Below are 53,364 nucleotides of genomic sequence, written 5' to 3' on the forward strand. Positions count from 1 at the left end.
TCGGGAAATTCGCCCGCCCGCATCCGCCGGAACAGGTCGAGGTTCTCCTCGGCCGTCCGGTCGCGGCCGGGGCTCGGCCGGCCGGGTTCGGTCAGCGTGCCGCGATAGGCGCGCATCTCGTCGGCCGAAAGGTCGCAGACATAGGCGTCGCCGTTCCGGATCAGATGCTCGGCCCAGTCGTAGAGCCGGTCGAAATAGTCGGACGCGTGAAAGAGGTGGCCATCCCAGTCGAAGCCGAGCCAGGCGACGTCGTCCTGGATGGCGTCGATGAACTCCTGCTCCTCCTTCGCGGGATTGGTGTCGTCGAAGCGCAGGTGGCAGCGCCCGCCGAACTCCCTGGCGACGCCGAAGTTGAGGCAGATCGACTTGGCGTGGCCGATATGCAGGTAGCCGTTCGGCTCCGGCGGGAACCGGGTCACCGGGGCGGCGTGCTTCCCGGACGCGATGTCGGCCCGGATGATGTCGCGGATGAAGTCCTGGCCGGGCCCGTTCTCGGGGGCGCCGGCGCCCGCATCCGTGGTGGTCTCGCTCATTCGTCGGTTCCTGCCTGGGTTCCGCGCCTAAGTGCCAGATCCGCGGCCGTGCGCCAAGGGTTCCCGAAGGCCGCGGCCGTCACGCGGCCGGTTGGCGATGGCCCTTCTGGACCCGCATGCGTGCCCGGATCTCGCTGACGACACCAGGCTGGCGCCACGACAGTTCCTGCAGTTCCTCCTTCGTAACCTCACCCGCGGCGAGCTTCTTGCGCCATAGGCTGTCGTAGACGTACTCGGACCGGATCATTGCGAAGTCGACGTCGAGCATGAGCGCCAGCATGGTGATGTTGCCGTTGGCCGCCGTCCATTTCAGGTTCCGGTCGCGGGACAGCATCTCGAAGCTCTCGAGACCGAAGCCGCGGACATGGGTCGGATCGATGATGAACGACCGATGCAGCGGGTGTGGTACCGCCACCGCGAATTCGCCACCGTGGCGGACGATCCGGTAGATCTCCTTGATGATGGCGAAGAACGTCTGGGTCTGCTGGCCGATGTGCTCGAGCACATGGATGGCGACGATCTCGTCGACGGAGTCGTCCGGGAACGGCCAGGGAGTGCGCTCGAGGTCCCAGACCACGTCCGGGTTGCAGCCCTCGAACGAGTCGACGTTTACGTAGCCGTCGAGCTTGTTGAAGCCGCAGCCGACGTTCAGCCTGAGGCCCGGCCCCTGCGGAACGCCTGTGGGTATCTCGGTTCCAGCCATGCCGTCCTCTTCACCGGCCCAGCCGCCAGTGGGCGTCGCCGTGGGTCAGGCTGCGGGTCGGGATGTCGTAGCTCATCAGGTCCTCGCCGATCGCGAACGGCCCGGCGAAGTCGGCGGCCACCTCGGCGGCCAGGGCCTCGCGGTCGAACTCGGCCGGCACGAAGTGGTTCAGCATCAGGAAGCCGACGGCGGCCTCGCGCGCCACCTTGCCGACCTCGGCCGACAGGGTGTGGTAGGAGGCGACGGCGTCGATGCCCTCCTGGGTGCGCACCCCCGGCACCGGCTTCATCAGGCCGTGGATGAAGCATTCGTGCACCAGCACGTCGGCGCCGCGGGCCGCCGCGATCAGCGCCGCGCAGTAGCGGGTGTCGCCGCTGAAGGCCGCGACGGTGCCGTCGTCGGCCCGGAACACGAAGCCGTAGGCCTCCTTGACCGGCTCGTGATCGACCCGGACCGCCTCGACGGTCAGGCCGGGCAGCTCCAGCAGCGGTCCCTCCCCGTACTCCACCACCTCGGCGGTGAAGCCGGCGGTGTGCGGCCGCCTCTCATGCGCCATCCGCAACGCGCGCTCGTCCTTCCACAGGTCCAGCAGTCCGTCGACGAAGGCGCGCGTGCCCTTCGGCCCGTAGATCCTCTGCGGCACCTTGCGGTTCTGGTGCCAGCCCGAGACGATCAGCTGGTACAGGTCGACCAGATGGTCGGAATGCAGGTGGGTCAGCAGCACCGCGTCCAGGCCGCCGCCCGGGCAGCCGGCGCCGACCAGCCGCTGGGTGACCCCCGAGCCGCAGTCGATCAGCACCGACGCCGCGCCGTGCCGCACCAGGCTGGCCGGTCCGTAGCGCTTGGTGTGGCATTGCGGGCAGCCGGTGCCGAGCAGGGTGACTTTCATGCGTAGTGCTCCGTCGTGGCGGTCGTGGGCGCAGGGTAACCGCAACGCCGCCGCGCGTCCGTAGCGCGATGACGCGCATCCGGACGCCGCGTGCCGTTGATCTGCCCGGGACAGTCCCTACCTGACCTGCACCACCGACCGGACCCTGGAGGCATGATGGACCCGACCAAGTTGCTCGATCAGTTCCTCGGCGGCGATGCCGGGGCGGCCCTGGGCCGTGCCACCGGTGCGGCGCGGCAGCAGGCGGGCGCCATGGGCGGCCTCGGCGGCCTGGCCGGCGGTGCCGCGGCCGGCGGGTTGATCGCGCTGCTGCTCGGCAGCAAGAAGGTCCGCAAGATGGCCGGCGGGGTCGTCGGGTATGGCGGTGCCGCAGCCCTCGGCGCGCTCGCATACCGGGCGTATCAGAACTGGCAGGCGGGTGGTGCTGCGGCCGACGCGCCGGCGGCGACCCAGGACGACGTCGCCCGCACCGAGCCGCGGTTCCTGCCCGATGCGCAGCCTTCCGCCGACGGGCAGCCGTTCCAGCTCGCGCTGATCCGGGCGATGGTCGGGGCCGCGAAGGCCGACGGCCATGTCGACGCAGCCGAGCAGACGCTGCTGTTCGAGCAGGTCGACCGGATGGGGCTGGATGCCGCGGCCAAGGGGTTCGTGTTCGACGTCCTGGCGAAGCCCGTGGACATGGCCGAGATCGCCGGGTCCGCCCGCACGCCGGAGCAGGCGGCGGAACTCTACCTCGCCTCGCGCCTGGCGATCGACCCGGACCACCCGGCCGAACGGGCCTATCTGGAGGCGCTGGCGCACCGCCTGAAGCTGCCGGCCGACCTGGTCGCGCATCTGGATCGCCAGGCGGAGGCCGGGCTGCCGGCCTGAGGCCGGGACGACGGCGGTTCCATGGCGACGCGGTCCGGCGCTAGCATGGCTGGGCAACCATCGCCCGGAGACCCCGCCCATGCCCCGCCCCGTCACCATCGCGCTGCTCGACGAGATCCAGGACGGCTTCAACCGCCACGACGTCGACGGCATCCTCTCGCACTTCGCCGATGACTGCATCTGGCTGATGGCGCGCGGTCCGAGGGAACCCGACGGCCGAACCTGCGTCGGCAAGGCCGAGATCGCCGAGGTATTGCGGTCGCGCTACGCCCAGATCCCGGACATGCGCTGGGAGGAGATGCGCCACTGGATCTGCGACGACACCAAGGCGATCTCGGAATGGGTGGTGCGCGGCACCCCGGCCGGCGGCCAGCCCTTCGAATACCTGGGCTGCGACCTGTGGGAGTTCCGCGACGGCATGGTCACCAAGAAGGACACCTACTGGAAGTATATCGGGTAGAGAGCGCTGGCGAATCTGCTAGCCTTCCGGTCCCGCCTCGCCCGACCGGGCCCGCCCGATAGGTTCGAACGATGTCCGACGCTCCCGCCCTGCCGATCTTCGACGGCCACAACGACGTTCTGCTGCGCCTGATCCGCAAGGGCGTCGACCGGGTCGAGCAGCATTTCCTCGACGGCGACGGCGAGGGCCATCTCGACCTGCCGCGCATGCACGCCGGCGGCTTCGGCGGCGGGCTGTTCGCGGTGTTCGTGCCGTCGCCGAGCGCCGCTCCGGAAGAGGATCCGACCGACACCAGGCGCAAGCGCAAGGAGGCGATGTCGGGCGAGACCTACGACCTGCCGCTGCCCGCCCCCCTGTCGCTCGGCGAGGCGCAGCCGACGGCGCTCGCCATGGCCGGCATCCTGTTCCGGATCGAGAAGGCGTCCGGCGGCCGGGTGAAGGTCTGCCGCACCGCCGCCGAGATCCGCGACTGCCTCGCCAAGGGCGTGCTGGCCACCGTGCTGCACTTCGAGGGTGCGGAGGCGATCGACACCGACTTCCGCGCGCTGGAGGTGCTGTACCAGGCCGGCCTGCGCTCGCTCGGGCCGGTGTGGAGCCGGCCGACCGCCTACGGCCACGGCGTGCCGTTCCGGTTCCCCGGGTCGCCCGACACCGGCAACGGCCTGACCGACGCCGGCAAGGCGCTGGTCGCCGAGTGCAACCGGATGGGGGTGATGATCGACCTGTCGCACCTCAACGAGAAGGGCTTCTGGGACGTCGCCGGGTTGAGCGACGCGCCGCTGGTCGCCTCGCATTCCAATGCCCACGCGATCTGTCCGACCACCCGCAACCTGACCGACGGGCAGCTCGCCCGGATCCGCGAGAGCGGCGGCCTGGTCGGCCTGAACTACGCCACGTCGTTCCTGCGCCCGGACGGCCAGATGTCCGCCGACACCGGGCTCGACGTGATGCTGCGGCACCTGGACCACCTGATCGAGCATCTCGGCGAGGACGGGGTCGGCCTCGGCTCCGACTTCGACGGCGCCACCATCCCGGCCGAGATCAAGGACGCCGCCGGCCTGCCGAACCTGGTGGCGGCTATGCGCCAGGCCGGCTACGGCGAGACGCTGGTGCGCAAGATCTGCTCGGAGAACTGGGTGAACGTGCTGGAGCGCACCTGGGGCGGGTGAGGGGCCCCGGCAACGCAACACTATGTCGTTGCGCGCCGACTTGCCGGACTGAGCAGCTTCGGGTCAGGTGCGGCGACCAGCCGGAGCCGCCGATGCCGCACGATCATCATCACCACGACCACGGCCACCATCACCACGGCCACCATCACCACGGCACCGCGTCGATGGGCGACGGGCGGCTCGCCTGGGCGGTCGCGGTCAACCTGCTGCTGACGGTCGCGCAGATCGCCGGCGGCATCGTGTCGGGCAGCCTGGCGCTGGTCGCCGACGCGGTGCACAACCTGAGCGACGCCGCGGCGCTCGGGATCGCGCTGTTCGCGCGGCGGGTGGCGCGCCGCGGCGCCGACGCCGGCATGACCTACGGCTACCGCCGGGCCGAGATCGTGGCCGCGCTGATCAACCTGACCACGCTGATCGTGATCGGCGTCTACCTGGCGTACGAGGCGGTGTTCCGGTTCTTCTCGCCGGAGCCGGTGGCCGGCTGGATCGTGGTGATCGTGGCCGGGGTGGCGCTGGCGGTCGACCTGGTGACCGCCGCGCTGACCTTCGCGGCGGCGAAGCACAGCCTCAACATCCGCGCAGCCTTCCTGCACAACGTCGCCGACGCGCTCGGCTCGGTCGTGGTGATCGTCGCCGGCGCGCTGGTGATCTGGCGGGGCTGGACCTGGATCGACCCGGCGGCGACCCTGTTGATCGCCGGCTACATCCTGTGGCACGGGCTGCTCGAGATCCGCACCTGCATCCGCATCCTGATGGAAGCGGTGCCGGCCGGCCTGGACCTGGCCAGCCTGCAGGCGGCGGTGACAGGGGTCGACGGCGTGGTCGGCAGCCACCACCTGCATGTCTGGCAGCTCGACGAGCGCGACCCGTTCTTCGAGGCGCATGTGGTGATCGAGCGCGCCGACGCCGACCGGCTCGAGGACATCAAGCGGGCGGTCAAGGCGGCGCTGCGCGATCGCTTCGGGATCGCCCACAGCACCCTGGAGTTCGAGTTCGTCGGTGCCCACTCGGACTGCAGCGAGATCGGCATGGTGGTTGCGCACTGACCCGCGAACGAGAAAGGGCGGCCCGACCGGGCCGCCCCTTGAATTCCGACAACGTCGCCCGGCGGGTTACTGCTTCTTCGGAACCTCGCCGACCTGATAGCCGCGGATCGTGTCGAACCGGACCAGCGCCGCCTTCACCTCGTCCGCGCCGCAGCCGGCATGGCTCATCGCCTTGCCGATGTCGGACTTGGCGGCCTCGATCAGGTCGAGTTGCCGGCCGGCGTGAACGCCGCCGCCGGACTGCTGGATGATCCGGCTCTCCAGGATCTGGTAGTCGGCCGGGGTGAACACCGCACCGCGGCACTCGACCGCGGCATACACGCCTTCATGGTAGTCCTTGTAAGCCATCTCGGCGGCTGTCGGCGCCATCACGTCGGCGGCGGCCTGAACCGCAACGGTGCTCGCGAGCAGACCGGCGACGGCAAATGCGAGGGGCAGTCGATGACGGGTCATGACCGTACTCCTGTTCGTTATCCAGTGCCCCGACAACGCCGCATCCGCACAACGGTTGCGTCCGATCGTCGACCGCTCGCCGGATCGGCGGGTGGCGCCGGTCAGCCGGCGGCCGGGCGGGGCAGGGCACGGTCCGGCGACAGGTGCAGGACGACCGTGGTGCCGGATCCCTTGACGCTGTCGATGGTCAGCCGGCCGCCGTGCAGGGTCGCCAGCTCGCGGCAGATCGACAGGCCGAGGCCGGTGCCGCCGCCGCTGCCGGAGCGGTCGAAGCCGTTGCCGATCTGCACGAAGGGCTCGAGGGCGCGGGTCGCCTCGGCCGGGGTCATGCCGACGCCGGTGTCGACCACCCGGATCGCGATCCCGTCGGCCCTGGTCTCGGCGGCGATCGTGACGGTGCCGCCGGGCGGCGTGAACTTGATCGCGTTGGACACCAGGTTGATCAGGATCTGGCCGAGCCGCATGGGATCCGCGAGCAGCGGCGGGAAGTCCGCCGGCACTGCGAGTTCGAGCCGCACCTGGGCCTTGCTGAGGTTGGCGGCGAACAGCCGGGCGGTTCGGGTCGCGACGCTGGCGAGGTCGACCGGGCGTTCGTCGAGATGCATCTTGCCGGCGCCGATCTTCGACAGGTCCAGGATGTCGCCGATCAGGCCGAGCAGGTGCGTGCCGCTGATCCGGATGTCCTCGGCATACTCGAAGTAGCGCGGGTCGCTCGGACCGAGAAGCTTGCCGGCGATGATCTCGGCGAAGCCGATGATGGCGTTCAGCGGCGATCGCAGTTCGTGGCTCATGACCGCCAGGAAGGTGCTCTTGGCCTGCGACGCCGACTCCGCCTGCAGGCGGGCCCGCGCCAGCTGTCGGTCGGCGTTCACCCGGTCGGTGACGTCCTGGACCGTGCCTTCGTAGAAGATCGCGTTGCCGTCGGCGTCGCGCACCGCCCAGGCGTTTTCGGAAATCCACATGGTCTCGCCGGTGGTCATCCGGCGGACCTCGGAGACGAACTGCTCGACTCGGCCGGTCTCGGAGATTTGGCGGTAGAACTCGGCCCGCCGCTCCGGATCGACGTACCAGTCGTTGCCGTTCTCCGCGAGGTCGCGGAGCATCTCGGCCTCGCTGGCGTAGCCGTTCAGCGCCACCAGGGTCGGGTTGGCCCGGACCACGCCGCGGCCGGGGGTAACCCGGTACAGTCCGATGTTGGCGTTCTCGAAGAAGGAACGGTAGTTGCTGTCCAGCATCTGCCTGCCTTCGGGCAATGCGCCATAGACCAATCGAGCGCGCCCGGTCGGTCCGTCTCCGAGCACAATTCGCAAATTATCAGCGGATTTTACTTAAACAACAATGAATGCGGACGCATGGGCGCGCAGCCGGGCGCTCGATCGCCCGACCTCGAATCCTCGGCCGGGCGGGTGAGTGGGGTCAGTCGACCCGGGCGGCCGGTTCGACCCGTTGGGATCGGTCGTCGCGCAGGGCCGTGTCGATCGCCGCCTCGGCCATTCGCCGCGCGGTCCGGGCCGCCTCGTGCATCCCGCGCACGTGCGCGGTGACGATCGCGCCTTCCTTGAGGAGCGCCAGCTGCTCCGCGAGATCCCTGGGATCCCGGGCGCCGGCCTGGGCGCAGAGCCGCTCGAGGTAGTCCACGATCCGCCGCTTATGCTCGGCGGCCGTCCGGTGGGCCGGATGGTCATGGTCCCCGAACTCGCCTGCGGCATTGATGAACGCGCATCCGGAGAACCCGAGCCCCTTGAAGGCGCGCCCTTCGAACCAGTCCCCGATCGCGTCGAACATCGCCAGGAGGCGCTCGCGCGGGTTCGGCGAAGCCTTCTCCATCTCGCCCATCAGCCAGTTTCGGAACTGCTCGTCGCGACGGTGCAGGACGGCAAGGATCAACTCGTCCTTCGAGCGGAAGTGCTTGTAGAGCGTCATCTTCGCGACCCCGGCCTCGGACAGGATCTTGTCGATGCCGGTCGCGTTGAAGCCGTGGGTGTAGAAGAGCCGCAGGGCGGTATCGACGAGGTTGTCGCGGCGGGACTGCAAGGCGTGCGCTCCTACGGCCAGACTGTTCTGTCTGTAATTCGCATCTTGGGACAACGGTTGCAAGGATTCACATGATCGTGATGGAGCGGCTTTGGGAATCTTCGGATTGACAAATAGACAGACCAGTCTGTATATAATCTGACGACGCGATGATGCGTCATGACCCGACCGACCAAGAGGTTCCCCATGACCCGCATTCAGCTCCCCGACTCGATCGAGGCCGCTCCGGCCGCCGCCCGGCCGCTGCTCGAGGGCGTCAAGAAGATGCTCGGCAGCGTTCCGAACCTGTTCCGCATCGCGGCCAACAGCCCGGCTGCCCTGGAAGGCTATCTCGGCCTCAACGGCGCTCTGGCGAAGGGCAGTCTCAAGCCCCAGACCCGGGAGCGGATCGCGCTGGCCGTCGCCCAGTTCAACGGCTGCGACTACTGCCTCTCGGCCCATGCCTATCTGGGAAAGAACCTCGCGAAGCTCGACGACGCGGAGATCGCGGCCAACCGGCGTGGCACCTCGAACGACCCGCAGGCGGCTGCGGCGGTCCGGTTCGCCGTCAAGCTGGTCCGCGACCGCGGGCAGGTGACCGATGCCGACGTGGCGGCGGTCAGGATGGCCGGGTACGGCGAGGCGGAGATCGTCGAGATCGTGGCTCATGTCGCGCTCAACACGCTCACCAACTACCTCAACGAGGCACTCGGTACGCCGATCGATTTCCCGGTCGTCAGCGCCAAGGCCGCCTGACCTTCAGGGAGCGCCGCCGACGGTCCTTCCCGAGGCCCCGTCGCGGCGCTCCGCCCTCCAGTCAGGAGACAGCTCATGAGTCGCCCCCCTCTCCCTCCGTTCGACGCGGACACGGCCGCGGTGAAGGTCCGCATGGCCGAGGACGCCTGGAACGGCCGGTCGCCGGAGCATGTCGCGCTCGCCTACACGACCGACAGCCGGTGGCGGAACCGCGCCGAGATCTTCGAAGGCCGCGAACGGATCGTCGCCTTCCTCACCCGCAAGTGGGCCCGCGAGCTCGACTATCGGCTGATCAAGGAGCTCTGGGCGTTTCGCGGCGACAGGATCGCGGTGCGCTTCGCCTACGAGTACCACGACGACGGCGGGTCCTGGTTCCGCGCCTACGGCAACGAGAACTGGGAATTCGCCGCCAGCGGCCTGATGCGCAGGCGGATCGCCTCGATCAACGATCTGCCCATTGCCGAGGCCGAACGCCTGTTCCGCTGGCCGCTCGGGCCGCGTCCCGAGGATCATCCCGGCCTGTCGACGCTGGGTCTCTAGGCGACTCGAAGTCCCCCGAGACCGTTTCCCGACCACTTCCCGAGACCGGCGATCGCTGTCCCGCCGCGCGACGATTCCCGCGGAGGGACCCGCATTGCCTCATCCCAAGCAAAGGAGTTCCGACATGGACACCAACCACGATCACGATCACGACTGCGGGTGCGGCGTCACCCACGAGAAGGTCGACCTGGCCCGCCGCCGCCTGATGGCCGGGGCCGCCGCCGGGGTTGCCGCCGGGATCGCCGTCGCCGCGGCCGGCACCGCCGCGGCCGGTACCGACGGAGCCGCCACCGCAGCGGCACGCGCGCTCTATGCCGATCCCGACAAGCCGGGCCTGCCGCAGGTCGACATGTCGATCGAGAACGGGCGCACGGCGCTCGTCGTGACCGATCCCCAGATCGACTTCCTCTCGAAGGATGGGGTGACCTGGGGCGTCGTCGGCGAAAGCGTCACCGAGCAGGGCACCGTCGACAATATCGAACGCCTGTTCATCGCAGCAAAGGCCGCCGGCATGCCGGTGTTCATCTCGCCCCACTACTACTACCCGCACGACCACAAGTGGCGGTTCGAGGGCACGCTCGAGAAGACCATGCATGCGATCGGGATGTTCGACCGGCTCGGCCCCCTCAACCTCGAGAACTTCGACGGTTCCGGCGCCGACTGGATGCCGCAGTACAAGAAGTACATCGAGGACGGCGAGACCATCGTCTGTTCGCCGCACAAGATCTACGGGCCCGCGCAAAACGACCTCAACCTGCAGCTTCGCAAGCGCGGGATCGACAAGGTGATCCTGGCCGGCATGTCGGCGAACCTCTGCACGCAGGCGCATCTCTACGAGTTGCTCGAGCTCGGATACGAGGTCGCCGTGGTGCGCGACGCGACCGCCGGCGCGAAGGTCCCCGAGGGCGACGGCTATCTCGCCGCCATCATCAACTTCCGGATGGTGGCCAACGCCGTCTGGTGGACGGACGAGACGGTCGAGCGGATCGCCCGCTCCGCCGCCTGACGCCGGATACGGCGTCAGAAATCCCCCGAGACACCGAAAGGATCATCCCCATGAAATCCCATTTCTCCCCTGCCGCCGTCATCTGTGCGGCGATCCTCACCGCCGCTGCGCCGGCCCTCGCCGAGGACGAGTACAACGTCGTGAACGGCCTGACTCTCGCGGGGAATCCCCTCGGGCTGCACGGGATCGATCCGATCTCGGTATTCCACGGCGAAGCTCCGCGTACCGGCGACGCGGTCTACACCGCCGCGCATGACGGCGTGGACTACTACTTCGTCTCGGCCGAAGCGCAGTCGCGGTTCAAGGCCGACCCGCAGGCCTACCTCCCGCAGTTCGGCGGCTTCTGTGCCTACGGGGTCTATGTCGGCAAGAAGCTCGACGGGGACGTCCGCTACGCCGACATCGTCGACGGCAAGCTGTACCTGTTCGTGAACGCCGCGATCTTCGAGAAGTACCTCGCGAACAAGGACGCGGTGATCGCCGGCGCATTCGCGAAGTGGCCGGAGATCCGTTCCACCGCCGTCGAGGACCTCTGAGGCCCGGAACATCCCACTGGTGCGGGCCTCGGATCAGGCGAGGCTCGCACCATTCGGCGGACGTGGCCTTCGGGACCGTTCGGCCTCCGTCGCCGCCGTGTCGACCGTTCCGTCCCCCGCCAGCACGACGCCCCAGCGCTCGCGGATCTGCCCGGCGGTGTAGTAGCCGCGCCGGAGGTCGCGGGCGCACAGCACCGGGTCGCGCAGCAGCGGGTCGCCGTAGCCGCCGCCGCCCGGGGTCTCGACGGTGACGGCGTCGCCGGCGGCGATGGCGATGCCCTGCTCCTTGGACAGGTGCAGCGGCGTGTAGCTCTCGCCGCCGCGCTCGACCAGCACCGTGTTGGGCGCGCCGTCGGCGCCGCCGACCGCGCCCTGCGGGCCGACCCGGCCGTGGTCCATCACGAAGGAGGCGCGGGCCTTGCCGCGCCGCAGCCGGACTTTGTAGCGCACACCGAAGCCGCCGCGGGTGCGGCCGGCACCGCCCGATCCCTCGCGCAACGCGTATTCCTCGTACAGGATCGGATAGCGCTGCTCGATCACCTCGATCGGCGTGGTCTTGGAGATGCCGATGGTCGAGCAGCCGTTGCTGAGGCCGTCGCCGCCGGGGTGCCCGCCATAGCCGCCGCCGGAGATCAGGTAGCACACGAAGCCGCGCCCGGTCTGGGGGTCGAGGCCGCCGAGCGAGAAGTTGCCGCTGGTGCCGGCGGGGGCCGCGAACAGCAGGTCGGGCACCGCCCGGGTCATGGCGGCGAACACCGCCTCGGCGATGCGCTGGCTGACCTCGGCCGCGCAGCCCGACACCGGGCGTGGGTAGCGGGCATACAGGAAGGTGCCGTCCGGGTCGGCGACGTGCAGCGGCTCGAAGGTGCCGGCGTTGATCGGGATGTCCGGGAAGATGTGCTTGATCGCCAGGTACACCGACGACCGGGTGGTGGCGATCACCGAGTTCATCGGCCCCTCGCAGGGCGGCGACGAGCGCGAGAAGTCGAAGAACAACTCCTCGCCGCGCTTGGTCATGGTCAGGCGGATGAACAGCGGGGCGTCGACCACCCCGTCGCTGTCGACCACCGACTCGCCCTCGTAGACGCCGTCGGGGATCGCCGCGATCTTGGCGCGCATCTGCTGGGCGGCGCGCCGGCGCAGCTCGGCGATGGCATCGTCGACGGTATCGCGGCCGTAGCGGTCCAGCATGCCGGTCAGGCGCCGTTCGCCGACGGTCAGGGCGGCGGCCTGGGCCTTGATGTCGCCGATCCGCTGGTCGGCGATCCGGATGTTGGAGAGGATGATCGACAGGATCTCCTCATCCAGCACCCCGGCCTTGTAGAGCTTGACCGGCGGCAGCCGCAGGCCCTCCTGCTCGCTCTCGGTGGCGCTCGCCGAGAAACCGCCGGGCACCGCGCCGCCGATGTCCGGCCAGTGCCCGGTGTTGGCCAGCCAGCAGAACAGCTCGCCCTTGTAGAAGAACGGCTTGACGAACTTCACGTCCATCAGGTGGGTGCCGCCGAGATAGGGGTCGTTGACGATGAACACGTCGCCCGGCTCGAGCTTCCTGGCGCGCTCGATCACGGCGGCGGTGCAGTCCTGCATGGTGCCGACGAACACCGGCAGCCCGTCCTCCCCCTGGGCGATCAGGGCGCCGCCGTCGCGGTGGTAGATGCCGTCGGAGCGGTCGTAGGTCTCGCTGATCACCGGCGAGAACGCAGAGCGCGAGAACGCCAGGTCCATCTCGGCGCAGACCTGCTGCAGGCCGTTCTGGATGACCGAGAGGGTGACGGGGTCGAGGGTCGTGCTCATGTGGTGGCTCCCGGGGTGGCATCGGACGCCCGTCGTGCCGTGGGTCCCGGGTCCGTCCCGCCTTCGGCGGCCCGGCCCGTCCGGAATGACGAAAGGGGGTGGGAGCGGGCGCTTCTCGTTCTCTCCGTCATTCCTGACGGGCGCGCCGCCCCGGCGCGGCCGATCCGGAACCCACCAGCTGCTGCGGCGCTCACGACGACTCTCCCACGCGCACGGTCACCAGCAGGTTGCCGTCGCGATCCAGCCGGGCCGACTGGCCGGGCTCGATCACCGTCGTCGCGTCGAACTGGGCGACGATCGCTGGGCCGTCGAACGCCGCGCCCTCGGGCAGTCGCTCGCGGCGGTAGACCGGGGTGTCGACCCGGCCGGCCTGCTCGAACCAGACCGCCCGGCGGCCGGCGATCGCGTCCTCGACCGTCGCGGCGCGCTCGTCGGAGCCGGCCAGGGCCGCCAGCGGCACCGGCCGGCGCTTGCCAAGCACCGCGGTGTGCAGGTTCACCAGCACCGGCCGGATCTCCGGCAGCTCGACGGCGAAGCGCTCCCAGTAGGCGGCGGCGAAGCGCCGCTCCAGATCCGACAGGCTCGGCTCGCCGTCCTCCAGCGCCACCGACAGGATGTGGCTCTGCCCGAGGAACTGCATGTCGACCGAGCGGCGGGCTTCGACCCGCTCGATCTCGACCGCCTCGGCCGCGATGGTGGCGCGGCCCTGCGCCTCCTGGTCGCGGAAGATCCGATGGATCTGGCCGATGTCGAGGTCGGCGAGCGGGGTGTTCAGGGTGTTGACGTAGTCGTGGCGCAGGTCGGCGACCACGCAGCCGATGGCGTTGGTGATGCCGGGCCGGGCCGGGATCACCACATGCGGGATCGCCAGCTCGCGGGCCAGCGCGGTGGCGTGCAGCGGCCCGGCGCCGCCGAAGGCGAACAGCGCGAAGTCGCGCGGGTCGTGGCCGCGGGCCAGCGAGACCATGCGCACCGCGCCCGCCATCTTGTCGTTGGCGATCCGCAGGATGGCGGCGGCCGCCTGCTCGGCGCTCAGGCCCAGCGGGGTGCCGACCTTCGCCTGGATGATGGCGGCGACGTCCTGGACCGTGACCGGATGGTCGACCGCCAGCAGCCGGTCCGGATCCAGCCGGCCGAGCACCAGGTTGGCGTCGGTGATGGTCGGCTCTGTGCCGCCGCGGCCGTAGCAGATCGGCCCCGGATCGGCGCCGGCGCTCTCCGGCCCGACCCGCAGCAGCCCGGCATCGTCGACCCGGGCGATCGAGCCGCCGCCGGCGCCGATGGTGTGGACGTCGACCATCGGCACGTGGATCGGCATGCCGTATTCCAGGTCCAGCTCGGCGTGGATCCGGGGCAGCCCGTCGAGGATCAGCCCGACGTCGGAGCTGGTGCCGCCCATGTCGTAGGTGATGGCGTTCGGGAAGCCGGCGGATGTCGCGGTGTAGGCGGCGGCGATCACGCCCGAGGCCGGGCCCGACATCACGGTGTTGACCGCGTGGTCGGCGGCCATGCCGGCGGCCACCGTGCCGCCGTTGCCCTGCATCACCAGCAGCTCGCGGGCGTAGCCGCGGGCCGCCAGCCCTCCGGCCAGGCGCTCCAGGTAGCGGCGCAGCACCGGCTGCACCGCGGCGTTGATGGCGGCGGTGGTGCCGCGCTCGTATTCGCGGAACTCCGAGAGGATTTCGGAACCGGCGGTGACCGCGGCCTCGGGCCAGGCGATGCGGATCAGTCCGGCGGCCCGCCGCTCATGCGCCGGGTTGGCGTAGCTGTGCAGGAAATGCACGACCACCGACTCGCAGCCGAGCACCTTCAGCCGCTCGGCCGCGGCCAGCACCCCTGCCTCGTCGAGCGGAACCAGCACCGCGCCGTCGGCGTCGACCCGCTCGGCGACCTCGATGCGCAGCTCGCGCGGGATCAGCGGCTCGAAATGCCCGGTCAGGCCGTAGGAGGTCGGGCGGGTGCGGCGGCCGAGCTCCAGCACGTCGCGGAAGCCGCGGGTGGTGATCAGCCCGGTGCGGGCGACCTTGCGCTCCAGCAGGGCGTTGGTGGTGGTGGTGGTGCCGTGGACGATCTGCTCGACCGCGCCGGCCTCGACCCCGGCGACGGCCAGCGCCGCCAGCACGCCGTCGGCCTGGTTGGCGACCGTGGTCGGCACCTTGGCGAGCCGGATGCCGCCGGGTGCCGAGGGGTCCAGGCAGACCAGATCGGTGAAGGTGCCGCCGACGTCGACCCCGACCAGCCGGCCGGTCACGCGCTCGCTCATGTCGTTCCTGTTGCTGCCGCCGGACCCTCGTCCGACCCTCCGCGTAATCTTGTTCGTATGCATATGATGTGGTCAAGGGGGGCAAGTTAGTTGATCTAGCGCAATACCCGACCGGAAAGGCACCGGTAAATTCAAGTCCGTTGTTTCTCTACGTTGCGATAGAAAAAGATAAAGGAGCATTTTATGGAGTTTTGTGAGGCAGATAAGCAAAAACTTCGAGATGCATTTTCGGTAAAACCGTCGATGAATGGAAACCTGATGACTTTCATCGGGCTGGATGAGGTGCGGAAGCGTTTCCCGAAGCTATGGGCACGACATCGCAACAGGATCGCCGAGACATCGAAGTCGATACTCGAACAGTTCACCGATCCGAGCACCGACATCGTGCTGCCGGTCGGCGAGGACAAGTTTGCGGTTCTGTTCACCCGTCTCGACAAGGACGAAGCGATGCTGCGCTCCGGGATGATCAAGGCCGAGATCCTGCGGCGCTTCGTCGGCGACGAGGCGCTGGGGCAGCTCGACATCCACTGCCACGCGATCGAGCTCGACTCGGGCAGCATGACGTCCGGCGTGCTGCGCGATCTGCTGGACGCCGCCGATGGCCACCGGCCGTCGCGCGCCGCGATCGGGGCGGAACGCTCGCTCCCGCAGCAACGCGCCTACCGTGCGTCGGTCGGTGAGATCGGCGCGGCCTGGTCGGTGCCGATCGACGAGATCGAGCAGCAGTTCGGGTTCGACCTGGATTCCCTGGAGTTTGCCTTTCAGCCGCATCTCTACGCGCGGCGCGGCGTGTTCTCGATCTTCGAATGCCGTGCCGTGCGCTACAACGCTACCGGCGAGATTCTCTCGGGATACGCCGTGCTGCCGCGCGAGTGCACCCCGGACCAGGTCACGGCCGTCGACAAGATGACGCTGATGCGGGCCCGCCATGGCATCGTCGACATGGCGTTCCGCAAGCGCATCGCCGTGGTCGCGACCCCGGTGTCGTTCGAGACCATGACCACCCGTTCCACCGCGACCGAGTATCTCGAACTGCTGCAAAAGATCCCGTCCGACCTGCGGAACTATCTGGTCGTCGATGTGTGCCGGGCGCCGGCCGGGGTGCCGGAGGGACGGTTGGCGGAGATCATCAGTCCGCTCAAGCGGTTGACCCGCGCCGTGTTCGTTCATGTCGGCTCGGCGCAGCAGTCGCTCGCCGCGCTGAAGGGGGCCGGCGCGTTCGGTGCCGGTATCAGCATGCCGTCCAAGGCCGGCTGCGACCTCGGCTCCCCCGCCTTTCTCGGCCGCTTCGCCGCCTCCGCGCACAAGCTGCGCATGCAGGCCTATGCCCTCGACGTCGACACCCAGGAGCAGGCGACGCGTTGCCGGGAGGCCGGGTTCGATTACCTGGCGGGCCGCGCGCTTGCCGAGCTGTCGGACTATGTGGGGCCGGTAACCGAGTTCCGGGCGGCTTAGTCGAGGAGCATCCGGGCCTATAGCCGCCGCGCGAACCAGATCACCCGGCCGGCGATGGTGACCTCGTCGACGGTGCGCTCGTAGTCCTGGTAGCGCGGGTTCGCGCTCTTGATCACCAGCTTCGCCGGATCGGTGTTCGGCACGTACTCGATCTGCTTGGCGACCAGGCCGAGGCCGTCGTGCAGCACGAAGATGCCGGGCGGCGACGGGGCGGTCCGCGAGGTGTCGATCAGCACCTTGTCGCCGGCCGAAAGCACCGGCTCCATCGAATCGCCGTCGATCGAGATGATCTTCAGGTCGGCCGCCCGGGCCCGCAGTTCGTGACGCAGCCAGTCGACGGGGAAGTACCAGGAATCGCCGAGCGCCTCGTACTCGGCCACGGCCCCGCCGCCGGCCGCCGCCGTCACCCGCACTTCCGGGACCGCGACCACGCCCGGCTCGACGTCGGGATCGAGGATCCGGGAATACACCCGGGGCCGGCGGGTGGTGACGGCGTCGACCTGCCGCGCGCCGCTGTCCCGGGGTATCGGCGGGGTGCCGTCGCGCAACGCCGACTCGTCGACGCCCAGATGCGCCGCCAGGGCCCAGCGCACGTCCTCCGGCAATCGCCGGGGCGTGCCGCGGTGCACGAACTGGTGCAGATAGGCGTGGTTCTTCCCGCAGGCCAGCGAGGCCTTCTTCAGATCGGTCGGGGGGTCGCGATGCGCGACCATCTCCAACAGCCGACGGCGGATCGGATCGAGCTTCATACGCGAGAGTGTATTCCGATCACGGACCGGCGTATATGAAGAAAATTCCAATTTACCACCTATTTTAGATCGCCTATGGTCGGCTAAATCCGATTAACGCCCTGTCGCCGATAGCGCGGTGCCGGATCGATGCTGTTCCAAGGAGATCGCCATGCCACTTGCCCCTGGATTGCTGGTTCGAAAGCTGGTTCGCCCGGGTGGGCGTCTGACGACCGTCGTGGTGCGCCGCCGCGGTCCGGCGAGGCCGGTCGCGGAGCGGCGCCCGGACGAGGCCGCCCCCGGGAAACCCGCCTGCCCCGCTCGGGTTCCAAGCCGGGAACCGGACGGGGCGGCGGGATTCACCCCGCCGGTGGCGCGGGCGATGGCGGCGCTCGGCGGCCGGGCCAGGCCGCTGGGCGAAGACGGGATCGCCCTGGACGGCCGCCGGGCTGCCCTGGGCCGTGTGGTCGCCGAGGCCAACCGCTGTCTGAGGGCCGCCGGCCGGGCGCCGATCCCGTATCCCGGCGTCGGGCCGGTGGAGGGCCGGCGATGACCGCGGAGGCGGCGGACGAGGCGGCGGACGAGGCGGCGGTTCGCGCGGCCCTCGAGGAGGCGGCCGACACCCTGCGGCGGCTGCCGGCCGGGCTGCGCCGTCCGCGCCTGACGTCCTGGCCGGCGGTGGTGCGTGACAGCGCCGGCCTGCTGGGCCCGTCCGCCGAGGGGCGGACCCGGCCGGCGGCTCCCACCCCCGGCGCCATCGACCGCATGGACCGGGCGCTGGCCTGGCTGCTGGCCTGTGACGGCGAGGCGCGGCGGCTGGTCTGGGCCCGGGCCTGCCGGGTGCCGTGGCGCCGGCTGGCGGATCTCGACGGCCGCAGCCACGTCACGCTGCGCAAGATCGTCGCCCGTGGCCACGACCAGATCCTGCGCCGGCTGGCGGAGGGATAAAAAAATGATCGACTCGAGGAAAAATCCTCTTTACAGGATTTATAGGATCGACTAGAAACTGCTCTACCGTCGGGGCGATGCGGCACGGGCCGCCGCCGCGGCGGTTCTCCTCGCTCCCGCGTCCGGCGCGCCGCCATCCCCCATGGCGGCGCGTCGCCTTTTCACGATCGATTCATGGAGGCCGGCATGGCGGTGCAACGCTGGACGACGCGCCGGCGGGCGGCGTTTCTCAAGGCGCTCGCCGATACCGGAAACGTCTCCGCCGCGGCCAGGGCGGCCAAGGCGTCGCGCTCGCGGGCCTACCAGCTGAAGGCGGCCGATCCGGAGTTCGCCGCCGAGTGGACCGACGCCCTGGAGACCGCCATCGACGCCCTCGACGCCGAGGCCCGGCGCCGGGCGCTCGACGGGGTCGAGACCCCGCATTTCCACCAGGGCAGGGTCGCCGGGACGGTGAGGAAATACTCCGACAGCCTGCTCATGTTCCTCCTGCGCGCCCACCGGCCCGACCGCTACCGCGACCGGCCGGCGGGCGGATCGGATGCCGATGCCGACCTCGACGACGACCTCGCCGCCGCCCGCGACACCCTCGCGGCCCGCCTTGCGCGCCTGGATGACGAGCCTGAGCCCGGCGGAACGGCGCAGGATCCTGAATGAACTGTCCGACCGCGAGGCGGCGGCGCTACTGTACGACTGGAGTTTCTGGGCGCGGCCGACGCAGCTGGCCCGGGAAGGCGGCTGGCGGGTCTGGCTGATCCTGGCCGGCCGCGGTTTCGGCAAGACCCGGACCGGGGCCGAGTGGGTGCGGTCGCTGGCCGAAGGCGGCCGGGCCCGGCGGATCGCCCTGGTGGCGGAGACCGCGGCCGACGCCCGCGACGTGATGATCGAGGGCGAGAGCGGCATCCTGGCCTGCTGCCCGCCCTGGGCGCGGCCGCGCTACCAGCCGTCGCGGCGCCGGGTGACCTGGCCGAACGGTGCGGTCGCGACCAGCTTCTCGGCCGACGACCCGGACCAGCTGCGCGGCCCGCAGTTCGACGCCGCCTGGGCCGACGAGATCGCCAAATGGCGCTACGAGGCGGCCTGGGACAACCTGCTGCTCGGGCTGCGGCTCGGTACCGACCCGCGCTGCGTCGCCACCACCACGCCGAAGCCGCGGGCCTGGCTGGCCCGGCTGATGGCGGATCCTGGCACCGTGCTGACCCGCGGCGCCACCCGGGACAACGCGGCCAACCTGGCGCCGGCCTTCCTGGACCAGATCCTGGCACGTTATGCCGGCACCCGGCTCGGCCGGCAGGAGGTCGAGGGCGAGTTCCTGGCCGAGATCCCGGGGGCGCTGTGGACCCGGACGCTGATCGAGGCGGCCCGGTCGGCACCGCCGGCGGCCGGCGACCTGGTGCGCGTCGTGGTCGCGGTCGACCCGGCGGTGACCGCCGGCGCCGAAAGCGACGAGACCGGCATCGTGGTGGCCGGCACCGGGACGGACGGCCGCTTCTGGGTGATCGAGGACCTGTCCGGCCGGCTGTCGCCGGACCTGTGGGCGCGGCGCGCCGCCGAGGCGTTCCGCCGGCATCGCGCCGACGCGGTGGTCTGCGAGGTCAACCAGGGCGGCGACCTGGTGGTCGCGACCCTGCGCACCGTCGACCCGGTGCTGCCGGTGCGGGCGGTGCGGGCGACCCGCGGCAAGCGCCTGCGGGCCGAGCCGGTGGCGGCGCTGTACGAGCAGGGCAAGGTGCGCCATGCCGGCGCGTTCCCCCTGCTGGAGGACCAGATGGCGGGCTTCAGCGGCCTGCCGGGCGAGGCCTCGCCGGACCGGCTGGACGCCCTGGTCTGGGCGCTGACCGACCTGGCCTTCGACCGGCCGCCGGCCCGCAGCCGCGAGTTCCTGGTCTGACCGCCTTCCACCGGAGACGCCGCCATGCGCCATGCCGAGGTCCGTGCCGAGATCGAGACGCGGTTCGCCGCCCTGTGGTCGGCGACGCCGGTCGCCTACGAGAACGTCGCCTTCGAGCCGCCGGGCGACGGTCTGCCCTGGGTGTTGCTCCGGCTGGCCGACGACGGCGCCGAACTGGCCTCGGTCGGCGGCCCGCCACGGCGCTGGCGTTGTCGCGGCCGGGTGTTGCTGGAGATCGTCACGGCGGCCGGGACCGGCAGCCGGGCGGCTTCGCTGCTGGCCGACCAGGCTCTGGACCTGTTCGCCGGCTGGCCGGCTTCGTCGCTGACCTTCCTGGCCGGCGCGCCGGGCCCGGCGGTGCAGTCCGGTGACGGCTACCGGGTCACCGTGACCGTCCCGTTCCGGCACGACGACCTGCGCTGAGCGGATCGGCGCCAGGGCGTTCCATGGACGGCCGGGAGGAGGCATCATGGTGGTACAACTGTCGGGCGAGGCCGGCCGGGTCGGCCGGGCGGAGGACGTGGCGGTCGTGCAGGCGCTTCTGGCGAACATCGGGAACGGCGGTGGTCGCCCGTTCTGGGACCGGCCGGTGGACGGCCGGCCGAGCGAGGCGCTCGCCGGCGCGATTGAGGCATTCCAGCGGCGCTGGGTGGCGAACGCGGTGGCCGGCGGGTCGGTCGAGACCGGCGTGGTCCGCCCGGGATCGTCGACGCTCGCGGCCCTGTCCTCGCAGGCCCCGCCGGTTCTCGACGGGTTGCGGGCGGCGTCGACCGCGCCGGTGATTCTGTATGCCCAGGACGATCCGCGGGGACGCGCCGGCCGCGGCCGGGCCGAGCCGGCGAACCTGCCCGGCGCCACCGCCCCGAGCCTGGCGGCGATCCAGCGCGCCCAGGGCCTGCTGGTCGAGCGGCGCCGGCTGGCGGTGACGATCGGCCGGAGCGGCCTGGCCGGCGATCGCTGGGGGTTCCGGGTGGCGCTGGAGGGACTGACGGTGGTCGGGCCCGACGGGCGGTCGCAGTCCGTGGGCGAGCGGCCCGACGCCCTTCCGCCGGCGATCTGGCGACTGGTCGACGGCGCGTTCGGCGGTTCCTTCGAGGTCGGCGGCGGCGGCGGGCTGACCGGCCCGGGCGTCTATCGCAGCCGGCGGCCTCTGGACCTGCTGCGGGTCCGCACCGTCGACGACGCGCTCCTGCTCAGGATGGAGGTCCCGCGCCCGGCGCGATACGAGACCGCGGTCCTGACCTCGGCGGCACTCGGCGCGATCGCCGAGGCGCGCCCGCTGCCGCGCGAGCGGGAGGACGAGCTCCGTCAGGCCATCGCCATCGTCAGGGGCGACGATCCGGCGACCGCCCGGCTGCTGGAGGAACGCTGGCGGGCGCTGCGCAACGGCATCGGTGTCGGCAATGTCCGGTACGCCAGCGGCGAGCAGCTTCGCGAGCTGCTGAAGAGGTCTGGCGAGTATCCGCATCTCCTGGAGACGGCGCAGGCGCTCGCCGTCGTCATCCAGACGATCCCCGATACGGCTGCCGACGCGCTGGAACTGGCGGCCGCGCCGGTGTCGGCGCTGATCGTCCTGTCGGACATCCTGTCGGGCGGGGCCGTGAGCGAGGCCGAGCGCCTGTACCGGGAACGGCTGGCGGCAGTGGCCGAGGGCGGCCGGACCGTCGCCGGCGTGACCGTCCCGCCCGCACAGGACCGGCGGACCCATCTCCTGCGTGCGTTCGGGATCGCGCCCGCAGGCCTGCGGCTGGATGACCGGCGCGAGGCCCGGCTGCTCGACCTCATGGAGCGGATCCTGGAACTGCAGCGGACCCGCAATGCCGGAGCGAAGGACATGGAGGAGGAGATCTATCGCGACTGGGGCGGCGAGGATTTCCTCGAGAACCTGCTGCGCGTGTACCGCAGCATTCGCGAACGGATCACCAATCCGGTCAACGCCGAATACCGGCCGGACGACCAGCTGGCCCGCTACGCGCTTCGGGTCGAGGCGACGGCCGACCTGGTGACGGCTGCGCGACGCCTGAACATCGGACGCAACCTGTTGCGGGCGATCCGCAATCCGCGGAGCCGCGCGGAATGGGGTGTGTTCGGCGACCTGCTGCTCGAAATCCTGCAGCAGCAGTCGGACGCGGCGAAGGAGCGGGTCAGGACCGGGCTCGCACGCCGGTCGGCGGCGCTCTGACGGGGAGGACGGTTGATGGGGATCTTCCTGGCGATCATCGGGCTGCTGACCTTCATCGTCCTGAAGCGGATCACCGTCGGCTACGGGGCGGCCCTGCAGGAACGGGACGGCCTGACCGACTCCCAGGCCCGCGTCGCCCAGGCCACGCTGGTGATCTGTTCGTTCCTGGCCGCCCTTTTGGTGGTCGTGGCCTTCCAGGTGCTCACCTGGGATCCCTACGGGTCCGACAGGGTCGCTGCCAGGATGGCGGGACGGCCGATCAATCCCGGACAGCCCGTGGCCTTTGCCCTGCTGACGGTCATCGTCGCGTTGTCCTACATCCGGTTTCGACTCGGACGCCTGCCGATCGAGAAGTTCATCGATAAGCCGACCTATATGAAGACCGGCAAGGATCCGATGGAGACCGCCGAGGAATCGCTCGAGGCCTACCGGCGGAGCAAGCGCGAGCGGGCCCGCCGGAAGGACGCGGAGAACCTTCGCAAGTACGGCACCCGGTTTCCCGACGACTGAGCGCGCGGATGCCGCCAGCGGCGCCGTCATCGCGGGGGAGGTGGACGTGCCGGATCGCCCGATCGATATCGCCGGCCTGCGTCGCCGCCTCGAACGGCAGCTCGCAGCCGACTGGCCGGCCTTGGGGACGCGCGGTCGCCGCGACACCCACGCAGGGCGAAGTCCGGCCGTGTCGGTCGAGCCCGGCCGGGCGGTGGTGGTCTGCCATGTGCCGCGACGGGCGGGTGCCGGTGCCGCCCTGGGGCTCGCCGACCGGGTGGCGGCCCGGTTCCGCGGCCGCAGCATCGGGTCGCTCCGGTTCGACACGCCGGCGATCGACCTCGACGGCCGCGACCCCGCCGGATTCCGCGCCGTCGTCGTTCTGCCGTTCCGCCGGCACGGCGCCGGCTGACCGCCGTAAGCCTGCCGGCCACCCGCTGACCCGCCAATCGACGGAGAGACCCATGCCCGACGCATCTGCCGGACCCGCCGGCGGCGCCGATGTCGCGACGCCGAACGCCGCCTGGGCGGCCCGCGCGCCCGACTGGGAGCTGATCCGCGACCTGCTGGGCGGCACCCGGACCATGCGCGAGGCCGGCGAGCGGCGGCTGCCGCGCGAGCCCGGCGAGAGCCTGGAAGCCTATCGCATCCGGCTGCACCGCACCGTGCTGTTCAACGGCCTGGCGCGGGCCGTCCAGACCCTGTCGGGCAAGCCGTTCGGCAAGCCGGCGAGCCTGTCGGACGACGCCGATCCGCGGCTGCGTGCGCTCGCCCGCGACCTCGACCTGGGCGGCCGCGACCTGACCGGCTTCGCCCGCGACGTGCTGCGTGCCGCCCTGACCGACGGGCTGACCCACATCCTGGTCGACCATCCGCCCGGCGGGGACGCCGGCGAGACCCTGGCCGACGAGCGGGCCCGCGGCGCGCGACCCTATCTGGTGCACGTCCCCGCCGTCGACCTGATCGGCTGGCGGGCCGGTGCCGGCGGCCGGCTCGACCGGGTCCGCATCCGCGAGACCGTGGTCGAGCGCGACGGCGCCTGGGGCGAGCGCGCGGTCGAGCAGGTCCGGGTGCTGGAGCCGGGGCGCTGGTCGCTGTGGCGCCGCTCGGAGGCCGCGAAGGACCGGTCGTGGCGGCGGCACGCCGGCGGCGAGACCAGCCTCGACGCGGTTCCCCTGGTCACGGTCTATGCCGAACGGACCGGCTTCCTGACGGCCCGGCCGCCGCTGCTCGACCTGGCCTGGCTGAACCTGGCGCACTGGCAGTCGTCGTCGGACCAGCGCCACATCCTGCATGTCGCCCGGGTGCCGATCCTGTTCGGCCGCAACCTGAAGGTCGGCGAGGAGGGGGTCGAGATCGGCCCGAACCGGCTGATCCTGGGGGACGGCGACGGCGCCGACCTGAAATATGTCGAGCATGGCGGGGCGGCGATCGAGGCCGGCCGGCAGGACCTGGCCGACCTGGAGGACCGCATGGCGGTCATGGGGCTGGACCTGATGGTGCGGCGCCCGGGCGGCGTGACCGCCACCGAGCGGGCCATCGATTCGGCGCGGGCCGACTCCGCGCTCGCCGCCCTGGTGCGGGCGGTCGAGGAGGGACTCGGCGCGGCCCTCGACCTGTGCGCCCGCTGGATGGACCTTCCGCCCGAGGCCGCCGGCCGGGTGACGCTCGACCCCGACACCGGCCTCGACGCCCGCGAGGCCGAGGAGATCGACCTGCTGCTGAAGGCCCGTCTGGCCGGTGAGATCGACCGGCCGACCTTCCTCGCCGAGATCCGCCGCCGCGGCGTGCTGGCCGCCGCCTGACCCGCAATCGCAACCGGAGTCCGACCATGACCCTGCCCGCCACCGCCGACCGGCTCGAGGACCTGCCCGAGGCCGTCCGGGAGCACTATGTCGCCACCGAGGACGGCCGCTTCCGGCTCGATGCCGAGGGCGTCGAGGACGTCGCCGGCCTGAAGTCGGCGCTGGAGAAGGAGCGCGCCGCCCGCAAGGCGCTGAAGGCCGAGCTGGCGGACCGGGGCGATGCGGAGGAGCCCGATGACGACGGGGCGGCGCCGGCCGAACCCGGAGCTGCCGAGCCCGTCGATGCCGATGCCGAGGCGGTGCCCGCGGCGGAGATCATGCCCGAGCCCGATCCGCGCCGGGCCGCCCTTGAGGCCCGGCTGGTCGACGCCGAGGCCCGGGCGGCCCTGCAGGCGGCGCGCGGCGTGCCGGAGCTGCTGCTGCCGGTGCTGCGCGACCGGCTGGCGGTGACCGACGACGGCACCGGCGGGCCTGCGGTGCGGGTGCTCGACGAGGCCGGCGCGCCGCGGCGTCGCGACGGCGAGGACGGCGGGTTCCGCACCGTCGCCGAGCTGGTCGAGGAGCTGCGCGCCGACCCGGTCTACGGCCGGGCCTTCGAGGGCTCCGGCAAGGGCGGCAGCGGCGCCCCGACCGCCGGCCGCGGCGAGGGTGGGCCGCTCACCGTCTCGGCCGACGACCCGCGCGCCATCGCCCGCCACGTCGCCGACATCGCGGCCGGGCGGGTGCGGGTGGCGTAGAGGGAGTCCGAGCGATTGCAGAGGATGCAGTGAAGGTCCAACATGTATACGAACAGACGGCCGGAGCGACGGTGTGCTGCAAAATCATTCGCCTGAGTGTCGCGGAATGCGACGCCCAGAATGCTCGGATCGTCGTGTGTCACTATCCACCGGAGCAACCCTAATGCAGCGATCGCCGCAGCACGTGGCTGGGATGCCAGTTGAATGTGAAATCGGCGTTGGTACGGCTTGAGTGCAGGATCTGGCTTGTGTCAGATACCGAGGCTGAATCGGCGACCAAGCTCTTCCGCCAGAGTAGGTGGGCTTAGCCCGGGCGACGGGCCGGATTGGGAGGCCGTACGATGCACGCACGGCGACGGCACGGAGTGCGGGTAGCGAGTATGCCACAGTTGAGTAAGATGGTGCGGATGCTATGTAGGGGCTGCGGTGCTCGAGGAGTTCTGCTGGCATATTGATTGATGCGGTGATTGGCAATGTGGCGGGCAGCCCGCGATACGAACGCTCTAATCGAGATGCTCGTTCTGCTCCAGTTCACGAGCGGGATCGAGGGCAGAATCAGCGCATTGATGGCAGCGAGGGACAGCTTCGAGGAGTTCCTTCCGAAGGTGTGGACGCCAGAGTTTGCTGGCGTTGTGCGCTTCGCAATGAACGGTGGAAAATTCGACGTTCAACGAACCGAGCCGGATCCAGCTAGAGCGATCCCGGAAATGCGAATGTCGAGGGTTATGCCTGATGGCGAGGACGAGTGGCTCGTCTGGGCGCGAGGGCCTTTCATCTCGACACATTGCCACTACTACACCCGATGGTCGTCGGTCTGGCCAAAAATGCGGGACCTCCTGCTGAGGTCATCTGAGACCGTGATGGATGGCAGCTGTGAAGTTAGCAGTGTGATGGTTCAGTATACGGATCTCTTCACATGGAAGGGAGAAGGTGCCCCGGAGCATGCAGCGTTGCTCCAGAAAATCGGCATGCCAGAGCTCCAGCGAAATCGCGGCTTGTCCGAGAACTGGCACAATCACCAAGGCTGGTTCTGCGATGACAGCAACGAGCTAGTTGAACGACGATTGGAACGTGTGCATATAGATAGTATCACACTCGAAGGTTCGCCGGCCGTCAAGATCGACAATATGCTGCGCTTCGACCTTGCCACTCCTGCTCCAAACCATGCGACGGTTTGGGAGGTGCTAGACGAGGTGGTACCGAGGTGTCGTGAGATGAACAAGGCCGTGATGCGCTCACTGTTGGCACCGGCCATGGTGGATCAGATCGGTTTGGATTCGGAGGGGTAGGCTGCGATGCAGTTGAGGAATTCCAACAGCGCTTATGATCCGGTGGTAGCGTCGCTCGCGCACAGCCGGTTCTTCGACGGAACATCGAGCCTGACCTATAATGCTCGGCTGATCGATGTCCCAGAGCGGCCGTCCCTTGAAAGCCCCCTTCAGCCCTCGGACCCAGGCGACGATACGCTCGGGGGAGGGAATTTCAGCGCACTCTTTGGCCTGTCGATCGAAGACACGACAAGCGCGGATTTCGTCGCTGCGCGTGGCTGGCAGAGCGTACTGAACCGACGACCCTTGTCTCGGCGTGATCGGGGGTTGATGGATATCGAGCTGCAACTCAGCGACTACATTCACCTCGATCCGGACTGGGACGGGTACGGGGGTGTTGCGCCTAGTCGCGCCGCAGTCGCCGACGCTGTGCGATTCCTGCGCTTGCTGGATCACGAGGTTCCGTTGCCATTTCCGCAGGTGAGTGGTGATGGCTCCGTGGGCATCTACTGGGAAGGGGACGACTTCCTGATCGATGTCGGATTTCGAGGACTCGGACAGATCAGCTACTTCGCGAGGCATGGCAATCGTCGGTGGAAGGGCGACGACCCCTTCCGAGGGAACGATATTCCCAAGCAGCTTTTCGAGGCGATCTCGGCGATCCTGCGACGCTGATTATTGGCAGCGGGCATGGCTGTGGGTGCCGACGGCGAGAGTGGGGGACTGGACCCGACAGATTTGGTGGCCCGTAAGGTGGTCAGCCCCCTACACTGGAATCCTGTAGTCCAGCGGCTCAAGCCGGAAGCGTTTCCCTCTAGGGACTTCACCGATTTGCGGCGCGGCGGCTTCTCGGTGGACTTGGTGACCGGAAGGAGCGACTCGCAGATCTGTGACGCGGTCAAGAAGTATGCTGCCGAAAAGACCGCAGCGAAGGGCAGTCTGCACACACCGGAGTTCGCACTACGCGCTTCGGTGGAAGCGATCGAGGCCTTTCCGGATAGGACAGCCGTCGACGGCCGCGCATTCACCGTCCGCAGACGGCCGATCGAGGGCAATCCCGACCACTGCGCGATTCTGATTGTACCGGAAGGGCTGTCCGAGAGCGACATCAAGGAACTCCGGGACGACCTGCGACAGCTATTCGAACAGGACATGATTCTCTGCCCAGCCGCCTGACCGTCCTATTGGCCCGGGGCAGTTGCCTGCTGTCGTCTGAGCAACGGCCGGGCGATCCGACAGCGGTCAACAGAGGTGACCGATAACGGCAAGGGCGACTTGGCCTCTGCGTACTGGACGAGGCTGGTGCTACGCGGCGCCGCGACGGTAGGGATGGCACCTGGATGACCGTCGCCGAGCTGGTCGAGGAGCTGCGCGCCGACCCGGTCTACGGCCGGGCCTTCGAGGGCTCCGGCAAGGGCGGCAGCGGCGCCCCGACCGCCGGCCGCGGCGAGGGCGGGCCGCTCACCGTCTCGGCCGACGACCCGCGCGCCATCGCCCGCCACGTCGCCGACATCGCGGCCGGGCGGGTGCGGGTGGCGTAAGCGGCGAAAGGGAGGCGAGACCATGGCGGGAGAGCCCGCTGCGAAGGTCCCCTATGCGCACGGACAGGCCAAAGGGGAAGAAGCGCACTGCAGGATCGTTCGCCCGGGTGTCGCCGAGTGCGACGCCGTGAACGGCCGGATCGTCGTGTATCACTATCCGCCGAGCCAAAGCGAGCGCACCTACCGCCGCGACACGCGGCCGGGATACCGCTTGAAAGTGGAATTCAGCGCTGAAGGCGTGCTGTGGTGGGAGGAGCCGTTCGGCTACTGAAGCCGGAAAAGCGGTCTGGACCTTCGCTAGCGTTGGTGAAGGAGGATCTCTGATGCCTCGCAGCCGCTTCACAATGCTCGGCTTCTCGGCCGCGAGCTTGATCGCGGTCGTCGCGACCGATGCGTGTGGCAATGACGATCGCGCCCACGTCTCTGATGAGTTCCGCGCCTGCATGGCCCGGAATGCGGATCCCTCGACCTGGCGTCCGGTCGAGCCGGAGCCCGTCCCGCCCGGACTCGAGCTGCGGATCGAGGGAGCGCCGCTTGTCGTGGTGCTGCCGGCGGCCGACGGAGGCAAGTGGCTGGCGTTCGCCGAGCTGCGATTCTGGCTGCCGGCCGGCGTGAATGTCGGGGACCGTATCGGCGGTGCCATCGGAATTGCCGAGCGGGCGCTGGCTGCGACCTCCTTCGCCGAGCTGTGCGCGGAGTCGTCGAGCGAGCGCTGGCTGGAGCGCGCGCGGCCCACGATCGCGGCGCATCTGGCGCCGACGCCGGTGGTCGTCCGGACGCGGGGGATCCACCTGCGTCGACTGGAGTAGTGGCCGTGATCGATGGTTCCGCAGCATCGAGGCGCAGGCCCGTATGCTGGGCCGGATCCGCGCCCGGGTCTCCGGGCTCCTGAAGCCGACCCGGGTGTTCGTGCCGATTCATGCCCGCCGGGTGGAGCCGGTGCCGTGAAATCGCCCCACCGCCGTCCATAATGGGGACGACAGGGAGGTGCCCCATGCAACGACGCTGGTTCATCGTGCTCCTCGGTTCGGTTGCCCTCGGTTTGGGCGCCCCCGGGTTGCGCGCCCCCGGTCTGGGCGTCGGCCCGGCGCGGGCCGATACCTTCATGGCGCTCGCCACCGGCAGCCTGCGCGGCGACCCGGCGCGGCTCGGCTGGTCCAGCCTGCGCGCCGGCTTCCGGGTGGAGTTCCCGGTGCCGGCCTCTGGCCGCAGGTTCATGGAACGGCAGCGCGACGTGGTCGAGGCGGTCGAGCGCGCGCTGGGCCGGGCCCGCTACGACCCGGACGGCGGTTCGGGTGAGCGCGAGCGGCTGCAGCGGCTGATCGCCGACACCGTCCGCCGCGTCGCGCCGGACGGCACGGTCCGCCGGGTCTACGACATCTGGATCGAGGCGCGGTGACGGCGGCGCCGTGGCGATGCCCGGCCTCCGGGTCCAGGGGCACTGCGACGGCCCGCACGGCAGCGTCGCGGCGCTCGGCGACCGGGTGAACTGCTACCGCGACGGTGACGCCGTGGTCGGCGAGGCACTCAACGGCAGCGTCCGCGCGATCTGGCGCGACGACGACGCGGTGGTGATCGCCGAGCGGGAGGGCCACTGGTCGGTCTGCCGGGTCGACGCGGACGGCGCGACGTGCCGGCATGAGTTCCGCGGCGGCGGTCGCCGGCGCTGAACGCCCGGACTGAAGCGCAGACCGCATAACGCATTGCTCCGAGGTCCGGCGGGACGCCCGGCCTCTTCACGCGCCCGGGGCGGGATGCCGCGCGCGCCTCCACCCGACCCCGAAAACCCGATCCCTGAAAGGAGTTCGCCATGGCGAACAGCCTCACGGCCGTGATGCCGAAGATCCTGGCGCGCGGCCTGCTGGCGCTGCGCGAGCAGGCGGTGATGCCGCGCCTCGTCAACGCCGACTATTCCAACGACGCGGCCCGCAAGGGCGACACCATCGACGTGCCGCTGCCGAGCGCCGTGGCCGCCACCGACGTCAGCCCGTCGAACACCGCCCCGGTGCCGGCTGACACCGCGCCGACGGTCGTGCAGATTCCGCTGAACCACTGGAAGAAGGCGGGTTTCCACCTGACCGACCGGGAGGTGCTGGAGATCGACGCCGAGGAGAGCTTCGTGCCGATGCAGATGTCGGAGGCGGTGCGGGCCCTGGCCAACACCGTCAACGCCTCGGTGCACGCCGAGTATGCCGGGGTCTACGGCTTCGTGGGCAGCGCCGGCGTGACGCCGTTCGGCGGCGGGGTCGGCGATGCGACGGCGGCCCGCAAGCTGCTGAACAAGCAGCTGGCCCCGCGCGCCGACCGGCGCGGCGTGCTGGACTTCGACGCCGAGGCAAACGCGCTCGCCCTGCCGCAGTTCTCCGACGCCGAGAAGATCGGCTCGGCCGGCGTGAAGATCGAGGGCGAGATCGGCCGCAAGTTCGGCATCGACTGGGTGGCCGACGACGGCGTGCCCACCCACGTGGCCGGCACCGCGGCCGACACCGGCAGCTACACCGTCAGCACGGCGGCGGCCGCGTCGGCCGGCGCGGCTGCGGTGCAGATCAGGACCGACACCGGCACCCCGACCCTGGTGGCCGGGGACGTGATCTCCTTCGCCGGCCACGACCAGACCTATGTGGTGACCGCCGGCGCGGGCCTGACGGTCGGCGGCGTGGCGGTGGCGATCGCCCCGGCGCTGCGGGCCGACGTCGCCGACGCGGCGGCGGTCAACGTGCGGGCCAGCCACGTGGTGAACCTGGCGTTCCACCGCGACGCCTTCGCGCTGGCCATGCGGCCGCTGTCGGCCGGGATGGCCGACCTGGCGCTCGGCAACCGCATCCTGGCGATGACCGACGCCCAGACCGGGCTGTCGCTGCGGCTGGAGGTCAGCCGCCAGTACAAGCAGACGGTCTGGGAGTTCGACGTCCTGTGGGGCGTCAAGCTGGTGCGGCCCGAGCTGGCCGTGCGCATCGCCGGCTGAGGCCGACCCGACCACCGCCACCCTACTCGCCGTCATCCCGGACGGTTCGCGTCAGCGGGCCGATCCAGGACCCATCCGCCGCTTCGGTGCCGGTCGCTGCCGGCGCTCGTCGCCGGGTGGGTCCCGGATGTGTCTCGCCTGCGGCGATCCGGTCCGGGATGACGTCGGAGGAGAGAACACCGTTCTCGCACACGAGGACCCGCCATGCCGGACGACCCGAGACGCCCCGCGGCAGACACCCTGCCGACCGTGGTGCTGGAACACGCCCGCACCGGCCAGCCGGTGGTCGTCGACCTGCGCGACTACCTGGCCGGCCGCGACGGGCGCTACGCCGACTGGCGGCTGCTCGGCCAGGGCGGGTTCATCGACCCGCCGAAGCTGCGGAGCGAGGGCGGGCCACCGGACCCGGAACCCGCCGGCTCCGAAGAGCCCGAGCCGCCGGCGCCCGATGCCGCGGCCACCCCGCCGCGCCGCCGCCGCCGCAAGCACCGCAGGAGCCGACCATGACCGTCACCGCCGGGATCGACGCCTATGCCGACCGGGCCGAGGCCGACGCCTATTTCGCCGCCCGCGCCGTAACAGCCTGGGCCGGGGCGGGCGAGGCGGCCCGCGACGCCGCCCTGCTGCATGCCACCGCCTGGCTGGAGGGCAACTTCCGCTGGGTCGGCCGGCTGGTCGATCCGGGGCAACCGCTGGCCTGGCCGCGGACCGGCGCCCGCGACGCCGAGGGAAGGCCGCTCGACGGCATCCCCGACCGGGTCAAGGCGGCCTGCGCCGAGCTGGCGCTGGTCGCGCTGGCCGGGGACCTGGCGCCGCCGGTGGAGCGCGGCGGCCGGGTGTTGTCCGAACGGGTCGGCCCGGTCGAGATCAGCTATGCCGCCGACGCCCCGCCCGGTCGGGCGTTCCCGGCGGTCGAGGCGCTCTTGCGGGGATTGACGCGCGGCGGCGCCGTCGCGGTGAGGCGGGCATGAGCCGGCTCGACGAATCCCTGGTGCCGCTGGCCGCCCGGCTGGTGGCCCGCGCCGGCACCGCGATGACTTGGCGGCGGACCGGCCCGGCGGCCTACGACCCGGCCGGCGGTGCGGTGTCCTCGGCCGAGGTCGATAGCGCCGTGACCGGGGTGATCGAGGAGGTCGAGACCGGCCATGCCGACGGCCTGGTCCGGCGCGGCGACCGGATCGTGACCCTGGCGGCCGGGCCGCTGGCGGGCGAACCCGAGCCCGGCGACGCCCTGGTGATCGCCGGCGCCGAGCACCGAGTGCTGTCGCTGACCACCACCTGGGCCGGCGACCGGCCCGCCCTGTTCCGCCTGCATGTGAGGCGGTGAGCGGCGCCGTCGCACTTCTTCGCTGATGTCATCCCGGACAACCCTGGATCAGGTCCGGGGGCGAGCCGGGACCCACCCACCGCTCCGTGGCTCCCGGATCTGTTCCGCCTGTGGCGGACCGGTCCGGGATGACGACGGAGAATGAGACAGGAGCACCCCGACGATGGCCGATTCCAGCCGCGCCCAGCTGTACTACCTCGCCGAATCGACCTGGGGTGAGACCCCGGTGGCGGCGCTGACCGAGATGCGCTTCACCGGCGAGAGCCTGGGCTTCCAGATCCAGAACACCACCAGCCGCGAGGTGCGGGCCGACCGCCAGGTCGCCGACCTGATCCAGACCGGGGCCGAGGCCGCCGGCAGCGTCGAGCTCGAGCTCAGCTACGGCGCCCACGACCCGCTGCTGGCGGCAGCGCTGTTCTCGGCCTGGGGCACGCCGGTGGCGGTCTCGGTCGCCGACGATATCGCCGCCTCGAATGCCGGTTCGTCCTTCACCAGCACGGCCACCGACTTCGCGGCGGCCGGCATCGCGGTCGGCCAGTGGTTGCGGGTCGGCGGGTTCGCGGCCTCCGGCGGCGCCAACGACGGCTACTACCGGGTCACCTCGGTGGCGGCGGGCGCGCTCGGGGTCTCGCCGGCGCCGGCCCTCGACGAGGCGGCCGCCGGCCTGACCGTCGAGATCGCCGGGACGTTGCTGCGCAATGGCGTGACCGAGACCTCGTTCACCCTGGAGAAGCGGTTCCCGGACGTCGGCCAGATGATCGCCTTCGCCGGCATGGTGCCCGGTTCGTTCGGCCTCGACATCCGCACCGGCGCGGTGATCACCGGCTCGGTCGGCTTCACCGGCAGGGCCGCGACAATCGGCGCCGCCTCGGTCGGCACCGGGGCCCCGGTCGCGGCCTCGACGAACCCCGTGATGAACGCCGTCGGCCATGTCGGCGACGTGCGCGAGGACGGCGTGCTGATGCCCGACGCGGCGCTGCGCGAGCTGTCGGTCCGGCTCGACAACGGCCTGCGCGGAGTCCAGGCGGTCGGATCGCTCGGCAATGTCGACGTCGGCGCCGGGCGCTGCACGGTAACCGGCCGGGTCTCGGTCTACTTCGCCGACGGCGCGCTGTACGCCAAATACCTGGCGGGCACCCCGACCAGCCTGTCGTTCCGGGTCACCGACGCCGACGGCAACGGCTACGTGGTCACCCTGCCGCGCGTGAAGCTGGTCCGCGGCAGCATCGTCGCCGGCGGCAACGACCAGGACGTCCTGGCCGACTTCGACCTGCAGGCGCTGCGCGACCCGGTGACCGGCTGCACCCTGCAGATCGACCGCTTCGCCGCCTGATCCCGCCCCAGCCAGGAAGAACTCCCATGGACCTGAACCGCTTCAAGGCCGACACCGCGCTCGAGGACGAGGGCGTGTGGACCACCGTCGACGCCGGCTCCGGCTGCCGGCTGAAGATCGCCCGCATCGGCAACCGCCGCTATCGCGAGACCATGGCCCGGCGGCTGAAGCCGTACCGCCGGGCGCTGCGGGCGGGAACCCTCGACGACCAGGTGACCGAGAGGATCACCGCCGAGGTGCTGGCCGAGACCGTGCTGCTCGACTGGCAGGGGCTGGAGCGCGACGGCGCGGCGCTGGCCTACAGCCGCGAGGCGGCGGCGGCGATCCTGGTCGACCCGGCCTACAAGGACTTCCGCGACCTGGTGGTCGAGCTGGCCGGCGATCAGGAAGCCTATCGCGAGCGCGATCTCGAGGACGCGGAAAAAAACTCGTCGACGTCGTCCGCTGGCAGCACGACTGGGGCGGACGCGTCGACTTCCTGACCACGCTGGCCGAGACCACCGGCCGGCTGCCGGCGGCCCTGCGCGACCGGCCGGAGCCGTTCGCGGACCTGGAGCCGGTGCTGCAGGGCTTCGCCATGCTGTCGGCGGTCCGCCCACTGGCCGCCGGCCCTGCCGGGGTCGCGCCGGCCGCCATCCCGCTGGCCGAGATCAGGGCCTATTGCGCGCTGTTCGGCGTCGTCGACGTCGAGGAGTTCGTCCGCCTGGTCCGCGCCATGGACGACGCCGTGCTCGTCCGCGCCGCCGAACGCCGCCGCGAAGGGTAGCCCTTTACGGCGCCTGGGTTCCGGATGCGTCCCGCCGTTGGCGGTTCGCTCCGGAATGACGAGTGGGGAGGGGCGCGCGGGACCGCGCTCGGGACGCTTGTCCTCCCCATCGTCATTCCGGACGGCCGCGCCGCATCGGCGCGGTCGATCCGGAACCCACCCGCCGCCGCCAACCCCGGGAGACCTGCCATGGACATCGCCTTCACGCCGGCGACGCTCGCTTCGGCTGCGGCAGGCTTCGACCGGCTGGTCGCCGCGGTGGCGGCGGCCGAGGGGGCCTTCCGCCGGCTGGTCGCCGGCCAGGGCGGCGGTGGCCTCGACCGGCTCGACGACGCGGTGGCGCTGGAGCGCGAGCGCCGGCGGCTGATCGGCGAGAGCAACGAGGCCTATCGCGACCAGGGCGCGCTGATCGGCGAGGCGGCGGCCGAGCAGGAGGCGGCGGCACGCCGGGCCGGGGTCGTCTGGGCAGGCTTCGGCGACCGGCTGACGGAGACCTTCCAGGGCCTGTTCGAGCGCATCGTCAGGGACGGCAAGCTGCGGTTCGCCGACCTGTTCGACACCCTCGGCCCGCTGGTCGCGGACTTGCTGGGCCGGATCACCGGCCTCGACCTGTCGCCGGTCCTGGGGGCGGTCTCCAAGGTCCTGAACGGCGGTGCCGGCGGATCGATCGGCGGTCTGATCGGGCAGCTCGGCGGACTGCTCGGTCCGCTGCTCGGCGGTTCCGGCGGTGGGTCGGGCGGTGGGCTCGGCAGTGCGCTCGGCTCGCTGTTCGGCGGCTCGGGCGGTCTCGGGTCGGTCCTGAGCCTCGGTAGCAGCCTGTTCGGATCGCTGCTCGGCGGCGGCGGCCTCGGAGGCCTGTTCGGCTCGGCTGCCGGCGCCCTCGGCGCGCTGCTGCCGATCCCCGGCGTGAACGTGATCGCCGCCGCCCTGCCGCTGGTTGCCGGATTCTTCGAGGACAAGGACTACCCGTTCGCCAAGGCCGGCATCGGCGCCGTCGGCGGCAAGCTCGCCAGCGACCCGTTCGGGCTCGACGACGGACCGGTCGGCGAGATCGCCCGGCTCGGCGAGCAGGTGGCGGCCACGCTGCAGGACGTGTTCGACCGGCTCGGGGCCAGGGTCGGCGATCTCGCCGACCTGACCGCCATCGGCTATTCGAGCGGCCGCAAGGCGGTCCTGCCCGAGGGCTTCTTCGCCGGCATCGATGCCGGCCACGGCGCCGACTTCGCCACCGGGGCGGTGTTCGCCGGCCTGGACGATCCCGAGGAGGCGGTGCTGCGGGCGGTTCAGACCGGCCTGCTGCGCGCCCTCGAGACCAGCGCCGCCCGCGGCGTCGATCCGGACCGGGCCGACACCGTCGCGATCGGGCTGCGGCGCGCGATCGCGGCCGACTTCACGACCCTCGAAGACGGCCTGGCCGACGTCGCCTTCCTGCGCGACTTCGGCCGGACCGTGGAGCGCCTGAAGGCGGCCGGCGACCCGGCGGCGCTGCAGCGCCTCGACCTGCGCGACCGGGCGGAAACCCAGGGCGCGGACGACGCCGAGCGGATCCGCGGCTTCCTGGAGCGCGCCGGCCGGCTGTTCGCGCCGCTCGACCCTGCCGTGCCGGACGAGGACCCCGTGGCCGAGGCGGCCAGCCTGGCGGAACGCCGGCCGGTCACCGACGAAGGGACGGTCGTCGGCTACGCCGACCCGGATCCGACGACCGCGGAACCCGGCTCGACGATCATCGAGCTGCCGTCGAGCGACGACGGCCTCGCGGCCGAGCGTCTGGCGGCGGCCCGGACCGCGGTCGACGACTACGTCCGGGCCCTGCTGGGCATCGCCGAGGCCGCTGGCGATACCGCGCCGCTCACCGGCTACGCCCTGCAGCTCGCCGAGGCCGAGACCCGGCTCGACGGGTTGAGCGCGGCGCTGCGCGAGGCCGGCTACTCGGCCGAGGAAGCGGCGGCGCTGATCGACCAGGGCAAGGACGCCGCGCGGGACCGGCTGCGCGAGGCCTATGAGGGCGACGTCGCCCGCGACCTGCGGGCGGCGACCGGCCTCGGGGCGATCGACCGGGTCGGCGACCTGGTCGGGGCTCACGAGACGCGGCGGTCCGAGGGCGAGGCCCTGGGGGCCGACGTCACCGGTCTCGACGAGCTGCTGCGGCTGCAGGTCGAGGCGCTGGTCTCGGCCGGCAGCCTGTCGATCGCGGCCCTGGACGCGCTGCGGGTCGAGTTCGCGGACAATGCGGTGGTCTCGGATGCACTCGCGCAAGCGCTCTCGGTGCAGACCGCCGCGGCCAACGACAACGTCGCCGCCCAGCTGACCCTCGCCGACGTCACCCGGCTCGCCACCCGCGAGCTCGACGCCCAGATCCGCGAGCAGGAGGCGGTGAAGCGCAGCGCCGAGGCGGTCGTGGAGGCGATCGCCGACACTCGGCGCCGACTGAACCTCGACCCGGCGCTGTCGGTGCTGTCGCCGGCCGAGCAACTGGAGCAGGCCCGGCAGCGCTTCGAGGATCTGGCCGGCCGCTCGCAGGCCGGCGACCAGGCGGCGCAGGCCGAGCTGCCGGAGGCGGGCGAGACCTATCTGGAACTGGCGCGCGAGTTCTACGCCAGCAACGAGGACTATGCCCGGATCTTCGGCCAGGTCGACGCGACCCTGCGGGCGACCGGCGACGTCGCCGACCGCCAGCTGCAGGTCGCCGAGGCCCAGCTCGAGGAACTGAGGGAGCTGCGCCGGGCGGTGACCGGCGAGGTCGGCGAACTGCCGAACCCGGACGCCGATTTCGGCCGCAACCCGACCCGCAACCGTATCCTGGCCCGCCTGACCGGCTATGCCGGCGATTTCGGCAACGGCGGCTTCGACGCGTTCCGGCCCGGCCTGTCGCCGGGGATCGCCGCCCTGGTCGACGCGATCGCGTCGTCCGTCAACTTCGCCGGCGGCGGGGTGATGACGCCGGGCGGGCCGCTGGAGCTGCACCGCTATGCCCATGGCGGCATCGCGGTCCGGCCGCAGCTCGCGCTGTTCGGGGAAGCGCGCATGCCGGAGGCGTTCGTGCCGCTGCCGGACGGCCGCACGATCCCGGTGACGGTGTCGGCGCCGGCCAACGACTCCGCGGCGCGCGCGCCGGACCGCCGGCATCGAGGCGCTGGTCGAGGAGACCCGCCGGCTGCGCGCCGACATCGCCGGGCTGCGCGGCGAGAACGCTACGCTGCGCCGGTCGCTCGAGCGGCTGGCGGCCGGTACGGGTGCGGGGAGGGCGGCATGAGCCGGTTCGACGATCTGCTGTCCGACGCCTATGCCGGGCGCCGCTACCTGGTGGTGGTCGAGCCGTTCGACCCGGCGCTCGGCGCCACCCGGACCCTGCGGTTCAGCGGCCACGGCTTCGTCACCGCGCCCGGCGACGACCCGCCGAACGCCTGGTACGAGCCGCGGCTGGTGACCGCCCTGAACTTCGAGCGCCAGCTGTTCTCGGGCGGCCGCCTGCAGGGCCGCTCGGTGCCGGGCTTCGGGGCGCTGACCCTGAACAACGCCGACGGCGGCCTCGACGGCCTGGCGGCGCTGGCCTGGGACGGCCGCCGGGTTCGGGTCTGGCTCGGCGGCGACGGCTTCGCCCTGGCCGAGTTCGGGCTGGTGTTCGACGGCACCGCCGACCAGGTCGAGTTCGACGACCTGCTGCTGACCGTCCGGCTGCGCGACCTGCAGGCGCGGTTCGAGGCCGAGATCGCGCGCGCGACCTATGCCGGGACCGGCGGTACGGAGGGGCGCGAAGGCCTGGCCGGCCGGCCGCGGCCGCTGTGCTTCGGGCGCGCCCTGCGGGTGCCGGCGGTGCTGGTCGACCCGGCGGCGCTGCTCTACCAGGTCCATGACGGGCCGATCGCCGAGGTCGACGCGGTGTACGACCGCGGGCTGCCGCTGACCAAGGTGGCGGGCGTTCCGGCGGCCGGGCAGTTCCGCAGCGACCCGGCGACCGGCTGCTTCACCCTCGGCGCCTCGCCGGCCGGCACCGTCACCGCCGACGTCCGCGGCGACGCGCCGGACGGACCGGGCGACGGCTATGTCGAGACCGCGGCCGGGCTGGTGCGCCGGCTGGCGACCGCCCGGGCCGGCTTCGCCGATCCGGCCGACCTGGACCTCGACGCCTTCGCGGCGTTCGATGCCGTCGCCCCGGCGCCGGTCGGCATGTTCGTCGCCGACGAGACGCCGCTGGCCGAACTGCTCGACGCGCTGGTCGATGCGGTCGGCGGCCACTACGGGTTCGACCGGGCCGGCCGGTTGACGGTCGGGCGGCTCGACCCGCCGGCGACGGCGGCCGACGCCGAGTTCGACGCCGTGCAGATCCTGGAGATCGAGCGGGTCGCGGTCGGCCGGCCGCTATGGCGGCAGAAGCTCGGCTTCGGCCGCTACTGGCGCACCCTCGACCCGGGTGCCGTCGCCGGGGCGGTCGACGACGGCACCCGTGCCGACCTGGCCGAGGGCTTCCGCTATGCCAGCGCCGAGGATGCCGCCGTGCGGACCCGCCACCTGCTGGCCGAGGAGGCGGTGCACGACACTGCGCTGGCGTTCGCCGCCGACGCCCAGGCCGAGGCGGCCCGCCGGCTGGTCCTGTTCGGGGCCGACCGCGACGCGTTCCGGGTGCGCCTGAAGGTGCAGCCCTTCGCCCTCGAGCTCGGTCGGACCGTCCGGATCCGCTACCCGCGCTACGGCCTGGCCGCCGGCCGCAACCTGCTGGTGGTCGGCATGGTCGAGGACGCGGCGGTCAACGAAGTGACCCTGGACCTATGGGGATGATCCGTCGATGGGCAGCATGCTGATCGCCTACCGCAACCACGCCGATGCCGCCGGCTATTCGGGCGGCGGCTGGACCGCGGAGCTGCCGGCCGCGAACCTGGCCGACCGGCAGCCGAGCAGGGTCGCCCGGACGGCGAGTGCGGACCCGGCCGACACCGTCGTCGATCTGGACTTCGGGGTCGCCGGGCCGGTGCGGCTGGTGGCGCTGATCCGCCACAACCTGACCCAGGCCGGGCGCTGGCGGCTGCGGCTGGCGGCCGAGCCGGCATTCGCGGCTCCGCTGCACGACTCCGGCTGGGCCGCGATCTGGCCGGCGGTGACGCCGTTCGGGGTCGGGCTGTGGGGCGAGTTCCATTGGGGCGGCCAGCTGTCGGCGGAGGAGGCGGCGACCTACGGGATCGCCGCCATCCACGTGCTGCCGGTGCCGGTGATCGCCCGGTACCTGCGGCTCGAACTGGCCGACCCGGATCACCCCGACGGCTACCTGCAGGCTGGCCGCCTGGTCGCCGGGCCGGCCTGGCAGCCGCGGGTGAACCTGCAATACGGCTGGTCGATCGAGCAGGTCGACGACAGCCGTCGGGTGCGTTCGCGCGGCGGCCAGAGCTATGTCGACGTTCAGCCGAAGTACCGGCGCCTGCGTTTCGCCTTCGACTACCTGGAGCGCGACGAGGTGTTCGGGCAGGCCTACGAACTGGAGCGCCTGAAAGGCGTCGGTGGCGACCTGATGGTGATGGTCGACCCGGACGACCTGCGGCACCGCCACCGCCAGACCGTCTACGGCGTGCTGGCGGAGACGGCGCCGATCGCCAATCCGCTCCCGGGCCGCTTCGCCAAGACCTTCTCTGTCGAGGAACTGCTGTAGGCGACCTCGGCCTCCCGCCATCCCGCTTGCCACGGAGACCCGCCCATGGCCTGGAGCGTCACGCTCGCCGGTGAGACCTTCACCGACGCCAACGTCGCCGGCACCGCCTATGCCGACGAGGCGACCGGCTTCCCGGCGATCCTCGCCGCCTTCGCCCGCGAGGCGGCGTTCCTGCAGGGGCTGGCGGCGACGTCCTCGACCCCGGCGACGCCGGCGGTGGGCGCGCTCGTGCTGACCACCCACCAGGACGCCGCCGAGGTCGGGCTGTCGCCGGGCATGCTCGTCCGGATTGTGAGCGCCGGCGATCCGGCGCGGCTGATGATCGCCACGGTCACCGGCTTCTCGGGCACGACGCTCGGCCTGCAGGTGCAGTTCGCCTCCGGACCGGCCGCCGCCGACTGGGTGATCACCCGGCCGCACGGCGGGGTCAGCCTGGCGCTCGACCCGGCGCCGGCGCTGGCCGTCGACCTGGACGCCGCCGGCCGGTCGATCCTCGGGGCCGCCGATGCCACCCTGTCCGGCGACCTGGCGGTCGCGGGCCGGGCGAGTCTCGGGGGCGCCGGGGAGTCGCGGGTCGGCTATCTCGGCGAGGTCTCGGGCGACCTTCTGATCGGTCCGTCCGACCCGACATCGCTGGTCTGCACGCTGGTCGGCGACACCACCTTCCTGGTCGCCGGTGCCGACACCCCGGGCTATGAGCACGCCCACAGGATCCGCGCGACCGTCGGCGGGGCCGGTGGCTGGAACGTCACCGTCCTGCCGGCGTCGCGCCTGACCTCCAGCAACGACCTGTCGCCTGCGTCGATCGACAGCGGCTGGGCGCGCGGCGACCTTGCACCGGTCCGGGACGTAGCCACCCCGGCCGGGCCGGGCTGGACCCTGGCCGCGAGCGGGACCGGACCCGTCCAGCACTACCTCAGCGCCCGTCGCCCGCCGAACGCGGAGCCGCCCTACGCGTATGTCGCCGCCACCCTGCTCAAGGCCGGAGCCAGCCAGCGCGCCCGCTTCCGCCTGGTGGTCGATACCTACGCCAAGGGCGGGTATCTCGACCTCGACCTGGCGGCCGGCAGCATCCTCGCCGGCGCCGGGCTCAACGGCGGCGCGGTGCTGGGCAGCGGAATCCGGGCGCTCGGGGACGGCTGGCATCTGGTCTGGCTGGTCGCCGACGTGGCGGTCGGCGGCGTCCCCCTGACCACCACGCTGAACCTGCTCGACGCCGCCGGCGCCGACACATTCGTCCAGGCCGGGGAATCGATCCTGTTCGGCGGCGCGACCCTGGGCGCCGGGACCGATTACCAGGGCTTCCAGCATGTCGGGACGACCCGCACCGACGCCGTGCTGTGGCAGGGCCAGCCGGTGACCTGGCCGGCGCTGCCGGCCGGCCAGACCGTCGACCTGATGATCCATTGCGACCCGGACCGGATCATCCAGCAGGACTACACCCCGGAGGAGATCTGAGATGCCGAGCTTTCTGGGCCACCCGCGGGTGAACACCGTCCTCCTGCCCGCCCCGGTCTACGCGACCTGGAATCCGGCGGGGACGAACCCGAATATCACGCTGTCGGACTGGAATTTGACCGCTCAAGTGACGGGGCCAAATACCGCGAATGCATATACGCTCTCAGCGTCAGGCGGTGGTAATTTTGATGACGGGAAAAGGTATTTCGAAGTACGAACGGTCTCACTTGGTGGGGCAGCAGGGAGCATCAGTATTGGTTTTGCCGATTCTGATTTAGATCCTGGCGGCGCCGAACTTGGGGATCTGCCGTGGGGGTACGCTTGGCGAGGTGATGGCGTAAAAAAGAGCAATGGAATTGCCAACTCTCTCGGGGTGGTTCTCGTTCCGGGCAGTATAATTATGATAGCAATTTCGTCTTATGTTTATCTAGGACAAGCAACAGCAAAAATTTGGTTTGGCGAAAATGGTGTTTGGTTTGACGGTGGGAATCCTAGTGTAAATGAGAATCCGGCTTTCGATGGTGCAATTGCATCATCAGCCACAGATTGGGGTGTTCGAGCCTCTCTGAAAACAAATGGTGATCGAATTATGGCAAATTTCGGTGGATCGCCATTTATGTATAACCCCCCATCCGGGTTCAGTGCGGGGTGGGGGTTGGGTGTTTGATGGATTCGACAATAGAGTGAACAACATCGATAAAATTAAGAGGGCGATCATGTGGCGTTTTCTTGACTTCTTGCTCTTGAGTTCTCCGTAATATTCCAGTCTGTTGTGATTTTGGAAGTTCATCAATGGATGCGATATCGAGTCGATTTAGTACAAAATTTACGGATGATATCGGCGAATTACAGATATCATTATATTCAATTATTATTATATTGTTGTTTGAGAATATTGATGTCCAGCGAACAATATGAGAATCAATGTGCCCATCGATGAGTTGAGTTTTGATAAAGTATGGATCTGACGTGCAAAATTCAATCCAGTTTCCAATAAAATTTACTTGTCTCATTCTGTGATGTATTGCTGACCATAAGCGATCTGATTCATTTCTTTTGCAAAGAATAATTTTAGTATTTGGAAATAATGCATGAATCATCATAATGTTGTTTTCACTCATCGAGGCGTATGATGGTGATTTGTCGCAATATAATTGTGGGGGTGATTTGGTATTCTTCCAGGTATTTTGATTTGAATATATCGTAAGTGTAGAAACTAAATCGCCACACTCGATACTATGTAGGGAATTTATTTCATTTTTCGCAACTGTTACATTCGGATGTTTTCCAAGAACTCCACGAAGCCAAGTTGAAGCGGTGCGTGGAGGGCCTCCCACTATAATATCAGGTCCTCGTAATTCAGGTAGGGTAGAATAAAAATTATTTTCTCCTGTGATTGTTTGGCGCATCTTTTTTGCTTCATCGGCGGCATCTTTCATTTGTCCGGATCGTGCAAGTAAATTGATGTGATTAATCCACATCAAGACGTTCGTCATGTTAACAAAGTCCCAAACTTGGATTGTGTTTCGAGCATCTTGCCAGTGTCAATTCTACCGTTGGCGGGACGCATACTCAACTCTCAGAGTCTCACGGGAGCCTCGCCATGAAGGACTTCGCGGTTCCGGCCGGCGTCGCGCGGCCTGCTGCCGCTGACGCGCGGTCGCTGGTGAATCATCGCCTGGCCGAGTTGGAGCGGCGGGTCGGGCGGGTCGAGGCGTTCATCCTCGGCGTGCTGTGCGCCATCGCCCTGTCGGTGCTCGGCGGGCTGGTGGCGCTGCTGAACCTGCCCAGGCCCTGACCCTTGCCCAGGCCCTGACCCTGCCGAGGTTCGAGACGGCGCCTGCGGGCGGTCGCTCGACAGTCCCTGTCCCATCCGTACACGGAGAGTCCCATGACCCGCGTGATCCGGGCGGCGGCGTTCGCTGCCGCCGTCCTCTGCCTGCCGGCGCTCGGCGGCTGCGCCGGCATCCCGGTCGCCACCGTCGTGCTCGGCGCCCAGGCGGCCCTGGCCGCGGCCAGCAGCACCTACTGCAGTTCGACCACGGCGCAGGCGAAAGCGGCCGTGCGCGATCGTCTCACCGGCGGCGTGCCGGTGATCCCCTGCCGGGAGGCCGAGTGATGGCGGAGACCGCGAAACCGCGGCTGGCGGTGTCGGGCGCGTCGGTCGGCTCCGGCGTGCTGGCGGCTTGGGTGTGGAACGCCGCGGTGCCCGAGGTGCCGATGCCGGCCGAGGTCGCCGCCGTGGTCGGGGCCGTCATCGCGCCGCTGTTCGACGTGGTGGTCGCCCTGCGCGATGCGGCGCTCGCCCGGATCGCCGGGGGCGGCACCGCGGCCGCCGGCCCGCTACCGGCCCCGCCGGCAGGTCAGCGGTGATTCCCGAACACCAGGGCGTAGCGCCCGAGGTCGACCGCCGCCGACGCCACGCCGTGATCGGCCAGCCGGTCGTCGCCGAAGCCGGCGTCGAGGGCCGCGCCGACGATCGACGGGCTGCTGCCGTCCAGCAGCACGACCCATTCCTGGCGAAGGTCGTCGGGCACGGGCTTGCCCTGGGCGCGCAGGCCGACCGCCACCACCTCTAGGTCGTTCTCCAGCAGCACCGCGCCGTGCATGCCGGGCCGTGACGCCAGTTCGGGCAACACGCGATCGCGCAGGATCTCGCGCAGATCCTGCTTGGCCTCGTCGGGCGGAAAGAACCGGGCGAGGCCGGTCGCTCCCGAGATGCCGTGCGCCAGGTCGACGGTGCAGGCGAGGGTCAGCCGGTCGAAATGGGTGAACCGCGCCATCACCCGCTTCGACCAGTCGGACTGGTCGCCGAGCAGCTTCATGTACTCCGGGGCGCAAAGGTCCTGGACCATGCCGGTCTCGTAGGACGCGAAATACTTCACCCGGGTCGCCGGGTCGGCCGCCACGTAGCGCCGGGCCCGCCGGAAGCCCGGCATGAACACCCGCTCGTCGATGTGCTCCCGATTGTACCACTCGTTGAAGTCCAACTCGTGCTCCGGTGCCACTTCCGTGAAGGTCAGCAGCATGCCGGTCCCGAGCAATCCCATGGTCGTCTCCCGATACTGGTACCCGGCCTGGCCGGGGCGTCAGTCCTCAATGAAGCAGGTAGCCTGCGGTTCCGCGATCACCGGATTCTCGATATGCCCGAGCCCGTCGATCTCGACCCGCACCACGTCGCCCGGCTGCAGGTAGCGCTTCGGCGCGAAGCCCTCGCCGACGCCGGGCGGCGTGCCGGTGGTGATGACGTCGCCCGGCTCCAGGGTGACCGCCTGGCTCAGCAGCGCGATCAGGTCGGCGCAGCCGAAGATCATCTCCGCGGTCGAGGAGCTCTGCCGGATCTCGCCGTTGACGGTGGTGCGGATCGCCAGGGCCTGCGGGTCCGGGACCGCGTCGGCGGTGGTGATCCACGGACCGAACGGCCCGGTGGTGTCGAAGCTCTTGGGGATCACGACCTGGGGCGTCAGGTTGACCCATTCGCGAACGGTCAGGTCGTTGACCACCACATAGCCGGCAACCACCTCCAGCGCCCGTTCCTTCGGGACGTGCCGGCAGCGCCTGCCGATCACCATACCGAGCTCGCCCTCGTAGTCGAGGGTGTCCGAGACCCGCGGCCGGTGCACCGGGTCGTAGGGGCCGTTGATGCAACTCGTCGTCTTGGCGAAGGTCGACGGGAATGCCGGGGTGGCGGCGCCGAGCTCCTTGATGTGGTCGGCGAAGTTCAGGCCGACCGCCAGGAACTTGCCGGGCCGGAGCACCGGCGCCTCCAACCTGACCTCGGCCAGCGGCCGGCGCGGCGCGGAGGCCAGGGCGCGGTCGAGGGCGGCGCGGCCGGCCGGGCCGAGCTTCAGAAACGCGGTCATGTCGGCCGGGATCGACGGATCGACTGCGGAAACGTCGGCGATGCGGTCGTCCTCGACCACCCCGATCCGGGTCCGGCCCCCCTCGGTGAAGGTCGCCAGCTTCATCCTGTCCTCCTCACGCGGTCAGCCTTTCGCAGAAGGCCTTCAGTGCCATGCCCTCGGCGCCGCCGAGCCGGCGCGCGATGTCGTTGACGCGGCTCAGCACGCCGTGCTCGTAGCTGGAGCGGGCGTCGCCGATGCGGGCGGTCATGGCGCCGACGGTCCCGGCGGCGATGCCACGCTCGTCGAGTGCCGGCAGGCGCGAGAACCCGCCGTCGTCGGCGCCGCCGCCGGCATCGTTGAAGAAGGCCGCGTACCCGTCGATCTTCATCGCCGCCGCCTTCTCGCTCCCGAGAATACCGCCGTGCGATCCGGAGACGACGACCTGGCCGACGTCGCCGGGCCCGACCAGCGAGATCGAATCGACCAGCACGACTCGGCGGCCGCCCGGCCCGGCGGGAAACTCGAAACGGGCCTCCTCGTAGGCCGGGACCGGCTTGCCGGACAATACCGCCCGGGTCATCGCGGCCGCAGCCTCCGCACAGGGCATGCCGGAACGGACGCCCAACGCCTCGGCGGTCCGGTTCGCGGCCGAGATGATTCCGCGGGCGAGCATGTCGTCGCCGTTGCCGATCCGGGCCGACATGGTGTCGATGGCGGCATAAGGGATCCCGAGGGCTTCGCAGTAGTCGAGCCCGCCGATGCCGGCGTCGTCCATGCCGCGCCCGGCGTCGTTCAGGATCACGCCCCGTACCCCGGCCTTGACCGCACAGTAGGCGGCATAGACGCCGCCGTGCGAGCCGGCCACCAGCACCGCGTGCTTCCAGGCATCGGTCGGCCGCGTCACCGTGTCGGCCGCGACCACGCCGGCCACCAAGTCGCCCATGCTTCCCTCCCGCCGGGACGGGCGAGCCGGACGGCCGCCCGAGATTTTCGCCCATCCTGGCGGGTGCGGGCGGACCGGTCCAGGGATCAGTTCTGCGGCCACTGCCGGCGGGCGATGGCGTCCGGCAACGCGAGCACATCCTCGCGCAGCCAGCCCTTGTACCGGGAGTCGGGCATGGTCTCGAGGATCGGCGTGTCTGCGTCGATGAGCGGCAGGACCGTCGCCGCGCTCTCCCACATCGCGCCCTCGGCCGCCGCCTTCGCGATGCCGACGAGATAGCCGAGCCGCTCACCCTCGGCCCGGGGGAACCGGACAATGAGCGCGAGTGCCTCATCGAACTGCCTCGTGGCGATCGCAAGACGCCCCTGCCTGGCGAACCCGGTAACTGCCAGCGTCCGGCCGCCGACGATGCTCAGCTGCGAGCTGTAGTGCGCGATGATCCGCTCGAAGGCGGTCATCGAGGCGTCGAGGTCCGTGTCGAATCCGGCTTCAGCCTGCAGGAACATCAGGGTGGCGAACGGTTCCAGATAGGCTCCGCCGCTCCCATGCGCGAGGGCCGTCTCGAACGTCGACATCTGGGCCCTCAGGATGACGTCTCCGGCCTGATCGGGGGCGTCGAGCTGGAACAGCCGGCAGGCGGCGAGTCGGCTGCCGTGGAGGCGCCAGCCCGGATCCCGGTCATCGAGCGACTGTGCGGCGAAGTCGTTCAGGCGGATGATCGTCCCGGCCCGGATCTCGGGCGACGCGGCTGTAGACGGGTCGAGGCAGACGACAGTGTCGGCATATGCCGGGTTCCCGCAGGACCGGGCCAGGAAGCGAATCCCGCACGGCTCCTCGTACCGGGCGTGCGCCATGCTTGCGGACAGCGCCATCCAGCAGGATGCGAGGATTGCCAGTCCCCTGCGGACAGATCTCATCGGAATGGCTCCCTGGTCGAACTTGGACGCGGGCCGGGCGGCCCTCACGCCAGCGGTCTCCTGCTTCGGGCGTTCGACAACCCAAGGACGAATATACTGTCCGATATGACCTTCATTGTCTCGCCCTGGCCGGCCGGCCTGCGACACGACTATTGGAACGGTCAGGGGCGGTTTCGCACGGAGAAGTCCCGCGTGCCGGCCGGGCGGTTGCTGAAGCGGAGCCGTCGGTTCAGGGACGGCCGCGATAGATCGGCACGTCCTGCGGCGGGATCCACAGGCCGCGCGGCGGTTCGCCGGACTGGTAGAAGACGTCGATCGGCATGCCGCCGCGCGGATACCAGTAGCCGCCGATCCGCAGCCATTTCGGGCTCAGCAGCGACTCCAGGCGCTTGGCGATGTCGACCGTGCAGCCCTCATGGAAGGCGCCGTGGTTGCGGAACGCGCCGAGGTACAGCTTCAGCGACTTGCTCTCGACCAGCCAGCCCGACGGCACGTAGTCGATCATCAGGAAGGCAAAGTCCGGCTGGCCGGTCACCGGGCACAGCGAGGTGAACTCCGGCGCGGTGAACCGCACCACGTAGTCGGTGCCCGGATGCGGGTTCGCCACCTTCTCCAGCACCGCCCGCTCGGGCGATTCCGGCATCCGGGTGTCGCCCCCGAGTTGGGTGAGGTTGCGGTAGATGGTCTCGTCGGTCATCGGTCGTCTCCCAAGGGCGCGCCGGCGAGGGCGGCGCGCCACTCCGCCGCCACCTCCACGTCGGGCTCTGTATCCGCGAGATCGGCACGCCGGCGCAAGGTGTCCGGTGCCAACCGACCGAGCGCCCAGACCGCCATGCCGCGGACCAGGGGGCTGTCGTCGCCGAGCAGCCGTTCCACCACCGAAACGACCGAACTGTCATCCGAGTTGCCGAGAGCGACCAGGACGTTGCGGACGAACCGGTCGCGCCCGGTGCGCTTGATCGGCGAGCCGGCGAAGCGGGCTCGGAAGCCGGCGTCGTCGAGAACCGCCAGCTCCGAGAGCAGCGGCAGGGTCAGGTCGTCGCGCGGCACGAAGGCGAGTTCCCGTGTCGCGGCGGCGAACTTGTTCCACGGACAGACCGCCAGGCAGTCGTCGCAGCCGTAGATCCGGTTGCCGATTGCGGCGCGGAACTCGGACGGTATCGGGCCCTTGTGCTCGATCGTCAGGTAGCTGATGCAGCGCCGGGCATCCAGGGTGTAGGGGGTCGGGAAGGCGTCGGTCGGGCAGATGTCCAGGCAGCGCCGGCAGGACCCGCAATGGTCGGCCTCGGGCGCGTCGGGCGCCAGGTCGAGGGTGGTGAACACCTCGCCCAGGAACAGCCAGGAGCCGAACTCGCGGCTGACCAGGTTGGTGTGCTTGCCCTGCCAGCCGATGCCGGCGCGGGCGGCCAGCGGCTTTTCCAGGACTGGGGCGGTGTCGACGAATACCTTCACCTCGGCCGCCAGGTCCTCATGGATCCAGCGCGCCAGCCGTTTCAGGCGCTTCTTCAGCAGGTCGTGATAGTCCTTGTTGCGGGCATAGACGGCGATGGCGCCGCGGTCCCGTCGCGCCAGGTCGTCGAGCGGATCGTGCCCGGGCCCGTAGTTGGCGGCGCAGACGATGACGCTGCGGGCGTCCGGCCACAACGCCGCCGGGTCGCGCCGCCGCTCCGCGGTGTCGGCCATCCAGGTCATCCCGCCGTGCTCGCCGCCGGCGACGAAGGCGTCCAGCCGCGCCTGCTCGCGTGCGCCGACCGCGGCCGGCGCGATGCCGACGGCGTCGAAGCCCAGGCTGCGGGCCTCGGCCTTGATGCGGGTTACAAGATCCATTTCGGATACCTGGTAACGCCGAGCCTTCAAGGCGAGAACAGCAGGTCGATCTGCTTCTGGTCGAGGCGGAACACCGTGCCGTTGATGACGCCGCCGATCCGTTCCTGCAACTCGCGGATCCCCTTCATGTGCTCCTCGACCCGGGTCCGGAGTTCCTCCTCGCCGGCGGTTCCGACCAGCTGGCTGAGCTCCGTAATGGCCCGCAGGATCAGTGCGTCGACGGCGGCGACCAGCTCCTCGAAGGCCTCGATGTATTCCTTCGGTGCGTTCTTGTAGGCCCAGATCGCCAGCTCCCTGTCGGAAAACACGCTGGCCGCGAAGTGCTCGACATAGGAGGCCGGCTTCCATTCGAGTGCCTCCTCGATGATCTCCGGCATGTCCGGGACCATTTCGAGGACCATGACGACTTCGTTGAAATGATTCAGGTAGTCCGTGGCCAGCAGCGAGGTGGCATTGATGTTGGTCCCCCGCACCAGCAGCCGGTAGGTGCGGGTCAGGCGGAATTTGTCTTCGAGGCCGGGGTTTTGCGACATCGTCCCTCCGTCCCCGTCATTGTCATGAAAACTTTTAACAAAATCCGAAATTCCGACACCGGTTCCCGAGTGGACTCAGATCGGCGGCAGATCACCGGCCGCCTGCTCGGACGCGAAGCGGGCAGCGAAGTCGTCGATCCCGCCCGCGGCGATCGCACCCCGCAGCCCCGCCATCAGCTCCTGATAATAATGGAGATTGTGCCAGGTCAGCAGCATCGGTCCGAGGATCTCGTCGGCCTTGGCGAGATGATGCAGGTAGGCCCGGCTGTAACCGGTGCAGGCCGGGCAGCCGCAGTCGGGGTCGAGGGGACGCGGGTCGGCGGTATGCCGGGCGTTGCGGATGTTGACCGGACCGCGGCGGGTCAGGGCCTGGCCGGTCCGACCGGAGCGCGACGGCAGCACGCAGTCGAACATGTCGACGCCGCGCCGCACCGCTCCGACCAGGTCGGCCGGTTTGCCGACGCCCATCAGATAGCGCGGCCGGTCGGCCGGCAGCAGCGGTGCCGTGACGTCGAGCATCCGGAACATCTCGCTCTGGCCCTCGCCGACCGCCAGGCCGCCGATCGCATAGCCGTCGAACCCGATGCCGGTGAGGGCGGCTGCCGACTCCCGGCGCAAATCGTCGTAGACGCTGCCCTGCACGATCCCGAACAGCGCGTGACCCGGACGATCCTGGAACGCCGCCCGCGAGCCCTCGGCCCAGCGCATCGACAGCCGCATGCTGTCGGCGGCGGTCCGGTGGTCGGCCGGGAACGGCGTACACTCGTCGAAAGCCATGGTGACGTCGGCGCCGAGCAGGCGCTGGATCTCGATCGAGCGGGCCGGGGTGAGGCGGTGCTCGCTGCCGTCGATATGGCTGCGGAAGGTCACGCCCTCGGCATCGATCTTCCGGCGCCCGGCCAGCGACATCACCTGGAAGCCGCCGGAATCCGTCAGGATCGGCTTCGGCCAGTTCATGAAACTGTGCAGGCCGCCGAGCTCGGCGATGCGCTCGGCTGTCGGCCGTAGCATCAGGTGGTAGGTGTTGCCGAGCAGGATCTCGGCGCCGGTCTCGGCGACCGATTCCGGGCGCATGGCCTTGACGGTTGCGGCGGTGCCGACCGGCATGAAGGCCGGGGTCTCCACGCTGCCGTGGGCCAGCGCGATGCGACCTCGGCGGGCGGCACCGTCGGTCGCCAGCAGCTCGAAGCCGATGGTCATGCTTCCTCCCGTGCCAGAAGGCAGGCGTCGCCGTAGGAGAAGAACCGGTAGCCGGCCGCGATGGCGTGGTCGTAGGCGGCGAGGATGCGCTCGCGCCCGGCGAACGCCGAGACCAGCATCAGCAGGGTGGAACGCGGTAGGTGGAAGTTGGTCAGCAGCATGTCGACGGCCTTGAAGCGATAGCCCGGGGTGATGAACAGGTCGGTCTCGCCCGACCAGGCCGGCACCGGGCCGTCGCCGCGAGCCGCCGCCTCCAGCACCCGCAGGCTGGTGGTGCCGGCGGCGACGATCCGGCCGCCGGCGGTCCGGGTCTCGGCGATCGCCGCGGCTGTCTGCGCCGATACCTCGCCCCATTCGCTGTGCATGACGTGGTCGTCGGTGTCCTCGACCTTGACCGGCAGGAAGGTGCCGGCGCCGACATGCAGGGTGACCAGCGCCCGTCGCACGCCGCGCCCTTCGATCCGGGCCAGCAGGTCGGGCGTGAAATGCAGGCCGGCGGTCGGGGCCGCGACGGCGCCGTCGCGGGCCGCGAACACGGTCTGGTAGTCGCTGGCGTCGTGCTCGGCCTCGCCGCCGCGGCGCTTGATGTAGGGTGGCAGCGGCATGCGGCCATGCGCCTCGAGCGCCGCCATCAGCGCCGGTCCGCCACGGTCGAAGGTCAGCTCGACCTCGCCGGCCTCGCCCTTCGCCGAGACCTCGGCCGCCAGATCCCCCCCGAACGTCAACCGGTCGCCGGGTCGCAGCTTCTTGGCAGGGCGCGCGAACGCCCGCCAGACCCGGTCGCCGTCGCGCTTGTGCAGCGTCACCTCGACCCGGGCCTCGCCGCGCCGGCCCTCGAGCCGGGCCGGGATCACCCGGGTATCGTTGGCGACCAGCAGGTCGCCCGGCCGCAGCAGGTCCGGCAGGTCGGCGACCGTCCGGTCCGCGAGCCCGGATCCGCTCAGGTCCAGCAGCCGGGCGCTGTCGCGCGGCCGGGCCGGGAAGCGGGCGATCCGCTCCTCGGGCAGGTGGTAGTCGAACAGGTCGACGCGCATCAGGCGCGGTTGGTTTCGGCCTGCCGCCAGTCGGACGGAAGCTGGGCCAGGATGGCCCGGAACGGCGCCAGCAGCACCGCCGCCATCGCCAGCTTGGCGGCGTAGTCGCCGAGCGCCCAGGTCACCCAGGGCAGCTCGCTGAACGCGAAGGCGCCGGCGAAGAACACCGCGGTGTCGAGCGCCGAGGCCAGCAGCGACGAGATCAGCGGCGCCTTCCACCAGGACTGCCGGCGCAGCCGGTCGAAGATCCAGATGTCGAGCAGCTGGGCGACCAGGAACGCCGTGCCGGAGGCGATGCCGATCCGGACGTCGGCGAAGATCACCGACAGCGCCACCCCGACGGCGAAGCCGACATAGACCACGCGGCGGGCCGGGCCGGCGCCGAGGATCCGGTTGGTCAGGTCGGTCACCAGGAAGGTCAGCGGATAGGCGAACGCCCCCCAGGTGAGCCAGTCGTTGATCGGGTAGCCGACCGTGACGTTCGACACCAGGACCACCAGGCCCATGGCGGTGGCACCCGCGATCAGCGCATTGCGCTCCATGGCGTGCGTGCGCATCGCCGTCCTCCACGAAATTCGGAAAAGCGCGCGCGTGATACAGGCCGGCGCCCGGAATGTCGAGGGACTTGGGGACCGGAGGCGGTTAGCAGGCGACATGGAGAGGTGAGGATGACGGTTGTGCGACGAGATTTCGAATTGGGGACGCTATTTCTCGGTGACGTACTTGATGTGCTCGGCCTTGTTCGCGAGTCCTCGGTTGACTTGGTTCTCACCGATCCTCCGTACTCGTCCGGCGGATCCACTATCGAAACAAGACAGAGGTGTCCGGTAGAGAAATATCAGAACACTGGTACGAAGAAACCCTATCCGTCTTTTAGCGGCGATCACCTGGATCAACGATCGTATGTGAACTGGTGCGTGGAATGGGGTAGTCGGTCGAGGTTGCTGCTAAAGTCAGGTGCTGTGCATGCGCAGTTCACCGACTGGCGGCAGCTTCCGGCTACTGTTGACGCAGTTCAAAGAGCCGGACTCCACTGGCGCGGAATTGTACCTTGGGACAAGACTGAGACGGCTCGGCCCACCGTTGGTGGCTTCAGGGCTCAAGCGGAGTACCTGGTCTGGGGATCGAACGGACCCCTCAGCCGCTCAAGAGGCGTTGGCTGTCTGCCGGGTGCCTTCCGTGAGCCAGTCCGTCGTAGTGACAAACTGCACGTCACCGGCAAGCCGACAGCTTTGATGGTTCGTCTAGTCGCGGCATGTCCGCCTAACGGAGTCGTCGCTGACTGGTTCGCGGGGTCGGGTACCACTGCTGTGGCAGCGGTGGTAACCGGTAGACGATTCATCGGGTGCGAAGTATCCCAAGAGTACTTTGAGATTGCGTGCAAACGAATTCACGAGGCGGAAGCCAGATTGGCATAGTATTGCATCGTTCGCCGGTCGCCTTAGTCCGGGAACTTCCCGTCCAGCACCTGCCAGATCTGGTGGGGCTTCAGGTCCTGCACGACCA

63 protein-coding genes (1 of these 63 only partly in view) are annotated in these 53,364 nt (G+C 70.2%); 42 read left to right on the forward strand and 21 right to left on the reverse strand.

The window, feature by feature from the left end; all coding sequences use genetic code 11:
* The 3 genes from RIC31_RS17255 to RIC31_RS17265 all read right to left on the reverse strand — a co-directional run.
* Positions 1-533: glutamate--tRNA ligase family protein (locus RIC31_RS17255; RefSeq protein WP_350110437.1), on the reverse strand; the 533-nt coding region annotated here is incomplete at its 3' end.
* 79 nt (positions 534-612) lie between these two features.
* Entirely contained in the window at positions 613-1,236 is a 624-nt protein-coding gene (locus RIC31_RS17260) for a class I SAM-dependent methyltransferase (protein WP_350110440.1), read from the reverse strand.
* 10 nt (positions 1,237-1,246) lie between these two features.
* Positions 1,247-2,125: an MBL fold metallo-hydrolase gene (locus RIC31_RS17265; RefSeq protein WP_350110443.1), complete on the reverse strand. Its 879-nt coding sequence runs from the start codon at positions 2,123-2,125 to the stop codon at positions 1,247-1,249.
* Positions 2,126-2,281: 156 nt separating this feature from the next.
* Here RIC31_RS17265 and RIC31_RS17270 point away from each other — a divergent pair, with 156 nt between their 5' ends.
* From RIC31_RS17270 to RIC31_RS17285, 4 genes are all read left to right on the forward strand, one after another.
* The gene (locus tag RIC31_RS17270) at positions 2,282-2,995 is read left to right on the forward strand and encodes a tellurite resistance TerB family protein (RefSeq protein ID WP_350110446.1); all 714 of its coding nucleotides are present in this window, start codon (positions 2,282-2,284) and stop codon (positions 2,993-2,995) included.
* A 79-nt stretch (positions 2,996-3,074) separates the two neighbouring features.
* Positions 3,075-3,455, forward strand: a complete 381-nt coding sequence (locus tag RIC31_RS17275) for a nuclear transport factor 2 family protein (protein WP_350110449.1) — start codon at positions 3,075-3,077, stop codon at positions 3,453-3,455.
* Positions 3,456-3,526: 71 nt separating this feature from the next.
* The gene (locus RIC31_RS17280) at positions 3,527-4,624 is read left to right on the forward strand and encodes a dipeptidase (RefSeq protein WP_350110452.1); all 1,098 of its coding nucleotides are present in this window, start codon (positions 3,527-3,529) and stop codon (positions 4,622-4,624) included.
* A gap of 92 nt (positions 4,625-4,716) precedes the next feature.
* Complete coding sequence (locus RIC31_RS17285) at positions 4,717-5,670, forward strand: cation diffusion facilitator family transporter (protein WP_350110455.1); 954 nt, start codon at positions 4,717-4,719, stop codon at positions 5,668-5,670.
* Between the two features lie 66 nt (positions 5,671-5,736).
* Here RIC31_RS17285 and RIC31_RS17290 read toward each other — a convergent pair whose 3' ends face one another.
* From RIC31_RS17290 to RIC31_RS17300, 3 genes are all read right to left on the reverse strand, one after another.
* Positions 5,737-6,123 (reverse strand): hypothetical protein, encoded by a 387-nt coding sequence (locus RIC31_RS17290; protein WP_350110458.1) that lies wholly within the window; start codon positions 6,121-6,123, stop codon positions 5,737-5,739.
* Positions 6,124-6,224: 101 nt separating this feature from the next.
* Complete coding sequence (locus tag RIC31_RS17295; RefSeq protein WP_350110460.1) at positions 6,225-7,358, reverse strand: PAS domain-containing sensor histidine kinase; 1,134 nt, start codon at positions 7,356-7,358, stop codon at positions 6,225-6,227.
* 181 nt (positions 7,359-7,539) lie between these two features.
* Positions 7,540-8,157, reverse strand: a complete 618-nt coding sequence (locus RIC31_RS17300; protein WP_350110463.1) for a TetR/AcrR family transcriptional regulator — start codon at positions 8,155-8,157, stop codon at positions 7,540-7,542.
* Positions 8,158-8,343: 186 nt separating this feature from the next.
* On the opposite strand from RIC31_RS17300, the gene RIC31_RS17305 reads away from it, so the two are divergent.
* The 4 genes from RIC31_RS17305 to RIC31_RS17320 all read left to right on the forward strand — a co-directional run bounded on the left by RIC31_RS17305 (position 8,344) and on the right by RIC31_RS17320 (position 10,974).
* Positions 8,344-8,892 (forward strand): carboxymuconolactone decarboxylase family protein, encoded by a 549-nt coding sequence (locus RIC31_RS17305; RefSeq protein ID WP_350110466.1) that lies wholly within the window; start codon positions 8,344-8,346, stop codon positions 8,890-8,892.
* 75 nt (positions 8,893-8,967) lie between these two features.
* On the forward strand, positions 8,968-9,432 hold the full coding sequence (locus RIC31_RS17310) for a nuclear transport factor 2 family protein (RefSeq protein WP_350110469.1): 465 nt from the start codon (positions 8,968-8,970) through the stop codon (positions 9,430-9,432).
* A 124-nt stretch (positions 9,433-9,556) separates the two neighbouring features.
* Positions 9,557-10,438, forward strand: a complete 882-nt coding sequence (locus tag RIC31_RS17315) for a cysteine hydrolase family protein (RefSeq protein WP_350110472.1) — start codon at positions 9,557-9,559, stop codon at positions 10,436-10,438.
* A 50-nt stretch (positions 10,439-10,488) separates the two neighbouring features.
* Positions 10,489-10,974 (forward strand): YHS domain-containing (seleno)protein, encoded by a 486-nt coding sequence (locus tag RIC31_RS17320; RefSeq protein WP_350110475.1) that lies wholly within the window; start codon positions 10,489-10,491, stop codon positions 10,972-10,974.
* Positions 10,975-11,007: 33 nt separating this feature from the next.
* Here the strand turns inward: RIC31_RS17320 and RIC31_RS17325 are convergent, their stop codons facing one another.
* The gene (locus RIC31_RS17325; protein WP_350110478.1) at positions 11,008-12,768 is read right to left on the reverse strand and encodes a hydantoinase B/oxoprolinase family protein; all 1,761 of its coding nucleotides are present in this window, start codon (positions 12,766-12,768) and stop codon (positions 11,008-11,010) included.
* Positions 12,769-12,958: 190 nt separating this feature from the next.
* On the reverse strand, positions 12,959-15,031 hold the full coding sequence (locus RIC31_RS17330; RefSeq protein ID WP_350110480.1) for a hydantoinase/oxoprolinase family protein: 2,073 nt from the start codon (positions 15,029-15,031) through the stop codon (positions 12,959-12,961).
* Positions 15,032-15,214: 183 nt separating this feature from the next.
* On the opposite strand from RIC31_RS17330, the gene RIC31_RS17335 reads away from it, so the two are divergent.
* Positions 15,215-16,486 carry a hypothetical protein gene (locus tag RIC31_RS17335; RefSeq protein WP_350110483.1) on the forward strand — a complete coding sequence of 424 codons (1,272 nt, stop codon included), beginning with the start codon at positions 15,215-15,217 and terminating at the stop codon, positions 16,484-16,486.
* A gap of 17 nt (positions 16,487-16,503) precedes the next feature.
* Here the strand turns inward: RIC31_RS17335 and RIC31_RS17340 are convergent, their stop codons facing one another.
* A complete protein-coding gene (locus RIC31_RS17340) occupies positions 16,504-17,235 on the reverse strand; it encodes a S24 family peptidase (protein WP_350110486.1) in 732 nt (243 codons plus the stop codon).
* Positions 17,236-17,584: 349 nt separating this feature from the next.
* Here RIC31_RS17340 and RIC31_RS17345 point away from each other — a divergent pair, with 349 nt between their 5' ends.
* From RIC31_RS17345 to RIC31_RS17485, 29 genes are all read left to right on the forward strand, one after another.
* Positions 17,585-17,767, forward strand: coding sequence for a hypothetical protein (locus RIC31_RS17345; RefSeq protein WP_350110489.1), 183 nt, complete (start codon positions 17,585-17,587; stop codon positions 17,765-17,767).
* Positions 17,764-18,162, forward strand: coding sequence for a DUF6362 family protein (locus RIC31_RS17350; protein WP_350110492.1), 399 nt, complete (start codon positions 17,764-17,766; stop codon positions 18,160-18,162). The genes RIC31_RS17345 and RIC31_RS17350 overlap by 4 nt, the downstream gene beginning before the upstream one ends.
* A 186-nt stretch (positions 18,163-18,348) precedes the next feature.
* A complete protein-coding gene (locus tag RIC31_RS17355) occupies positions 18,349-18,816 on the forward strand; it encodes a hypothetical protein (RefSeq protein WP_350110495.1) in 468 nt (155 codons plus the stop codon).
* Positions 18,773-20,050 carry a DNA-packaging protein gene (locus RIC31_RS17360; protein WP_350110498.1) on the forward strand — a complete coding sequence of 426 codons (1,278 nt, stop codon included), beginning with the start codon at positions 18,773-18,775 and terminating at the stop codon, positions 20,048-20,050. Before RIC31_RS17355 ends, RIC31_RS17360 begins: the two co-directional genes overlap by 44 nt.
* Before the next feature lie 24 nt (positions 20,051-20,074).
* Complete coding sequence (locus RIC31_RS17365) at positions 20,075-20,473, forward strand: phage tail terminator-like protein (RefSeq protein WP_350110501.1); 399 nt, start codon at positions 20,075-20,077, stop codon at positions 20,471-20,473.
* A gap of 46 nt (positions 20,474-20,519) precedes the next feature.
* Positions 20,520-22,232: a peptidoglycan-binding domain-containing protein gene (locus RIC31_RS17370; RefSeq protein WP_350110504.1), complete on the forward strand. Its 1,713-nt coding sequence runs from the start codon at positions 20,520-20,522 to the stop codon at positions 22,230-22,232.
* 15 nt (positions 22,233-22,247) lie between these two features.
* Entirely contained in the window at positions 22,248-22,742 is a 495-nt protein-coding gene (locus tag RIC31_RS17375) for a hypothetical protein (protein WP_350110507.1), read from the forward strand.
* A gap of 169 nt (positions 22,743-22,911) precedes the next feature.
* Positions 22,912-23,133, forward strand: a complete 222-nt coding sequence (locus tag RIC31_RS17380; RefSeq protein ID WP_350110510.1) for a hypothetical protein — start codon at positions 22,912-22,914, stop codon at positions 23,131-23,133.
* A 52-nt stretch (positions 23,134-23,185) separates the two neighbouring features.
* Positions 23,186-24,526: a DUF4055 domain-containing protein gene (locus tag RIC31_RS17385; RefSeq protein WP_350110513.1), complete on the forward strand. Its 1,341-nt coding sequence runs from the start codon at positions 23,186-23,188 to the stop codon at positions 24,524-24,526.
* A 26-nt stretch (positions 24,527-24,552) separates the two neighbouring features.
* Positions 24,553-25,263 carry a hypothetical protein gene (locus RIC31_RS17390; protein ID WP_350110516.1) on the forward strand — a complete coding sequence of 237 codons (711 nt, stop codon included), beginning with the start codon at positions 24,553-24,555 and terminating at the stop codon, positions 25,261-25,263.
* A 473-nt stretch (positions 25,264-25,736) separates the two neighbouring features.
* On the forward strand, positions 25,737-26,552 hold the full coding sequence (locus RIC31_RS17395; RefSeq protein WP_350110519.1) for a hypothetical protein: 816 nt from the start codon (positions 25,737-25,739) through the stop codon (positions 26,550-26,552).
* Between the two features lie 6 nt (positions 26,553-26,558).
* Positions 26,559-27,206 (forward strand): hypothetical protein, encoded by a 648-nt coding sequence (locus RIC31_RS17400; protein WP_350110521.1) that lies wholly within the window; start codon positions 26,559-26,561, stop codon positions 27,204-27,206.
* A gap of 15 nt (positions 27,207-27,221) precedes the next feature.
* Positions 27,222-27,707, forward strand: a complete 486-nt coding sequence (locus tag RIC31_RS17405) for a hypothetical protein (protein ID WP_350110524.1) — start codon at positions 27,222-27,224, stop codon at positions 27,705-27,707.
* 164 nt (positions 27,708-27,871) lie between these two features.
* Complete coding sequence (locus RIC31_RS17410) at positions 27,872-28,072, forward strand: hypothetical protein (protein ID WP_350110527.1); 201 nt, start codon at positions 27,872-27,874, stop codon at positions 28,070-28,072.
* 22 nt (positions 28,073-28,094) lie between these two features.
* Positions 28,095-28,343, forward strand: a complete 249-nt coding sequence (locus RIC31_RS17415) for a hypothetical protein (RefSeq protein ID WP_350110530.1) — start codon at positions 28,095-28,097, stop codon at positions 28,341-28,343.
* Between the two features lie 52 nt (positions 28,344-28,395).
* Entirely contained in the window at positions 28,396-28,881 is a 486-nt protein-coding gene (locus RIC31_RS17420) for a hypothetical protein (protein WP_350110533.1), read from the forward strand.
* Positions 28,882-29,066: 185 nt separating this feature from the next.
* Positions 29,067-29,471, forward strand: a complete 405-nt coding sequence (locus RIC31_RS17425) for a hypothetical protein (protein ID WP_350110536.1) — start codon at positions 29,067-29,069, stop codon at positions 29,469-29,471.
* A 16-nt stretch (positions 29,472-29,487) separates the two neighbouring features.
* A complete protein-coding gene (locus tag RIC31_RS17430) occupies positions 29,488-29,742 on the forward strand; it encodes a hypothetical protein (RefSeq protein ID WP_350110539.1) in 255 nt (84 codons plus the stop codon).
* 140 nt (positions 29,743-29,882) lie between these two features.
* Positions 29,883-31,037, forward strand: coding sequence for a major capsid protein (locus RIC31_RS17435; protein ID WP_350110542.1), 1,155 nt, complete (start codon positions 29,883-29,885; stop codon positions 31,035-31,037).
* A gap of 204 nt (positions 31,038-31,241) precedes the next feature.
* Complete coding sequence (locus tag RIC31_RS17440; RefSeq protein WP_350110545.1) at positions 31,242-31,544, forward strand: hypothetical protein; 303 nt, start codon at positions 31,242-31,244, stop codon at positions 31,542-31,544.
* Positions 31,541-32,008 (forward strand): DnaT-like ssDNA-binding protein, encoded by a 468-nt coding sequence (locus tag RIC31_RS17445; protein WP_350110548.1) that lies wholly within the window; start codon positions 31,541-31,543, stop codon positions 32,006-32,008. Before RIC31_RS17440 ends, RIC31_RS17445 begins: the two co-directional genes overlap by 4 nt.
* Positions 32,005-32,364 carry a hypothetical protein gene (locus RIC31_RS17450; RefSeq protein WP_350110550.1) on the forward strand — a complete coding sequence of 120 codons (360 nt, stop codon included), beginning with the start codon at positions 32,005-32,007 and terminating at the stop codon, positions 32,362-32,364. Before RIC31_RS17445 ends, RIC31_RS17450 begins: the two co-directional genes overlap by 4 nt.
* 163 nt (positions 32,365-32,527) lie before the next feature.
* Positions 32,528-33,697, forward strand: coding sequence for a phage tail tube protein (locus RIC31_RS17455; RefSeq protein WP_350110553.1), 1,170 nt, complete (start codon positions 32,528-32,530; stop codon positions 33,695-33,697).
* 26 nt (positions 33,698-33,723) lie between these two features.
* Entirely contained in the window at positions 33,724-34,179 is a 456-nt protein-coding gene (locus tag RIC31_RS17460; protein WP_350110556.1) for a phage-derived protein YdaY family protein, read from the forward strand.
* A 5-nt stretch (positions 34,180-34,184) separates the two neighbouring features.
* Complete coding sequence (locus RIC31_RS17465; protein WP_502990134.1) at positions 34,185-34,463, forward strand: phage tail assembly chaperone; 279 nt, start codon at positions 34,185-34,187, stop codon at positions 34,461-34,463.
* A gap of 189 nt (positions 34,464-34,652) precedes the next feature.
* The gene (locus RIC31_RS17470; protein ID WP_350110562.1) at positions 34,653-39,239 is read left to right on the forward strand and encodes a hypothetical protein; all 4,587 of its coding nucleotides are present in this window, start codon (positions 34,653-34,655) and stop codon (positions 39,237-39,239) included.
* Between the two features lie 7 nt (positions 39,240-39,246).
* The gene (locus tag RIC31_RS17475; RefSeq protein ID WP_350110565.1) at positions 39,247-40,101 is read left to right on the forward strand and encodes a hypothetical protein; all 855 of its coding nucleotides are present in this window, start codon (positions 39,247-39,249) and stop codon (positions 40,099-40,101) included.
* Positions 40,102-40,146: 45 nt separating this feature from the next.
* Positions 40,147-41,559, forward strand: coding sequence for a phage head spike fiber domain-containing protein (locus RIC31_RS17480; protein WP_350110568.1), 1,413 nt, complete (start codon positions 40,147-40,149; stop codon positions 41,557-41,559).
* A 1-nt stretch (position 41,560) separates the two neighbouring features.
* Positions 41,561-42,226: an SPRY domain-containing protein gene (locus RIC31_RS17485; RefSeq protein ID WP_350110571.1), complete on the forward strand. Its 666-nt coding sequence runs from the start codon at positions 41,561-41,563 to the stop codon at positions 42,224-42,226.
* Here RIC31_RS17485 and RIC31_RS17490 read toward each other — a convergent pair.
* Entirely contained in the window at positions 42,198-42,998 is an 801-nt protein-coding gene (locus tag RIC31_RS17490) for a sulfotransferase (protein WP_350110574.1), read from the reverse strand. The genes RIC31_RS17485 and RIC31_RS17490 overlap by 29 nt on opposite strands.
* A 164-nt stretch (positions 42,999-43,162) precedes the next feature.
* Here RIC31_RS17490 and RIC31_RS17495 point away from each other — a divergent pair, with 164 nt between their 5' ends.
* The 3 genes from RIC31_RS17495 to RIC31_RS17505 all read left to right on the forward strand — a co-directional run bounded on the left by RIC31_RS17495 (position 43,163) and on the right by RIC31_RS17505 (position 43,932).
* Positions 43,163-43,357: a hypothetical protein gene (locus RIC31_RS17495; RefSeq protein ID WP_350110577.1), complete on the forward strand. Its 195-nt coding sequence runs from the start codon at positions 43,163-43,165 to the stop codon at positions 43,355-43,357.
* 93 nt (positions 43,358-43,450) lie between these two features.
* Positions 43,451-43,678, forward strand: coding sequence for a hypothetical protein (locus RIC31_RS17500; RefSeq protein ID WP_350110580.1), 228 nt, complete (start codon positions 43,451-43,453; stop codon positions 43,676-43,678).
* A complete protein-coding gene (locus RIC31_RS17505; protein ID WP_350110582.1) occupies positions 43,678-43,932 on the forward strand; it encodes a hypothetical protein in 255 nt (84 codons plus the stop codon). Before RIC31_RS17500 ends, RIC31_RS17505 begins: the two co-directional genes overlap by 1 nt.
* Here RIC31_RS17505 and RIC31_RS17510 read toward each other — a convergent pair.
* From RIC31_RS17510 to RIC31_RS17555, 10 genes are all read right to left on the reverse strand, one after another.
* Entirely contained in the window at positions 43,923-44,609 is a 687-nt protein-coding gene (locus RIC31_RS17510) for a hypothetical protein (protein ID WP_350110585.1), read from the reverse strand. The genes RIC31_RS17505 and RIC31_RS17510 overlap by 10 nt on opposite strands.
* A 39-nt stretch (positions 44,610-44,648) precedes the next feature.
* Positions 44,649-45,527, reverse strand: coding sequence for a fumarylacetoacetate hydrolase family protein (locus RIC31_RS17515; RefSeq protein ID WP_350110588.1), 879 nt, complete (start codon positions 45,525-45,527; stop codon positions 44,649-44,651).
* A gap of 10 nt (positions 45,528-45,537) precedes the next feature.
* Positions 45,538-46,347 carry a hypothetical protein gene (locus RIC31_RS17520; protein ID WP_350110591.1) on the reverse strand — a complete coding sequence of 270 codons (810 nt, stop codon included), beginning with the start codon at positions 46,345-46,347 and terminating at the stop codon, positions 45,538-45,540.
* Between the two features lie 86 nt (positions 46,348-46,433).
* Positions 46,434-47,312, reverse strand: coding sequence for a hypothetical protein (locus RIC31_RS17525; protein WP_350110594.1), 879 nt, complete (start codon positions 47,310-47,312; stop codon positions 46,434-46,436).
* Between the two features lie 181 nt (positions 47,313-47,493).
* Positions 47,494-47,961: a preQ(1) synthase gene (queF, locus tag RIC31_RS17530; protein ID WP_350110597.1), complete on the reverse strand. Its 468-nt coding sequence runs from the start codon at positions 47,959-47,961 to the stop codon at positions 47,494-47,496.
* Positions 47,958-49,091, reverse strand: coding sequence for a tRNA epoxyqueuosine(34) reductase QueG (gene queG, locus RIC31_RS17535; protein WP_350110600.1), 1,134 nt, complete (start codon positions 49,089-49,091; stop codon positions 47,958-47,960). The genes queF and queG overlap by 4 nt, the downstream gene beginning before the upstream one ends.
* Positions 49,092-49,117: 26 nt before the next feature.
* A complete protein-coding gene (locus RIC31_RS17540; protein WP_350110603.1) occupies positions 49,118-49,624 on the reverse strand; it encodes a hypothetical protein in 507 nt (168 codons plus the stop codon).
* Positions 49,625-49,699: 75 nt separating this feature from the next.
* Complete coding sequence (gene tgt / locus RIC31_RS17545) at positions 49,700-50,824, reverse strand: tRNA guanosine(34) transglycosylase Tgt (protein WP_350110606.1); 1,125 nt, start codon at positions 50,822-50,824, stop codon at positions 49,700-49,702.
* A complete protein-coding gene (gene queA, locus RIC31_RS17550) occupies positions 50,821-51,858 on the reverse strand; it encodes a tRNA preQ1(34) S-adenosylmethionine ribosyltransferase-isomerase QueA (protein ID WP_350110609.1) in 1,038 nt (345 codons plus the stop codon). The genes tgt and queA overlap by 4 nt, the downstream gene beginning before the upstream one ends.
* Positions 51,858-52,415, reverse strand: a complete 558-nt coding sequence (locus RIC31_RS17555) for a VUT family protein (RefSeq protein WP_350110612.1) — start codon at positions 52,413-52,415, stop codon at positions 51,858-51,860. Before RIC31_RS17555 ends, queA begins: the two co-directional genes overlap by 1 nt.
* A gap of 111 nt (positions 52,416-52,526) precedes the next feature.
* Here RIC31_RS17555 and RIC31_RS17560 point away from each other — a divergent pair, with 111 nt between their 5' ends.
* The gene (locus RIC31_RS17560) at positions 52,527-53,276 is read left to right on the forward strand and encodes a DNA-methyltransferase (RefSeq protein ID WP_350110615.1); all 750 of its coding nucleotides are present in this window, start codon (positions 52,527-52,529) and stop codon (positions 53,274-53,276) included.
* Between the two features lie 23 nt (positions 53,277-53,299).
* Here RIC31_RS17560 and RIC31_RS17565 read toward each other — a convergent pair whose 3' ends face one another.
* Positions 53,300-53,364, reverse strand: the 3' portion of a protein-coding gene (locus tag RIC31_RS17565; protein ID WP_350110618.1) for a cupredoxin domain-containing protein. 331 nt of this gene lie beyond the right edge of the window; the window shows 65 of its 396 coding nt (coding positions 332-396); its start codon lies beyond the right edge, outside the window; it ends in the stop codon at positions 53,300-53,302.

The organism is Thalassobaculum sp. (assembly GCF_040219615.1).
In the GTDB taxonomy this organism is placed as follows: Bacteria; Pseudomonadota; Alphaproteobacteria; order Thalassobaculales; family Thalassobaculaceae; genus Thalassobaculum_A.

Coding starts and splice junctions, on each gene's coding strand:
- RIC31_RS17295 (WP_350110460.1), bottom strand. CDS start 7,358: ATGCTGGACAGCAACTACCGTTCCTTCTTCGAGAACGCCAACATCGGA.
- RIC31_RS17500 (WP_350110580.1), top strand. CDS start 43,451: ATGACCCGCGTGATCCGGGCGGCGGCGTTCGCTGCCGCCGTCCTCTGC.
- RIC31_RS17395 (WP_350110519.1), top strand. CDS start 25,737: ATGTGGCGGGCAGCCCGCGATACGAACGCTCTAATCGAGATGCTCGTT.
- RIC31_RS17440 (WP_350110545.1), top strand. CDS start 31,242: ATGCCGGACGACCCGAGACGCCCCGCGGCAGACACCCTGCCGACCGTG.
- RIC31_RS17515 (WP_350110588.1), bottom strand. CDS start 45,527: ATGAAGCTGGCGACCTTCACCGAGGGGGGCCGGACCCGGATCGGGGTG.
- RIC31_RS17285 (WP_350110455.1), top strand. CDS start 4,717: ATGCCGCACGATCATCATCACCACGACCACGGCCACCATCACCACGGC.
- RIC31_RS17480 (WP_350110568.1), top strand. CDS start 40,147: ATGGCCTGGAGCGTCACGCTCGCCGGTGAGACCTTCACCGACGCCAAC.
- RIC31_RS17350 (WP_350110492.1), top strand. CDS start 17,764: ATGACCGCGGAGGCGGCGGACGAGGCGGCGGACGAGGCGGCGGTTCGC.
- RIC31_RS17510 (WP_350110585.1), bottom strand. CDS start 44,609: ATGGGATTGCTCGGGACCGGCATGCTGCTGACCTTCACGGAAGTGGCA.
- RIC31_RS17260 (WP_350110440.1), bottom strand. CDS start 1,236: ATGGCTGGAACCGAGATACCCACAGGCGTTCCGCAGGGGCCGGGCCTC.
- RIC31_RS17375 (WP_350110507.1), top strand. CDS start 22,248: ATGGGGATCTTCCTGGCGATCATCGGGCTGCTGACCTTCATCGTCCTG.
- RIC31_RS17470 (WP_350110562.1), top strand. CDS start 34,653: ATGGACATCGCCTTCACGCCGGCGACGCTCGCTTCGGCTGCGGCAGGC.
- RIC31_RS17275 (WP_350110449.1), top strand. CDS start 3,075: ATGCCCCGCCCCGTCACCATCGCGCTGCTCGACGAGATCCAGGACGGC.
- RIC31_RS17420 (WP_350110533.1), top strand. CDS start 28,396: ATGCCTCGCAGCCGCTTCACAATGCTCGGCTTCTCGGCCGCGAGCTTG.
- RIC31_RS17405 (WP_350110524.1), top strand. CDS start 27,222: ATGGCTGTGGGTGCCGACGGCGAGAGTGGGGGACTGGACCCGACAGAT.
- RIC31_RS17355 (WP_350110495.1), top strand. CDS start 18,349: ATGGCGGTGCAACGCTGGACGACGCGCCGGCGGGCGGCGTTTCTCAAG.
- RIC31_RS17370 (WP_350110504.1), top strand. CDS start 20,520: ATGGTGGTACAACTGTCGGGCGAGGCCGGCCGGGTCGGCCGGGCGGAG.
- RIC31_RS17315 (WP_350110472.1), top strand. CDS start 9,557: ATGGACACCAACCACGATCACGATCACGACTGCGGGTGCGGCGTCACC.
- RIC31_RS17330 (WP_350110480.1), bottom strand. CDS start 15,031: ATGAGCGAGCGCGTGACCGGCCGGCTGGTCGGGGTCGACGTCGGCGGC.
- RIC31_RS17555 (WP_350110612.1), bottom strand. CDS start 52,415: ATGCGCACGCACGCCATGGAGCGCAATGCGCTGATCGCGGGTGCCACC.
- RIC31_RS17560 (WP_350110615.1), top strand. CDS start 52,527: ATGACGGTTGTGCGACGAGATTTCGAATTGGGGACGCTATTTCTCGGT.
- RIC31_RS17430 (WP_350110539.1), top strand. CDS start 29,488: ATGCCCGGCCTCCGGGTCCAGGGGCACTGCGACGGCCCGCACGGCAGC.
- RIC31_RS17265 (WP_350110443.1), bottom strand. CDS start 2,125: ATGAAAGTCACCCTGCTCGGCACCGGCTGCCCGCAATGCCACACCAAG.
- RIC31_RS17410 (WP_350110527.1), top strand. CDS start 27,872: ATGACCGTCGCCGAGCTGGTCGAGGAGCTGCGCGCCGACCCGGTCTAC.
- RIC31_RS17415 (WP_350110530.1), top strand. CDS start 28,095: ATGGCGGGAGAGCCCGCTGCGAAGGTCCCCTATGCGCACGGACAGGCC.
- RIC31_RS17360 (WP_350110498.1), top strand. CDS start 18,773: ATGACGAGCCTGAGCCCGGCGGAACGGCGCAGGATCCTGAATGAACTG.
- RIC31_RS17475 (WP_350110565.1), top strand. CDS start 39,247: ATGGGCAGCATGCTGATCGCCTACCGCAACCACGCCGATGCCGCCGGC.
- RIC31_RS17270 (WP_350110446.1), top strand. CDS start 2,282: ATGGACCCGACCAAGTTGCTCGATCAGTTCCTCGGCGGCGATGCCGGG.
- RIC31_RS17520 (WP_350110591.1), bottom strand. CDS start 46,347: ATGGGCGACTTGGTGGCCGGCGTGGTCGCGGCCGACACGGTGACGCGG.
- RIC31_RS17280 (WP_350110452.1), top strand. CDS start 3,527: ATGTCCGACGCTCCCGCCCTGCCGATCTTCGACGGCCACAACGACGTT.
- RIC31_RS17290 (WP_350110458.1), bottom strand. CDS start 6,123: ATGACCCGTCATCGACTGCCCCTCGCATTTGCCGTCGCCGGTCTGCTC.
- RIC31_RS17425 (WP_350110536.1), top strand. CDS start 29,067: ATGCAACGACGCTGGTTCATCGTGCTCCTCGGTTCGGTTGCCCTCGGT.
- RIC31_RS17340 (WP_350110486.1), bottom strand. CDS start 17,235: ATGAAGCTCGATCCGATCCGCCGTCGGCTGTTGGAGATGGTCGCGCAT.
- RIC31_RS17385 (WP_350110513.1), top strand. CDS start 23,186: ATGCCCGACGCATCTGCCGGACCCGCCGGCGGCGCCGATGTCGCGACG.
- RIC31_RS17485 (WP_350110571.1), top strand. CDS start 41,561: ATGCCGAGCTTTCTGGGCCACCCGCGGGTGAACACCGTCCTCCTGCCC.
- RIC31_RS17455 (WP_350110553.1), top strand. CDS start 32,528: ATGGCCGATTCCAGCCGCGCCCAGCTGTACTACCTCGCCGAATCGACC.
- RIC31_RS17445 (WP_350110548.1), top strand. CDS start 31,541: ATGACCGTCACCGCCGGGATCGACGCCTATGCCGACCGGGCCGAGGCC.
- RIC31_RS17365 (WP_350110501.1), top strand. CDS start 20,075: ATGCGCCATGCCGAGGTCCGTGCCGAGATCGAGACGCGGTTCGCCGCC.
- RIC31_RS17490 (WP_350110574.1), bottom strand. CDS start 42,998: ATGAAAGATGCCGCCGATGAAGCAAAAAAGATGCGCCAAACAATCACA.
- RIC31_RS17505 (WP_350110582.1), top strand. CDS start 43,678: ATGGCGGAGACCGCGAAACCGCGGCTGGCGGTGTCGGGCGCGTCGGTC.
- RIC31_RS17320 (WP_350110475.1), top strand. CDS start 10,489: ATGAAATCCCATTTCTCCCCTGCCGCCGTCATCTGTGCGGCGATCCTC.
- RIC31_RS17305 (WP_350110466.1), top strand. CDS start 8,344: ATGACCCGCATTCAGCTCCCCGACTCGATCGAGGCCGCTCCGGCCGCC.
- RIC31_RS17335 (WP_350110483.1), top strand. CDS start 15,215: ATGGAGTTTTGTGAGGCAGATAAGCAAAAACTTCGAGATGCATTTTCG.
- RIC31_RS17540 (WP_350110603.1), bottom strand. CDS start 49,624: ATGTCGCAAAACCCCGGCCTCGAAGACAAATTCCGCCTGACCCGCACC.
- RIC31_RS17390 (WP_350110516.1), top strand. CDS start 24,553: ATGACCCTGCCCGCCACCGCCGACCGGCTCGAGGACCTGCCCGAGGCC.
- RIC31_RS17400 (WP_350110521.1), top strand. CDS start 26,559: ATGCAGTTGAGGAATTCCAACAGCGCTTATGATCCGGTGGTAGCGTCG.
- queA (WP_350110609.1), bottom strand. CDS start 51,858: ATGCGCGTCGACCTGTTCGACTACCACCTGCCCGAGGAGCGGATCGCC.
- RIC31_RS17450 (WP_350110550.1), top strand. CDS start 32,005: ATGAGCCGGCTCGACGAATCCCTGGTGCCGCTGGCCGCCCGGCTGGTG.
- RIC31_RS17325 (WP_350110478.1), bottom strand. CDS start 12,768: ATGAGCACGACCCTCGACCCCGTCACCCTCTCGGTCATCCAGAACGGC.
- RIC31_RS17310 (WP_350110469.1), top strand. CDS start 8,968: ATGAGTCGCCCCCCTCTCCCTCCGTTCGACGCGGACACGGCCGCGGTG.
- tgt (WP_350110606.1), bottom strand. CDS start 50,824: ATGACCATCGGCTTCGAGCTGCTGGCGACCGACGGTGCCGCCCGCCGA.
- RIC31_RS17435 (WP_350110542.1), top strand. CDS start 29,883: ATGGCGAACAGCCTCACGGCCGTGATGCCGAAGATCCTGGCGCGCGGC.
- queG (WP_350110600.1), bottom strand. CDS start 49,091: ATGGATCTTGTAACCCGCATCAAGGCCGAGGCCCGCAGCCTGGGCTTC.
- RIC31_RS17460 (WP_350110556.1), top strand. CDS start 33,724: ATGGACCTGAACCGCTTCAAGGCCGACACCGCGCTCGAGGACGAGGGC.
- RIC31_RS17495 (WP_350110577.1), top strand. CDS start 43,163: ATGAAGGACTTCGCGGTTCCGGCCGGCGTCGCGCGGCCTGCTGCCGCT.
- queF (WP_350110597.1), bottom strand. CDS start 47,961: ATGACCGACGAGACCATCTACCGCAACCTCACCCAACTCGGGGGCGAC.